The sequence below is a fragment of the Bacillus sp. LR_5 genome (genome assembly GCF_042709275.1).
Genome location: NZ_JAVAXX010000021.1, coordinates 1 through 50,060 on the forward strand (window position 1 = coordinate 1; position 50,060 = coordinate 50,060).

44 protein-coding genes, 3 pseudogenes and 1 other annotated feature are annotated in these 50,060 nt (G+C 46.0%); of the genes and pseudogenes, 39 read left to right on the plus strand and 8 right to left on the minus strand.

Translation table 11 applies throughout. From position 1 onward, the window contains the following. Together pnbA and slrR are read right to left on the minus strand one after the other, a co-directional pair. A pseudogene (gene pnbA / locus RAC86_RS07125) lies at nucleotides 1-608 on the minus strand (para-nitrobenzyl esterase); the annotation flags it as partial. Between the two features lie 74 nt (nucleotides 609-682). Continuing rightward, a complete protein-coding gene (gene slrR / locus RAC86_RS07130; protein ID WP_072565295.1) occupies nucleotides 683-1,141 on the minus strand; it encodes an HTH-type transcriptional regulator SlrR in 459 nt (152 codons plus the stop codon). Between the two features lie 245 nt (nucleotides 1,142-1,386). Here slrR and RAC86_RS07135 point away from each other — a divergent pair, with 245 nt between their 5' ends. From RAC86_RS07135 to RAC86_RS07205, 15 genes and pseudogenes are all read left to right on the plus strand, one after another. Then, nucleotides 1,387-2,091: a YveK family protein gene (locus RAC86_RS07135; protein WP_014115246.1), complete on the plus strand. Its 705-nt coding sequence runs from the start codon at nucleotides 1,387-1,389 to the stop codon at nucleotides 2,089-2,091. Between the two features lie 5 nt (nucleotides 2,092-2,096). After that, the gene (epsB, locus tag RAC86_RS07140) at nucleotides 2,097-2,780 is read left to right on the plus strand and encodes a protein tyrosine kinase EpsB (protein ID WP_014115245.1); all 684 of its coding nucleotides are present in this window, start codon (nucleotides 2,097-2,099) and stop codon (nucleotides 2,778-2,780) included. A 235-nt stretch (nucleotides 2,781-3,015) separates the two neighbouring features. Continuing rightward, complete coding sequence (locus RAC86_RS07145) at nucleotides 3,016-4,836, plus strand: polysaccharide biosynthesis protein (protein ID WP_175304914.1); 1,821 nt, start codon at nucleotides 3,016-3,018, stop codon at nucleotides 4,834-4,836. Between the two features lie 11 nt (nucleotides 4,837-4,847). Then, the gene (locus RAC86_RS07150) at nucleotides 4,848-5,993 is read left to right on the plus strand and encodes a glycosyltransferase family 4 protein (protein WP_014115243.1); all 1,146 of its coding nucleotides are present in this window, start codon (nucleotides 4,848-4,850) and stop codon (nucleotides 5,991-5,993) included. Beyond that, nucleotides 5,990-6,826, plus strand: a complete 837-nt coding sequence (epsE, locus tag RAC86_RS07155; RefSeq protein WP_072565294.1) for a glycosyltransferase EpsE — start codon at nucleotides 5,990-5,992, stop codon at nucleotides 6,824-6,826. Before RAC86_RS07150 ends, epsE begins: the two co-directional genes overlap by 4 nt. Next, nucleotides 6,819-7,974, plus strand: a pseudogene (locus RAC86_RS07160) (glycosyltransferase family 1 protein). Before epsE ends, RAC86_RS07160 begins: the two are co-directional and overlap by 8 nt. Beyond that, complete coding sequence (gene epsG / locus RAC86_RS07165; RefSeq protein WP_014115240.1) at nucleotides 7,971-9,074, plus strand: biofilm exopolysaccharide biosynthesis protein EpsG; 1,104 nt, start codon at nucleotides 7,971-7,973, stop codon at nucleotides 9,072-9,074. Before RAC86_RS07160 ends, epsG begins: the two are co-directional and overlap by 4 nt. Before the next feature lie 24 nt (nucleotides 9,075-9,098). Further along, nucleotides 9,099-10,133, plus strand: coding sequence for a glycosyltransferase family 2 protein (locus tag RAC86_RS07170; protein WP_072565292.1), 1,035 nt, complete (start codon nucleotides 9,099-9,101; stop codon nucleotides 10,131-10,133). A gap of 4 nt (nucleotides 10,134-10,137) precedes the next feature. After that, nucleotides 10,138-11,214 carry a polysaccharide pyruvyl transferase family protein gene (locus RAC86_RS07175; protein WP_072565291.1) on the plus strand — a complete coding sequence of 359 codons (1,077 nt, stop codon included), beginning with the start codon at nucleotides 10,138-10,140 and terminating at the stop codon, nucleotides 11,212-11,214. Further along, a complete protein-coding gene (locus tag RAC86_RS07180; protein ID WP_072565290.1) occupies nucleotides 11,211-12,245 on the plus strand; it encodes a glycosyltransferase in 1,035 nt (344 codons plus the stop codon). Before RAC86_RS07175 ends, RAC86_RS07180 begins: the two co-directional genes overlap by 4 nt. Further along, nucleotides 12,242-13,759 carry an MATE family efflux transporter gene (locus tag RAC86_RS07185; RefSeq protein ID WP_014115236.1) on the plus strand — a complete coding sequence of 506 codons (1,518 nt, stop codon included), beginning with the start codon at nucleotides 12,242-12,244 and terminating at the stop codon, nucleotides 13,757-13,759. Before RAC86_RS07180 ends, RAC86_RS07185 begins: the two co-directional genes overlap by 4 nt. Next, nucleotides 13,756-14,364, plus strand: a complete 609-nt coding sequence (locus RAC86_RS07190) for a sugar transferase (RefSeq protein ID WP_072182611.1) — start codon at nucleotides 13,756-13,758, stop codon at nucleotides 14,362-14,364. Before RAC86_RS07185 ends, RAC86_RS07190 begins: the two co-directional genes overlap by 4 nt. After that, nucleotides 14,361-15,002, plus strand: coding sequence for an acetyltransferase (locus tag RAC86_RS07195; RefSeq protein WP_072565289.1), 642 nt, complete (start codon nucleotides 14,361-14,363; stop codon nucleotides 15,000-15,002). Before RAC86_RS07190 ends, RAC86_RS07195 begins: the two co-directional genes overlap by 4 nt. 16 nt (nucleotides 15,003-15,018) lie before the next feature. Then, nucleotides 15,019-16,185: a DegT/DnrJ/EryC1/StrS family aminotransferase gene (locus RAC86_RS07200; protein ID WP_072565288.1), complete on the plus strand. Its 1,167-nt coding sequence runs from the start codon at nucleotides 15,019-15,021 to the stop codon at nucleotides 16,183-16,185. Continuing rightward, nucleotides 16,164-17,132, plus strand: coding sequence for a polysaccharide pyruvyl transferase family protein (locus RAC86_RS07205; RefSeq protein WP_072182609.1), 969 nt, complete (start codon nucleotides 16,164-16,166; stop codon nucleotides 17,130-17,132). Before RAC86_RS07200 ends, RAC86_RS07205 begins: the two co-directional genes overlap by 22 nt. A gap of 9 nt (nucleotides 17,133-17,141) precedes the next feature. Here the strand turns inward: RAC86_RS07205 and yvfG are convergent, their stop codons facing one another. Further along, nucleotides 17,142-17,360, minus strand: a complete 219-nt coding sequence (yvfG, locus tag RAC86_RS07210) for a protein YvfG (protein WP_003219905.1) — start codon at nucleotides 17,358-17,360, stop codon at nucleotides 17,142-17,144. Between the two features lie 78 nt (nucleotides 17,361-17,438). On the opposite strand from yvfG, the gene rpoN reads away from it, so the two are divergent. Then, the gene (rpoN, locus tag RAC86_RS07215; RefSeq protein WP_072565287.1) at nucleotides 17,439-18,749 is read left to right on the plus strand and encodes an RNA polymerase factor sigma-54; all 1,311 of its coding nucleotides are present in this window, start codon (nucleotides 17,439-17,441) and stop codon (nucleotides 18,747-18,749) included. Nucleotides 18,750-18,775: 26 nt separating this feature from the next. On the opposite strand, the gene lutP is transcribed toward rpoN, so the two are convergent. Continuing rightward, nucleotides 18,776-20,467, minus strand: coding sequence for an L-lactate permease LutP (lutP, locus tag RAC86_RS07220; protein ID WP_061187892.1), 1,692 nt, complete (start codon nucleotides 20,465-20,467; stop codon nucleotides 18,776-18,778). A gap of 227 nt (nucleotides 20,468-20,694) precedes the next feature. Here lutP and lutR point away from each other — a divergent pair, with 227 nt between their 5' ends. The 7 genes from lutR to ganB all read left to right on the plus strand — a co-directional run bounded on the left by lutR (nucleotide 20,695) and on the right by ganB (nucleotide 29,589). Continuing rightward, nucleotides 20,695-21,417, plus strand: coding sequence for an L-lactate utilization/bacilysin biosynthesis transcriptional regulator LutR (gene lutR, locus RAC86_RS07225; protein ID WP_061187893.1), 723 nt, complete (start codon nucleotides 20,695-20,697; stop codon nucleotides 21,415-21,417). A gap of 170 nt (nucleotides 21,418-21,587) precedes the next feature. After that, a complete protein-coding gene (gene ganR, locus RAC86_RS07230; RefSeq protein ID WP_014115229.1) occupies nucleotides 21,588-22,580 on the plus strand; it encodes a galactan degradation operon transcriptional regulator GanR in 993 nt (330 codons plus the stop codon). A gap of 140 nt (nucleotides 22,581-22,720) precedes the next feature. Beyond that, nucleotides 22,721-23,986, plus strand: a complete 1,266-nt coding sequence (ganS, locus tag RAC86_RS07235) for an arabinogalactan oligomer ABC transporter substrate-binding protein GanS (protein ID WP_072565286.1) — start codon at nucleotides 22,721-22,723, stop codon at nucleotides 23,984-23,986. Between the two features lie 39 nt (nucleotides 23,987-24,025). Continuing rightward, complete coding sequence (gene ganP, locus RAC86_RS07240; RefSeq protein ID WP_061187895.1) at nucleotides 24,026-25,282, plus strand: galactooligosaccharide ABC transporter permease GanP; 1,257 nt, start codon at nucleotides 24,026-24,028, stop codon at nucleotides 25,280-25,282. Nucleotides 25,283-25,285: 3 nt separating this feature from the next. Continuing rightward, nucleotides 25,286-26,137, plus strand: coding sequence for a galactooligosaccharide ABC transporter permease GanQ (gene ganQ, locus RAC86_RS07245; protein WP_014115226.1), 852 nt, complete (start codon nucleotides 25,286-25,288; stop codon nucleotides 26,135-26,137). Nucleotides 26,138-26,155: 18 nt separating this feature from the next. Next, nucleotides 26,156-28,219, plus strand: a complete 2,064-nt coding sequence (gene ganA / locus RAC86_RS07250; protein WP_014115225.1) for a beta-galactosidase GanA — start codon at nucleotides 26,156-26,158, stop codon at nucleotides 28,217-28,219. Between the two features lie 80 nt (nucleotides 28,220-28,299). Then, the gene (gene ganB, locus RAC86_RS07255) at nucleotides 28,300-29,589 is read left to right on the plus strand and encodes an arabinogalactan endo-beta-1,4-galactanase (RefSeq protein WP_072565285.1); all 1,290 of its coding nucleotides are present in this window, start codon (nucleotides 28,300-28,302) and stop codon (nucleotides 29,587-29,589) included. A gap of 40 nt (nucleotides 29,590-29,629) precedes the next feature. On the opposite strand, the gene rsbP is transcribed toward ganB, so the two are convergent. After that, entirely contained in the window at nucleotides 29,630-30,841 is a 1,212-nt protein-coding gene (gene rsbP / locus RAC86_RS07260) for a phosphoserine phosphatase RsbP (RefSeq protein ID WP_072565284.1), read from the minus strand. 34 nt (nucleotides 30,842-30,875) lie between these two features. Then, nucleotides 30,876-31,685: an alpha/beta fold hydrolase gene (locus RAC86_RS07265; RefSeq protein WP_072565283.1), complete on the minus strand. Its 810-nt coding sequence runs from the start codon at nucleotides 31,683-31,685 to the stop codon at nucleotides 30,876-30,878. A 284-nt stretch (nucleotides 31,686-31,969) separates the two neighbouring features. Between RAC86_RS07265 and RAC86_RS07270 the strand changes: the two genes are divergently transcribed. The 11 genes from RAC86_RS07270 to RAC86_RS07320 all read left to right on the plus strand — a co-directional run bounded on the left by RAC86_RS07270 (nucleotide 31,970) and on the right by RAC86_RS07320 (nucleotide 42,378). Next, nucleotides 31,970-32,875, plus strand: a complete 906-nt coding sequence (locus RAC86_RS07270; protein WP_072565282.1) for an ABC transporter ATP-binding protein — start codon at nucleotides 31,970-31,972, stop codon at nucleotides 32,873-32,875. Then, nucleotides 32,876-33,613 carry an ABC transporter permease gene (locus tag RAC86_RS07275; protein ID WP_003219923.1) on the plus strand — a complete coding sequence of 246 codons (738 nt, stop codon included), beginning with the start codon at nucleotides 32,876-32,878 and terminating at the stop codon, nucleotides 33,611-33,613. A 3-nt stretch (nucleotides 33,614-33,616) separates the two neighbouring features. Then, on the plus strand, nucleotides 33,617-34,753 hold the full coding sequence (locus tag RAC86_RS07280; protein ID WP_041521075.1) for a sensor histidine kinase: 1,137 nt from the start codon (nucleotides 33,617-33,619) through the stop codon (nucleotides 34,751-34,753). Continuing rightward, complete coding sequence (gene yvfU / locus RAC86_RS07285) at nucleotides 34,750-35,352, plus strand: two-component system response regulator YvfU (protein WP_014115219.1); 603 nt, start codon at nucleotides 34,750-34,752, stop codon at nucleotides 35,350-35,352. Before RAC86_RS07280 ends, yvfU begins: the two co-directional genes overlap by 4 nt. A gap of 119 nt (nucleotides 35,353-35,471) precedes the next feature. Beyond that, the gene (locus tag RAC86_RS07290) at nucleotides 35,472-35,801 is read left to right on the plus strand and encodes a PadR family transcriptional regulator (protein WP_014115218.1); all 330 of its coding nucleotides are present in this window, start codon (nucleotides 35,472-35,474) and stop codon (nucleotides 35,799-35,801) included. Beyond that, nucleotides 35,798-36,415, plus strand: a complete 618-nt coding sequence (locus tag RAC86_RS07295) for a DUF2812 domain-containing protein (RefSeq protein WP_014115217.1) — start codon at nucleotides 35,798-35,800, stop codon at nucleotides 36,413-36,415. Before RAC86_RS07290 ends, RAC86_RS07295 begins: the two co-directional genes overlap by 4 nt. A gap of 174 nt (nucleotides 36,416-36,589) precedes the next feature. Beyond that, entirely contained in the window at nucleotides 36,590-37,306 is a 717-nt protein-coding gene (lutA, locus tag RAC86_RS07300; RefSeq protein WP_061187904.1) for a lactate utilization iron-sulfur protein LutA, read from the plus strand. Nucleotides 37,307-37,332: 26 nt separating this feature from the next. Further along, nucleotides 37,333-38,772: a lactate utilization iron-sulfur protein LutB gene (lutB, locus tag RAC86_RS07305; RefSeq protein ID WP_014115214.1), complete on the plus strand. Its 1,440-nt coding sequence runs from the start codon at nucleotides 37,333-37,335 to the stop codon at nucleotides 38,770-38,772. After that, nucleotides 38,772-39,494, plus strand: a complete 723-nt coding sequence (gene lutC / locus RAC86_RS07310; RefSeq protein ID WP_014115213.1) for a lactate utilization protein LutC — start codon at nucleotides 38,772-38,774, stop codon at nucleotides 39,492-39,494. The genes lutB and lutC overlap by 1 nt, the downstream gene beginning before the upstream one ends. Nucleotides 39,495-39,598: 104 nt before the next feature. Further along, nucleotides 39,599-40,633, plus strand: coding sequence for a glycosyl hydrolase family 18 protein (locus RAC86_RS07315; RefSeq protein ID WP_072565281.1), 1,035 nt, complete (start codon nucleotides 39,599-39,601; stop codon nucleotides 40,631-40,633). Between the two features lie 97 nt (nucleotides 40,634-40,730). Beyond that, nucleotides 40,731-40,966 (plus strand) — a binding site (T-box leader). A gap of 68 nt (nucleotides 40,967-41,034) precedes the next feature. After that, nucleotides 41,035-42,378 carry an amino acid permease gene (locus RAC86_RS07320; protein WP_014115210.1) on the plus strand — a complete coding sequence of 448 codons (1,344 nt, stop codon included), beginning with the start codon at nucleotides 41,035-41,037 and terminating at the stop codon, nucleotides 42,376-42,378. A 40-nt stretch (nucleotides 42,379-42,418) separates the two neighbouring features. Here the strand turns inward: RAC86_RS07320 and RAC86_RS07325 are convergent, their stop codons facing one another. Continuing rightward, nucleotides 42,419-43,336 carry a DMT family transporter gene (locus RAC86_RS07325; RefSeq protein ID WP_061187906.1) on the minus strand — a complete coding sequence of 306 codons (918 nt, stop codon included), beginning with the start codon at nucleotides 43,334-43,336 and terminating at the stop codon, nucleotides 42,419-42,421. A gap of 97 nt (nucleotides 43,337-43,433) precedes the next feature. Here RAC86_RS07325 and RAC86_RS07330 point away from each other — a divergent pair, with 97 nt between their 5' ends. The 3 genes from RAC86_RS07330 (at nucleotide 43,434) to RAC86_RS07340 (ending at nucleotide 46,843) form a co-directional block, all read left to right on the plus strand. Beyond that, a complete protein-coding gene (locus RAC86_RS07330) occupies nucleotides 43,434-44,312 on the plus strand; it encodes a LysR family transcriptional regulator (protein ID WP_014115208.1) in 879 nt (292 codons plus the stop codon). Nucleotides 44,313-44,469: 157 nt separating this feature from the next. Next, nucleotides 44,470-45,480 (plus strand): LLM class flavin-dependent oxidoreductase, encoded by a 1,011-nt coding sequence (locus RAC86_RS07335; RefSeq protein ID WP_072565280.1) that lies wholly within the window; start codon nucleotides 44,470-44,472, stop codon nucleotides 45,478-45,480. A 148-nt stretch (nucleotides 45,481-45,628) separates the two neighbouring features. After that, on the plus strand, nucleotides 45,629-46,843 hold the full coding sequence (locus tag RAC86_RS07340) for an ATP-binding protein (protein ID WP_236827519.1): 1,215 nt from the start codon (nucleotides 45,629-45,631) through the stop codon (nucleotides 46,841-46,843). A gap of 102 nt (nucleotides 46,844-46,945) precedes the next feature. Here the strand turns inward: RAC86_RS07340 and araR are convergent, their stop codons facing one another. Further along, nucleotides 46,946-48,031, minus strand: a complete 1,086-nt coding sequence (gene araR / locus RAC86_RS07345; RefSeq protein WP_133058572.1) for an arabinose utilization transcriptional regulator AraR — start codon at nucleotides 48,029-48,031, stop codon at nucleotides 46,946-46,948. Nucleotides 48,032-48,234: 203 nt separating this feature from the next. Between araR and araE the strand changes: the two genes are divergently transcribed. Both araE and RAC86_RS07355 read left to right on the plus strand, forming a co-directional pair. Next, a complete protein-coding gene (gene araE, locus RAC86_RS07350; protein WP_072565279.1) occupies nucleotides 48,235-49,629 on the plus strand; it encodes an arabinose-proton symporter AraE in 1,395 nt (464 codons plus the stop codon). A 298-nt stretch (nucleotides 49,630-49,927) separates the two neighbouring features. Next, nucleotides 49,928-50,060: pseudogene (locus tag RAC86_RS07355) on the plus strand (hypothetical protein); the annotation flags it as partial.

Sequence of the window (50,060 nt, forward strand, 5' to 3'; positions counted from 1 at the left end):
CAGGCATAGCGAGCAGCGCGGCAATGCTCATGCCGCCGGCGGATTCTCCAAATACTGTTACGTTATCGGGATCACCGCCAAACGCTGAAATATTCTCTCGCACCCATTTCAGCGCGGCGGCTTGGTCTAAAAGCCCAAGGTTATCGGAATACGCCTCATCAAACGAAGACAAGTGCAAAAAGCCAAACGGCCCCAGCCGATAGTTCAATGTAACGACAATGACTTCTCCCTGTGCCGCAAGTTTTGATCCGTCATACAATGGCTCACTGCCCGCTCCTAGATAAAAAGCGCCTCCGTGAATCCACACCATGGTCAGGAAGATTTTGACTTGGAGTGTCAGGCGCAAATACATTGACAAACAAGCAATCCTCGGACTGGCGGGGCAGCTCAGTATACGAAAGTGACAGCAAATCAGACGGCTGCGGGCAAATAGGGCCGTACGCTGTGGCATCAAGGACATCTTCCCACACTTCAGGCGGCTCAGGTGCTTTAAAACGCCATTGTCCGATAGGCGGCTTGGCATAGGGGATGCCTTTCCACTTATGTACGCCGTTTTCCGTTGTGCCTTTTACTTTGCCGTATTGAGTCGTTACTATTTGATGAGTCATCGTGTTCTCTCCCTTTTTCCCCCATTATAAACAGATTTACCCTATAGATGCGAACGTTAGCCCTTAACCGATCATCATCTTCCCATTGTTTTTAAAAAGGATTTGACTTCATGGACAGTCAAGCCGATTTCTCTTGCTTCCGCCATCAGCGCTTTCCATTCTTCTATATTGGATTCCGTCAGTTTGCGGTTGCGGTAAGAGGCAGTTTCAGGCTGTTCTTTCTTTAGCCTGTTCGTAAAAGTGAACAATTCTTCCTTTTCCATTCCGGCTTGGACGGCTTGCACAAGATGCACGCGCCATTCTTCTTCACTGCCGCTGATTTTTTCATACATCATTGTTTCTGCGTCGAATAATTCTGTTAATTCAACCTCCAGTGTGGCGGAAATTTTCTTTAAAAATTGAACGGACGGATTTGTATGTACGCCTCTTTCAATCTTGCTTAAATAGGATTTAGATACACCTGACTCCACAGCCAGCTGATTAATAGAATAGCCTTTTCTTTTACGGTACAAACGGATAATTCTTCCAATCATGATATGAAATTCTCCTCTATTCCTGTCGTTATTTTGTTCATTATAAGGAATTATACGTTCTTTATAAAATTTAAAATAATAAGGGAAGTGCAGTAAATAAGAGGAAAATCATGATTTTGTTCTCTAAAGAGAACCTATTGGCTTATTTTGCAATTTTTAAATAATAAAGTTTTCTTTTATAATCCAATCATTAACAGAAAGGGGCGCGGGAAGCCAGCCGCGGGAAGGCTGAAGGCTATGAATACATGAATGAGAATATGAGTTTTAAAGAATTATATGCGATTGTCAGACACAGATTCGTGCTGATTCTGCTCATCACAATCGGCGTCACCGTTATGACGGGCTTTGTGCAATTTAAGGTCATTTCACCGACCTATCAAGCATCGACGCAAGTGCTGGTTCATGAATCAGACGGTGAAGAAAACTCGAATCTCAGTGACATCCAGCGAAATCTTCAGTACAGCAGCACGTTCCAATCGATTATGAAAAGCACTGCCTTGATGGAAGAGGTCAAGGCGGAATTGCATCTTTCTGAATCGGCTTCCTCGCTGAAAGGAAAAGTGATTACCAGCAGTGAAAATGAATCAGAAATTATCACCGTTGCCGTTCAGGACCACGATCCGGCGAAAGCGGCTGAGATTGCGAACACATTAGTGAACAAGTTTGAAAAAGAAGTAGATGAAAGAATGAACGTACAAGGCGTGCATATTTTATCAGAGGCGAAGGCTTCTGAAAGCCCAATGATCAAGCCGGCCCGGCTGCGAAATATGGTTATGGCTTTTGGCGCTGCTGTCATGGGCGGCATTACACTGGCATTTTTTCTGCATTTTCTCGATGATACGTGCAAAAGCGCACGGCAGCTCAGCGAGAGAACCGGATTGCCATGCTTAGGCTCCGTCCCTGATGTTCAAAAAGGGCGGAATCGCGGGATAAAACATTTCGGGGAGTGAAGCGAGTGGTCTTTAGAAAAAAGAAAGCAAGACGAGGTTTGGCTCAAATATCCGTTTTACACAATAAATCAATTGTTGCGGAACAATATCGCACCATTCGGACAAACATTGAGTTTTCATCCGTTCAGACCAACTTGCGGTCTATCCTCGTCACCTCCTCTGTGCCTGGTGAAGGTAAATCGTTCAGTGCAGCGAATCTTGCGGCTGTCTTTGCGCAGCAGCAGGAAAAGAAAGTGCTGCTGGTGGATGCCGATTTAAGAAAGCCCACCATCAATCAGACATTTCAGGTTGAGAATGTAACCGGGCTGACAAATGTGCTGGTCGGGAATGCTTCACTCAGTGAGACGGTGCAAAAGACGCCGATCGATAACTTGTATGTGCTGACAAGCGGACCGACCCCGCCGAATCCGGCTGAACTGCTGTCTTCAAAAGCGATGGGAGATTTAATATCTGACATCTATGAACAATTCAGCCTCGTCATCTTTGATTCCCCTCCGCTTTTGGCTGTTGCGGATGCTCAGATTCTAGCAAATCAGACAGATGGCAGCGTGCTCGTTGTTTTAAGCGGAAAAACAAAAACTGATACCGTCCTGAAAGCAAAGGATGCACTGGAACAATCCAATGCGAAGCTGTTAGGCGCTCTTTTAAACAAAAAGAAAATGAAAAAATCGGAACACTATTCCTACTAAATAGATGGTAAAGGTGATGTCTCCTGACCTGTATCAATGGAGGCACTCGGCTCTGCTGTGGGCAGCTGAAGTTGTTGCCTTAGATGCTGGTCGTCGCTGGCGGGGCGTGAGGACGGGTTAAATGCCCACTTATCTGATATATACATAGGATGTATTGTCGGTTTAGCTGCTGCCGATGTTTTGGTGGACGAAAACCGCCGCAGCTAAACCGATAAAAGAATTAGGGGGGAAAAGGTTGAGTTACCGGAGAAGACTGTCAATGATTATTGCGCTGGATACTTATCTCGTTTTAAATTCAGTTATTGCAGGATATCAATTTTTAAAAGATTCCTATCAATTTTATGACTCCGGAGCATTATTGCTTACCGCTGTCAGCTTGCTCCTCAGCTATCATGTATGTGCTTTCCTGTTCCGTCAGTATAAACAGGTGTGGACATACACCGGTCTCGGCGAGCTGATCGTCCTGCTTAAGGGCATTACGCTTTCAGCCGCTGTGACAGGCGTCATTCAGTATGCTGTGTATCATACGATGTTCTTCCGTCTGTTAACCGCATGCTGGGTGCTTCAGCTTTTGTCTATTGGAGGAACCCGTGTTTTATCCAGAGTGTTAAAAGAAAGCATCAGAAAAAAACGCAGCGCATCATCCCGCGCGCTGATTATCGGGGCGGGCTCAGGAGGGACTCTGATGGTCAGGCAGCTGCTTTCAAAAGATGATCCTGACATCATACCTGTCGCTTTTATTGATGACGACCAAACGAAGCATAAATTAGAAATTATGGGGCTGCCCGTAATCGGCGGAAAAGAAAGTATCATGCCTGCGGTGCAAAAGCTCAAAATTAACTATATTATTATTGCCATTCCTTCACTCCGCACCCATGAGCTTCAGGTGTTATATAAAGAATGTGTGCGAACTGGAGTAAACATTAAAATTATGCCTCATTTTGATGAAATGCTGCTCGGCACACGAACTGCCGGACAAATCAGAGATGTAAAAGCTGAGGATTTGCTCGGCAGAAAGCCGGTAACCCTCGACACAAGCGAAATTTCGAACCGCATCAAAGGAAAAACAGTTCTTGTCACGGGAGCGGGCGGATCAATCGGCTCAGAAATCTGCCGGCAGATCAGCCCGTTTCAGCCTAATGAAATCATTCTGCTCGGCCATGGGGAAAACAGCATTCATTCGATTTATACAGAGCTGAACGGACGATTCGGCAAACACATTGTGTTCCATACGGAAATTGCGGATGTGCAGGACCGCGATAAAATGTTTACCTTGATGAAAAAGTACGAGCCGCACGTTGTCTACCATGCAGCTGCCCATAAGCATGTGCCTTTAATGGAACATAATCCTGAAGAGGCTGTCAAAAACAATATCATCGGAACAAAAAATGTCGCGGAAGCAGCCGATATGTCGGGGACAGAGACGTTTGTGCTGATTTCATCAGACAAAGCGGTGAACCCGGCTAATGTAATGGGGGCGACAAAACGATTCGCCGAGATGATTATTATGAATCTTGGAAAAATCAGCAGAACCAAGTTTGTCGCTGTCCGCTTCGGCAATGTACTTGGGAGCCGCGGCAGTGTCATTCCGATTTTCAAAAAACAGATTGAAAAAGGCGGCCCGGTGACGGTAACACATCCGGCCATGACCCGCTATTTCATGACGATACCCGAGGCCTCAAGACTTGTCATCCAGGCCGGGGCACTGGCGAAAGGGCGTCAGATTTTCGTTCTCGATATGGGGGAGCCTGTAAAGATTGTGGATCTTGCCAAAAACCTCATTCATTTGTCCGGCTACACGACTGAGCAGATTCCAATCGAATTCACAGGCATTCGTCCCGGCGAAAAAATGTATGAGGAATTGCTGAATAAAAATGAAGTACACGCTGAACAAATCTTTCCGAAAATTCATATCGGCAAAGCAGTTGACGGCGATTGGCCGGTGCTGATGCGCTTTATTGAGGATTTTAATGATCTGCCGGAAGCCGACTTGAGAGCGAGGCTGTTTGCGGCAATCAATACATCAGACGAAATGACGGCTGCCAGTGCTCATTAGGGGGAGTGAAGATGACGAAAAAGATATTGTTTTGCGCGACTGTCGATTATCATTTTAAAGCCTTTCACCTCCCTTACTTTAAATGGTTTAAACGAATGGGCTGGGAGGTTCATGTCGCTGCGAGCGGACAAACCAAGCTGCCGTATGTGGATGAGAAGTTCTCCATCCCAATTCGCAGGTCACCCTTTCATCCTCAGAATCTGGCCGTTTACAGACAGCTGAAGGAAGTGATCAACACCAATCAATACGATATTGTCCATTGCCATACGCCGGTCGGCGGCGTGCTTGCCAGACTAGCGGCGAGGCAGGCCAGGCGGCATGGAACAAAGGTGCTGTACACAGCGCACGGATTTCACTTTTGCAGCGGAGCGCCGATGAAAAATTGGCTGCTTTACTATCCGATTGAGAAATGGCTTTCGGCATATACAGACTGCCTGATTACGATCAATGAAGAGGATTACACACGGGCGAAGAGACTTCAAAGGCGGAGCGGAAAGACGCAGAAAATTCATGGCATCGGCGTCAATACCGAGCGGTTCCGGCCTGTCAGCCTGGAAGAGCAGCAACGACTTAGAGAAAAACACGGTTTCCGTGAAGATGATTTTATATTGGTTTATCCCGCTGAGCTCAATCTGAACAAAAACCAGAAGTTGTTAATTGAAGCCGCAGCCTTGCTGAAAGAACACATTCCGTCGCTCCGCCTTGTTTTTGCCGGAGAAGGAGCGATGGAACAAGCGTATCGAACGTTGGCTGAAAAGCTTGGTGCTTCCGGCAATGTCCGCTTTTACGGCTTTTGCCGCGACATTCATGAGCTGATTCAGCTTGCAGATGTATCTGTCGCATCAAGCATCAGGGAGGGCCTCGGCATGAATGTGCTTGAGGGGATGGCAGCGGAAAAACCGGCGATTGCCACGGATAACCGCGGGCATCGGGAAATCATCCGGGATGGAGAAAACGGTTTTCTGATCAACATCGGTGACAGTGCCGCTTTTGCCCGCCGAATTGAACAGCTTTACCATAAGCCGGAACTCTGCAGAAAGCTGGGACAGGAAGGCCGAAAAACAGCCTTGCGCTTTTCGGAGTCGCGAACGGTGGAAGAAATGGCAGATATTTATTCCGCGTACATGGATATGGATACAAAGGAGAAAAGCGTATGAACTCAGGACCAAAAGTTTCTGTCATTATGGGCATTTATAATTGTGAACGCACTTTGGCGGAAAGCATTGAATCCATACTCAGCCAATCCTATAAAAATTGGGAGCTGATTATGTGCGATGATGCGTCAACAGACGGCACGCTCCGCATCGCGAAGCAGTATGCCGCTCATTACAGCGACCGCATCAAGCTGATTCAAAACAAAACAAACAAGCGGCTTGCCGCTTCATTAAATCATTGTCTTTCGCATGCGACAGGCGAGTATATCGCACGTCAGGATGGAGACGACCTTTCATTCCCGCGCCGTCTGGAAAAGCAGGTCGCGTTTTTAGAAAAGCACCACCACTATCAGGTGGTTGGCACCGGCATGCTTGTATTTGATGAATGTGGCGTAAGGGGCACACGCATCCTGCCTTCTGTTCCGGAGCCGGGCATCATGGCAAAAGGAACCCCGTTTTGCCACGGAACAATTATGATGAGAGCCAGCGCCTACCGAACGCTGAAAGGCTACCGTTCGGTGCGGCGGACGAGACGGATGGAGGATATTGATTTGTGGCTTCGCTTTTTTGAAGAGGGCTTCAGAGGCTACAATCTCCAAGAAGCGTTGTATAAAGTAAGGGAAGACAGCGATGCATTCAAACGGAGGTCATTTACGTATTCCATAGACAATGCCATCCTTGTCTATCAGGCATGCAGACGTTTGAAGCTTCCTCTATCTGATTACATATATATTGCAAAACCGTTAATTCGCGCATTTATGCCTCCAGCCGTGATGAATCGCTACCACAAAAAAAGAGTGATGAACCAAAAGGAAGGGCTTGTCAAGCATGAGTAGCAGCCAAAAACGCGTGCTTCAAGTTCTCAGCGGCATGAACAGGGGCGGCGCGGAAACCATGGTGATGAATTTATATCGGAAAATGGACAGAAGCAAAGTACAATTTGATTTTTTAACGTATCGAAATGATCCGTGCGCTTATGATGAAGAGATTTTATCTTTAGGCGGGCGGCTTTTTTATGTCCCGAGCATCGGGCAAAGCAATCCCCTTACATTTGTGAGGAATGTAAGAAACACGATAAAAGAAAACGGGCCGTTCAGCGCCGTTCATGCGCACACGGATTTTCAAACGGGTTTTATCGCCCTTGCGGCAAGGCTTGCCGGAGTGCCGGTCAGGGTATGCCATTCCCACAATACGTCGTGGAAGACCGGCTTCAATTGGAAGGATCGCCTGCAGCTGATGGTGTTTAGGCGGCTTATTTTGGCGAATGCGACAGCACTGTGTGCCTGCGGAGAGGATGCGGGCAGGTTTTTATTCGGCCAGTCCAACATGGAGCGGGAGCGTGTTCATCTCCTTCCGAACGGGATTGATCTTGATTTGTTCGCACCAAATGGGCAGAGAGCTGATGAAGAAAAAACAGCACGCGGCATTGCTACTGACCGTCTCATCATTGGCCATGTGGCCCGGTTTCATGAAGTGAAAAACCACGCGTTTTTGCTGAAGCTTGCCGCACATCTCAAAGAACGAGGGGTTCGCTTTCAGCTCGTTCTCGCAGGAGACGGGCCGCTGCGCGAGAAAATGGAAGAGGAGGCGCGGCAGCAGAATCTGCTTTCAGAAGTCCTCTTTTTAGGCACTGAAGAACGCATTCATGAGCTGATGCGCACATTTGATGTGTTTGTCATGCCGTCTCTATACGAAGGCTTGCCGGTGGTATTAGTGGAAGCGCAGGCATCGGGGCTTCCATGCATTATTTCAGACAACATTACAGATAAAGTTGACGCTGGGCTTGGGCTTGTGACGAGATTGAGTCTTTCTGAGCCGATCGGCATCTGGGCTGAAACCATTGCAAGAGCGGCCGCCGCAGGCAGGCCGAAGCAGGAGCTCATCCAAGGTACACTCGCAAAACTTGGCTACGATGCACAGCAAAACGTAGGAGCGCTGCTGAATGTATACAACATTACTAGCGGAAAAGGACAATAAACGATGATTGTATATGCCGTCAATATGGGAATTGTATATATTTGGTCTTGGTTTGCCAAAATGTGCGGCGGCCGTGACGATTCGCTCGCCACGGGGTATCGGCCGAATAAACTTTTGATTTGGATTCCGCTTGCTTCACTTGTGCTCGTGTCGGGTCTCCGTTACAGAGTCGGCACGGATTTTCAGACGTACACACTGCTGTACGAATTGGCGGGCGATTATCAAAATGTGTGGCAGATATTCGGTTTCGGCACAGCAAAAACGGCGACAGATCCGGGCTTTACCGCACTCCTTTGGCTGATGAATTTCATCACGGAAGATCCGCAAATCATGTATATAACGGTTGCGGCCGTGACCTACAGTTTGGTTATGAAGACACTCGCTGATTACGGAAGGCCGTTTGAGCTGAGTGTCTTTTTATTTTTAGGAACCTTTCATTATTACGCGTCTTTTAACGGCATCAGGCAATACATGGTGGCAGCCGCATTGTTTTGGGCGATCCGTTATATCATCAGCGGGAACTGGAAGCGATATTTTCTAATCGTGCTGATCAGCTCGCTCTTTCATTCTTCGGCACTGATTATGATTCCGGTGTACTTTATTGTCAGAAGAAAAGCCTGGTCACCGGCGATATTCGGTTTATCCGCTCTATTTCTTGGCATGACGTTTTTATATCAAAAATTTGTTTCTGTGTTTGTCGTTGTGCTTGAAAACAGCTCATACAGCCATTATGAAAAATGGCTCATGACAAACACAAATGGAATGAATGTGATCAAAATCGCTGTCTTGGTTCTGCCGCTGTTTCTCGCCTTTTGCTACAGAGCGCGTCTGCGAAAGCTGTGGCCGCAAATCGACATCGTCGTCAATTTGTGCCTGCTCGGTTTTTTGTTCGGGCTTTTGGCCACAAAGGATGTGATCTTTGCCAGATTCAATATTTATTTCGGCCTGTATCAAATGATCTTAGTCCCTTATTTCGTCAGGATATTTGATGAAAAATCGAATGCCCTTATCTATATCGCTATCATTGTTTGTTATTTTCTTTACAGTTATTTGCTTATGCCGGTTGATTCGTCCGTTCTGCCTTACAGAACGATTTTTTCCCGGTAATTTATGCAAGAGGAGCCGGTCATTATGGAAACACCTGCGGTTAGTCTGTTAGTCGCTGTTTATAACACAGAAACATATATCAGAACGTGTCTCGAATCACTGCGGAACCAGACGCTGAATAATATTGAAATCATCATTGTCAATGACGGTTCAGCAGATGACAGCCCGGAAATCGCGGAGGAATACGCCAAAAACGATCACAGATTCAGGGTGTTTCATCAGGAGAACCAGGGTCTCGGCGCGGTTCGGAATAAAGGCATCGACGCGGCACGCGGCGAGTTTATCGCGTTTATAGATTCAGACGATTGGATCGAACCTGATTATTGCGAGCGAATGCTCCAGGCAGCAGACGATAAAACGGATCTGGTCATTTGCAATTACGCCGCGGAGTTTGAGGACACTGGAAAAACCATGATCTCTGATATTACAGAAACCTATCAGAATCAGCCGAAGGAGCAGTATATCAAGGCGTTATTTGAAGGAAAGGTCAGAGGGTTTTCATGGAACAAACTGTACAGAAGAAACATGGTTGAAGCGCATCGGCTGTCGTTTCCGCTCCGCGGCGAGCTAGAGCATGTGGAGGATCAGTTTTTCAGCTTTCGCGCTCATTTTTTCGCCCGCTCTGTATCCTATGTGAAAGCGCCGCTCTATCATTACCGGATTCACCTTTCCTCCATTGTGCAAAGCTATCAGAAAAAACTGTTTGAATCAGGGCTTGCGCTGTATGAGGCAAATGCAGCGTTTTTACAGGAGAACAACAAATTGGAGGCGTACCAAAAGGAGCTTGATACTTTTATGGTGCTTCACAGCAGCATCTGTATGCTGAACGAATGGAAAACAAGCGGGAGCCGCCGGCTGCTCGAAAAGCTTAGAAATGTCGGCGTAATTTGCGCGGATCCAGTGTTTCGAGAAAGCCTCTCAAAAACGGGTACTGCGCCCTTTGACGCAAAACGATCATGCCTGCTTCTGATGGCGAAATACAGAATGATTCCGTTCGTCGCTATGGCCTCGGCCGTGTATCAGCGGGCGATCGAGTACAAAATGAGAAACAGAGGGTGAGGACATGTCGTTACAATCATTGAAAATCAATCTTGCAGAATGGCTGCTGCTTAAGGTCAAATACCCGTCTCAATATTGGCTGGGTACGGCCGATCAGCCGGTAAAGACCGAAGCACATCAGAAAAAAATCATACTGACTCTGCTGCCGTCCCATGACAATTTGGGAGATCACGCGATTGCTTATGCCAGCAAGGCATTTCTTGACCAGGAATACCCCGATTTTGACATCGTCGAGGTCGATATGAAGGACATTTACAAATCAGCAAAATCGCTGCTCCGCTCGCGCCATCCGGAGGATATGGTCTTTATCATCGGCGGAGGAAACATGGGTGATTTATACCGTTATGAGGAGTGGACGCGCCGCTTCATCATTAAAACATTTCACGACTATCGAGTTGTCCAGCTGCCGGCAACGGCTCATTTTTCTGACACGAAAAAAGGGCGCAAAGAGCTGAAACGGGCGCAGAAAATTTATAACGCGCACCCTGGCCTATTGCTGATGGCCCGGGATGAAACAACGTATCAGTTTATGAAACGGCATTTTCAAGAAAAAACGATTTTGAAGCAGCCGGACATGGTGCTGTATTTAGATAGAAGCAAGACCCCCGCAGAGCGCGAAGGGGTTTATATGTGTTTGCGTGAGGATCAGGAAAGCGTGCTTCAGGAGGATGAGAGAAACCGGGTAAAGGCTGCGCTATTTGAAGAATTCGGCGACATCAAAGCCTTTACGACAACGATCGGGCGCCGGATCAGCCGCGATTCACGGGAGCAGGAGCTTGAAGCGCTGTGGTCTAAGCTGCAAAGCGCAGAAGCCGTTGTCACTGACAGGCTTCATGGCATGATTTTTTGCGCGCTGACAGGAACGCCGTGTGTCGTCATCCGCTCCTTTGACCACAAGGTGATGGAAGGCTATCAATGGCTCAGAGACATCCCATCCATGAAGCTGATTGAACATCCGGACCCGGAGCGTGTAACAGCCGCAGTAAAAGAACTGTTAACAAAAGAAACACCCCGTGCCGGCTTTCCGAGAGATATGTATTTTAAAGGACTGCGGGACAAAATCAGCGGTGAAGCGCAATGACCCCGCTCGTCAGCATTATTGTCCCGATGTATAACGTTGAACCATTTATAGAAGAGTGCATTGACTCTCTGCTTCGTCAAACGCTTTCTGATATTGAAATTATTCTCGTGAATGACGGAACACCGGATCGTTCAGGCGAGATTGCAGAGGACTATGCAAAACGGGATGCGAGAATCCGGGTCATTCATCAGGCAAACGGCGGGCTGAGCTCAGCACGAAATGCGGGAATAAAGGCCGCGCGGGGTACTTATATCGGCTTTGTTGACGGAGACGATTATGTATCTTCCGCCATGTTCCAGAGGCTGATTGAAGAAGCAGAACAAAATCGGCTCGACATCGCTGGGTGCGGTTTTTATAAGCAGTCAGCGGACAGGCGCTTGTATGTGCCGCCGCAGCTTGACATAAACCGCGTGCTGACAAAACCGGAAATGGCTGAACGGCTCAAACATGCTCACGAAACGAGATTTATCTGGTATGTATGGCGCTATGTTTATCGCCGGGAGCTTTTGGAGAGAGCCAATCTGATGTTTGATGAAGACATCCGTTTTGCTGAAGATTCTCCCTTCAATTTGTCCGCTTTTTGCGAAGCCGAGCGGGTGAAAATGCTGGATGAAGGCTTGTACATCTATCGTGAAAACCCGAACAGCCTGACAGAAATTCCTTATAAGCCGGCAATGGATGAACATATTCAAAAGCAATATCAGGCGAAAATCGCATTCTATAATCATTACGGTTTAGCAGGTGCATGCAAAGAAGATTTGAGTGTGTACATTTGCAAGCACCAGCTTCCGATGCTACTCGCAAACGCCTGTGCTTCTCCGAAACCGCCGAAAGACATCAAAAAACAGATTAGACTCATTTTGTCCTATGACATGGTGCGGCAGGCTGTCAGAAATACATCGATTCAACATGAGAAATTATTAAGAGGCGAGCGTTTGGTATTAGGACTGTGCAAATTACGGCTCATATTTCTCATCAAGCTGTTTTTTGAGCAGCGGGGAACGATGAAAGGCAGTGCAAAGCAGGCATGAAATTCACGATAAACTTCAGCGCAAATCTCACGGCTTTTCTCTTGTCCGTTTTTCTGTCGGTCTGGATGACGCCTTTTATTGTCAAAACGCTCGGTGTGGAAGCGTTCGGCTTTGTTCATTTGACACAAAATGTGATTAATTACTTTTCGATTATCACCGTGGCGCTCAGTTCGGTTGTTGTGCGGTTCTTTTCTGTCGCGGCCCACAGGGGAGAGCGCGATAAAGCAAATGCGTATATCAGTAATTATTTAGCGGCGTCTGTTCTGATTTCAATGCTACTTTTGCTGCCTCTTGCGGGTTCGGCTTTCTTTATTGACCGCGTCATGAACGTGCCGCCAGCGCTTTTGGCTGATGTGCGTCTGTCAATTTTGATCGGCAGTCTGCTGTTCATTTTAACGTTTCTAATGGCGGGTTTCGGCGCTGCACCATTTTATGCAAACCGCCTTTACATCACCAGTTCAATTCAGGCGGTGCAAATGCTGATACGCGTGCTGTCTGTGCTGCTCTTGTTTGCATGTTTTGCGCCGAAAATCTGGCAGATCCAGCTTGCCGCTTTAGCTGGTGCTGTCATCGCGTCTATGCTGTCTTTCTATTTCTTCAAAAAACTGATTCCGTGGTTTTCGTTTCGGATGAAGGATCTTTCATTCCGCATAAGCAGGGAGCTGTTTCAGGCGGGCGCATGGAGCTCCGTCAATCAAATCGGCGTCCTGCTTTTTTTGCAGATTGATCTATTAACTGCCAATTTGGTGCTGGGGGCGTCTGCATCCGGGAAATACGCGGCGATTATCCAGTTTCCGCTGCTGCTGCGCAGCTTGGCTGGCACGGTCGCATCCCTGTTTGCGCCTCTTATTACTTCATATTATTCAAAAGGCGATATGGATGGATTGGTGAATTACGCCAACAAGGCAGTGAGGCTGAACGGTCTTTTGCTTGCGCTTCCTGCTGCCTTATTGGGCGGATTGGCGGGGCCTTTTCTGACGATCTGGCTTGGACCATCCTTTTCGTCTATAGCACCGCTTTTATATATTCATGCCGGATACTTAGTGGTCAGCCTCGCCTTTATGCCGCTGTTTTATATATGGACCGCCTTTAATAAACAAAAAACACCGGCGATCGTTACCCTGCTGTTAGGCGCAGTGAATGTGGTGCTGGCTGTCACGCTGAGCGGGCCGGCCCATCTCGGACTGTACGGCATTACATTGGCCGGGGCGGTATCCCTTATTTTGAAAAATGCCATCTTTACGCCGCTTTACGTATCCCGCATTACCGGCTACAAAAAGCACGTGTTCTTTAAAGGCATAATCGGGCCTCTTTCAGCGGCTGTGTTTGCGTGGGCGGTCTGTGAGGCAATCCAGTTCGTTGTGAAGATTGACGGCTGGGCATCACTGATAGCGGCGGGAATGACAGTCAGCTGCTGCTACGCGGTTTTCGCTTTTATGCTCGTTTGTACGAAAGAGGAAAGACAGCTGGTACTAAAGCGGTTTCGAAAAACGAAAGGAGCTGTGAATCTTTGATCCTGAAACGACTTTTTGATCTGACGGCCGCCATTTTTTTATTGTGCTGTACGAGTGTCATCATTTTATTCACCATAGCCGTTGTCAGGCTGAAAATAGGATCACCTGTCTTCTTTAAGCAAGTAAGGCCGGGCCTGCACGGCAATCCGTTCACCCTTTATAAATTCCGAACGATGACGGATGAACGGGACAGTGAAGGAAATCTGCTGCCTGATGAAGTCCGGCTGACGAAAACGGGCAGACTGATCAGAAAGCTGAGCATTGATGAGCTTCCGCAGCTGGTGAATGTCCTAAAAGGTGATCTCAGCCTTGTCGGTCCGCGGCCGCTTTTGATGGACTATCTGCCGCTTTATACAGAAAAGCAGGCACGGCGCCATGAGGTAAAGCCGGGTATCACAGGCTGGGCACAAATCAACGGCAGAAACGCGATTTCCTGGGAAAAGAAATTTGAATTAGATGTTTGGTACGTTGACAACCGATCATTTTTTCTCGATATGAAAATTTTATGTTTGACGGTGCGAAAAGTACTTGTTTCAGAAGGGATTCAGCAAACCAATCATGTGACCGCGGAACGGTTTACAGGAAGCGGAGATGTGTCCTCATGAGAAGAAACGTGGCCATTGTGGGTGACGGCGGACACGGAAAGGTGATCAGAGAGCTGATAAACGCCCGGTCAGACACGCGCTTAGCCGCGGTGCTTGATGATAAATTCCGAACATTTGAAGCGGGATCAGAGTGGTACACAGGCCCGCCGGAAGCCGTTGCTGAATTGCGAAGGCTCATTCCCGATGTATTGTTTCTGGTCGCCATTGGAAACAACAGTGTCAGAAAACAGCTGGCGGAGCGACTGGGACTGAAGAAAGAAGATTTCATTACATTGATTCACCCGTCAGCCATCGTCAGCAAGTCGGCTGTCATCGGGGAAGGGACCGTGATTATGGCGGGCGCAATCATTCAGGCGGATGCGCGTATCGGCGCCCACTGCATCATCAATACGGGCGCAGTGGCAGAGCACGACAATCAAATCAGCGATTACGTTCATCTTTCTCCGCGTGTCACGCTGTCAGGAGCAGTCGCCGTTCAGGAAGGCGCTCACGTCGGAACCGGCGCGGCCGTCATACCGCAGCTCACAATCGGATCTTGGAGCATTGTCGGCGCCGGCTCCGCGGTGATCCGTTCCATACCGGACAGGGTAACGGCTGCCGGTGCCCCGGCGCGCATTATTTCTTCCATTCAAACATAAAACAAAGGATGATTATATGTATAAAAGAATCTACTTATCTCCCCCTCATATGAGCGGCAGGGAGCAGCACTATATTTCAGAAGCCTTTCGCTCAAACTGGATCGCGCCGCTTGGGCCCCTCGTGAATTCATTTGAAGAACAGCTGGCAGAACGCGTCGGTGTAAAAGCAGCAGCTGCGGTCAGCTCTGGAACGGCGGCGATTCATCTGGCGCTGCGTTTGCTTGAAGTAAAAGAAGGAGACACTGTGTTTTGCCAGTCCTTCACATTTGTAGCAACCGCCAACCCGATTTTGTATGAAAAAGCGGTGCCCGTCTTTATTGATTCTGAGCCTGATACGTGGAATATGTCGCCGAAAGCCCTCGAAAGAGCGCTGGAGGATGCGAAAAGAAGCGGAACTCTGCCAAAAGCGGTTATTGCCGTCAATCTATATGGGCAGAGCGCGAAAATGGATGACATCGTAAGCCTGTGTGATGCATATGGAGTTCCTGTCATTGAGGACGCAGCCGAATCTCTCGGCACAGTTTATAAAGGGAAGCAAAGCGGGACATTCGGGCGCTTCGGCGTTTTTTCATTTAACGGGAACAAAATCATCACCACATCAGGCGGCGGGATGCTCGTTTCAGACGATGAAGCCGCCATTGAAAAAGCACGATTTCTCGCTTCGCAGGCACGAGAACCGGCTGTTCATTATCAGCACAGCGAAGTCGGGCATAATTACAGGCTGAGCAATATCCTCGCCGGCGTGGGCATTGCCCAGCTTGAGGTGCTGGATGAGCGGGTGGAGAAAAGAAGGGCCATTTTTACAAGATACAAAAACGCGCTCGGTCATATTAACGGTGTCCGTTTTATGCCGGAGCATGAAGCAGGTGTATCCAATCGCTGGCTGACCACGCTCACACTTGATAACGGGCTGAGCCCATATGACGCGGTTCAACGACTTGCGGAAGAAAACATTGAAGCACGTCCGCTTTGGAAGCCGCTCCATACCCAGCCGCTGTTTGAGCCGTCTTTATTCTATTCTCATGAAGATACAGGAAGCATATGCGAAGGTCTTTTCAAGCGAGGGATCTGTCTCCCATCAGGGTCAAATCTGACGGAAGAAGAGCAAGACCGGGTCATTGATGTGCTAACACACTTATTCCAAACTGGCGAGGTGAAGAAATGGACAGCAAGCATTCGATGATCAGCCTGAAACAGAAACTGTCCGGGCTGCTCGACGTCATTCCGAAGCAATCCGAGATCATATATGCCGACTATCCTCTATACGGAAATGTAGGGGATTTATTTATTATGAAGGGAACAGAAGCCTTCTTTAAAGAACACGGGATCCGGGTCAGAAAACGCTGGAATCCCGACAATTTTCCACTTGGGCGAAAGCTCGATCCGAATCTCATCATCGTCTGCCAGGGAGGCGGCAACTTCGGGGATTTGTATCCGTATTATCAAGGCTTTAGAGAGAAAATCGTCCAAACCTATCCGAATCACAAAATCGTGATCCTGCCGCAATCGATTTATTTCCAAAACGAAGACAATCTGAAACGGACGGCGGAGATATTTTCTAAGCATGCGAATCTCCATATCATCACAAGGGAAAAAGCCTCCTATGCAACGGCGCAGGCTTATTTTACAAGCAATCAGATTAAGCTTCTGCCTGATATGGCTCATCAGCTGTTTCCGGTCGCTCCAACGCAGCAGCCATTCAACCAAAGGCTGAGATTTATCAGAACAGATCATGAAGCAAACAAGGAGCTTCAGGAACACGCAAAAGCGGAAAGCTACGACTGGCGCACGGTGCTGTCAGCTTCAGACCGCCGGACGATCGCTTTTCTGCAAACGCTGAACGTCCTGAATAAAAAAGCGGGCAATCCTCTGCCCATCGCGTATATATGGGAAAAATACTCGGATTATATCGTCAAAAAAGCGATTCGGTTTTTCAGCCGTTACGAATCGGTGGAAACATCGAGGCTGCACGGCCACATCCTGTCCTCTCTTCTTCAAAAAGAAAACACGGTCATTGATAATTCCTACGGGAAAAACGCCAATTACTATCATACCTGGATGGAAGGAGTGCCAAGCACCCGACTCATCCAGAACGCCTCAAAGAAGGAAAACCTTCCTGCTCACATATGAGCGGAAGGTTTATTTTGATTCTCCCCGTTTGACTTTGTTGTACGCTTCATCTAAATGCTGAATCCGTTTCAAGACGACTGCGTTTTTCGTCAGCTGGTCCTGCACAAGCGTTGAGACGACGGAACGGTAGTAGCTGTTCATCGCGTGGATTTTATCCTCAGACTGATTCATTTCAATATGCTGTTTTAAATTCTCAATAAAATAAGGGACGGAAAAAAGTTCAGACATTTCTTTGGCAGCTCCTTTTTCATAAATGTATACGGTGTGATCTCAATCATGTACAATGAAGAAAGGGGAGTGAGCAAGATGGATATGAAACTTCAGCAAGTACAAGTATTAAAGCCTCAACTGACACAGGAGCTCAGGCAGGCCATCACGCTTCTTGGCTATCATTCGGCAGAACTCGCCGAATACATTGATGAGCTCTCACTGGAAAACCCTCTTATTGAACGAAAGGAAACAGACACACCGCCACTATCTTACCATAAAACAAACAAAAACAGGATGAATGCACAGGAAGCAGGCCTTCAATTAAGTGATCCGCAAAAAACACTGCAGGATGTGTTAAAGCAGCAGTCACTCGATATGAATCTGACAAACACTGAAAAAAAGATTTTCAATTATCTGATTCATTCGCTTGATTCAAACGGGTACTTGGAAGAAGATATGGAGGAAGCAGCACGGCGACTATCTGTTTCGACTAAGGAAGTGGAAACGGTTTTGGCAAAGCTTCAGTCGTTAGAGCCGGCTGGAATTGGCGCAAGATCTCTGCAGGAATGTATCCTTCTCCAATTACAGCGGCTGCCGAATAGAAATGAACAAGCGGAAATGCTTGTTTCAGCTCATTTTGATGCTTTTGCGCAAAAAAGATGGAAAGCGCTTTCAAAAGAAACAGGAATTCCGCTTCATGCGATTCAAGATATCTCTGATGACATCGCAGCTCTTCATCCAAGACCGGGCCTTCTGTTTGCCCAGCCAGAGCAAGATGTGTATATCGAGCCTGACATTTTTATCACCGTGAAAAACGGGCACATCGCAGCAGAGCTGAATACCCGCTCGTTTCCAGAGATAGACCTGCATCCGCAGTACAGAACGCTTTTATCGTCCGGCTCCTGTCAGGATACCGCCTCTTATTTATCTGCGAAATACCAGGAATGGCGCTGGCTGAGCCGCGCGCTGCGACAGCGAAAACAGACGATCACGAGAATTGTCAATGAGCTGATCACACGGCAAAAGGATTTCTTTCTGAAAGGGCGAGGTGCAATGAAGCCGCTGACTCTTAGGGAGGTAGCAGACTGCCTGAGCCTTCATGAATCAACTGTAAGCCGGGCAATCAAAGGGAAAACGATACAAACGCCGTACGGACTGTTTGAGATGAAACTATTTTTCTCAGCAAAAGCCGAGGCTTCAGGAGATGGAGATGCGTCTAACTATGCAGTCAAAACCCATCTAGAAGACCTGGTCAATCAAGAGGACAAAACAAAACCGCTCTCAGACCAAAAGCTTGCCGATCTGCTGTACGAACGGCACGGCATCCAAATCTCCAGACGCACAGTCGCAAAATACCGCGATCAAATGAACATTCCGTCATCGGCAGCGAGAAAACGGTATAAATAAAATCCTCCCATGTTGGGAGGATTTTTTTAAGGAATCATCCAGCTGAACACATGATGCTGCAAAAAGGTGATGATACAAACGAGCAGCAGCAAAAACAGGCTGTGTTTAATGGTAAAGCGGAAAAGATCTGATTCCTTCCCGGCGAGTCCTACCGCGGCGCACGCCACCGCAATCGACTGCGGCGAAATCATTTTTCCTGTGACACCGCCTGAAGAGTTGGCGGCGACAGAGAGAACTGGGTCCATGCCGACCGATAACGCGGTGACTTTCTGCAGGTTGCCGAACAGCAGGTTGGCAGAAGTATCCGAGCCGGTAATGAAGACGCCGAGCCAGCCGAGAACAGGCGAAAAGAAGGTAAACATCGAACCTGTCAGTGCGAGTGTCATCCCGAGTGTCGTGCTCATTCCCGAGGAGTTTGTGACATAGGCAAAACCAACGACAGATGCGATGGTCAAAATCGGAAACTTCAACTCTTGGATCGTTTCTTTAAAAACAGCTCCCCAGTCTTTCCACGAAATCGCCGTGATGAACTTTGACAGCACAGCAGCAATCAATATCGCGGTGCCGGCTGAACCAAGCACCTCAAGCTTGTAAACCGCTTCAATCGGCGCGCCGTCAGCATTGATAATTTGATTGTTCAACAAAGGCACACCAGGGGCAAAAGTCAGTTTTTCGCCAACTGCGTTCAGCCACTTCAAGAAAACCGCAGCGCCTTCATAATGCCCGGTCAGCGCGGATTTGACAGATGGAATGCCCCATACAGAAATCATCACCGTCAGCAGCAGAAATGGCGACCAGGCCTTGAAAATCTGTCCGCCGCTGTACGCAGGCGCGGCCGGATTCGTTTTCGCCATTTCAATCGCGGCGGCAGATTCTTGTTCACCGGCAAACCGGAATGTTGTTTTCGGCTTCCACCATTTCAAAAACACAGCAAGCGCAGCCATCGAAACAAGCGCCGACAAAACATCCGGCAGCTCAGGCCCTAAGAAATTGGAACTGAGATATTGAACAACAGCAAAGGAAACACCGGAAACGAGAATCGCCGGCCAGACCTCAAAGGCTTTCCTGAACCCGCTCATGATGATGATTAAATAAAGAGGAATAAATACGGATAAAAACGGCAGCTGCCGCCCGACCATTTGCGAAATCTCCATCGCCGGAATCCCAGTCGGCCCTTCTACGGCTGTAATCGGAATCCCAATCGCGCCAAAGGCGACTGGCGCCGTATTGGCGATCAAACAGATTCCCGCCGCATAAAGAGGGTTAAAGCCGAGGCCGACCAGCAGCGCGGCAGAAATGGCGACCGGCGCTCCGAAGCCGGCAGCTCCTTCTAAAAAAGCCCCGAATGAGAAAGCGATCAGGAGCGCCTGAAGCCGGCGGTCATCCGTAATCGAGAGAACAGAACTGCGAATGATATCAAACTGTCCCGTTTTCACAGTGATTTTATACAAAAAAACAGACGTCACAATGATCCAGCCGATCGGCAAAATCCCGTATACGGCTCCTTGTGTCGCGGACATCAGCGCTTTTTCTGCCGGCATCCGATAAACCAATACAGCAATGATAAGTGCGATTCCCAATGTGGACAAGCCCGCTGTATACCCCTTCATCCGTTTGATCGCGAGTGCCCAAAAAAAGAAAATAATCGGTACAAGTGCGGCAAGCGCTGATAAAAGCAAATTTCCCCCTATAGGCGTAAATGCCTGTGTCCATTGCATCCCAAACCCCTCCTTGAAACATAAACTGGCGTTATGTGTAAGCGGTTTCTATAGATGATATGATCATCTGATGACTGGGTAATAAGACCAGTTACCTAGCATTATATTTTGAAAAAAATCAAAGTACAAGACTTTTTGACAAAATTGTCAAAATCTTTTGGCGTCCCCCAAAACAGAGTATAATAGATCGTAAACAGCCAGACCTACAAGTTACGGGGTGAATTGCATTGAAATACAAACAGATTAAAACAAAGAAAATATATGAAGAAGTGGCGGATGCACTATTAGATATGATCAAAAACGGCGAATTGAAGCCAGGAGATAAATTAGACTCCGTTCAGGCGCTTTCCGAAAGCTTTCAAGTCAGCCGCTCAGCAGTTCGTGAAGCACTTTCCGCGCTAAAAGCGATGGGACTTGTCGAAATGAAACAGGGAGAAGGCACATACCTGAAGGAATTTGAGCTCAATCAAATTTCTCAGCCGCTCTCAGCCGCTCTTCTTATGAAAAAAGAGGACGTCAAGCAGCTGCTTGAGGTCAGAAAACTGCTTGAAATCGGCGTGGCGTCATTAGCTGCTGAAAAAAGGACAGAAGCTGATCTCGAAAGAATTCATGCTGCGTTAAAGGAAATGGGCAGCATTGAAACGGACGGGGAGCTGGGCGAGAAAGCAGACTTCGCATTTCATCTGGCGTTAGCTGACGCTTCCCAAAATGAACTTCTTAAACACTTGATGAACCATGTGTCATCATTGCTGCTGGAAACGATGAGAGAAACACGGAAAATCTGGCTGTTTTCCAAGAAGACCTCAGTTCAGCGGCTGTATGAGGAGCATGAACGGATTTACAAGGCCGTGGCATCACAGGATGGAGCACAGGCAGAAGCCGCCATGCTGGCGCATTTAACGAATGTGGAAGATGTTCTTTCGGGATATTTCGAGGAAAATGTGCAATAACCAACTCATTTCCCGGGCAATTCCGCACCGCATGTACGGACAACCGAGACTGAGCCGCAAATGGTTCAGTCTTTTTACATGATGCAGGAAGAGCTTGTTGACATTTGCGGAAAAGGGAGTAAAATATTTTACTAAAATGAACAACGAGCTGAATAATGGAGGCAGATACAATGGCGACAATTAAGGATATCGCGCAGGAAGCGGGATTTTCAATTTCAACCGTTTCCCGCGTTTTAAATAACGATGAAAGCCTGTCTGTTCCTGATGAGACACGGGAGAAAATCTATGAAGCGGCTGAAAAGCTCAATTACCGCAAGAAAACAGTGAGGCCGCTAGTGAAACATATTGCTTTTTTATATTGGCTGACCGATAAAGAAGAATTAGAAGATGTCTATTTTAAAACAATGAGATTAGAAGTAGAGAAATTGGCGAAAACCTTCAATGTCGACATGACAACTTATAAAATATCGGATGGCATCGAAAGCATCCCTGAACATACGGAAGGGTTTATAGCTGTCGGGACATTTTCTGATGAAGAGCTGGCTTTCCTCAGAAATCTCACTGAAAACGGCGTCTTTATCGATTCAACTCCTGATCCCGATCATTTTGACTCGGTAAGGCCTGATTTAGCTCAAATGACAAAGAAGACGGTAAACATCCTGAGCGAGAAAGGGCATAAAAGAATTGGTTTTATCGGCGGCACATACAAAAATCCGAACACCAATCAGGATGAAATGGACATCCGTGAACAAACCTTCAGATCCTATATGAGGGAAAAAGGCATGCTGGACGAGCGTTATATTTTCTGTCATCGCGGGTTTTCTGTAGAAAACGGCTACCGCCTGATGACAACAGCGATCGATACATTAGGCGATCAGCTTCCGACTGCTTTCTTGATCGCAGCGGACCCGATTGCAGTAGGCTGTCTGCAAGCCCTGAACGAAAAAGGAATTCCCATACCGAACAGGGTAAGCGTAGTAAGCATCAACAACATCAGCTTCGCAAAGTATGTCTCGCCCCCTCTGACGACGTTTCATATTGATATACACGAATTATGTAAAAATGCCGTTGAAATGCTGCTTGAACAAGTGCAGGACAAGAGAAGAACGGTAAAAACATTATATGTGGGTGCGGAATTAATCGTCAGAAAGAGTATGAATTAAGAATGGCTTAGGAGACTAAGTCATTTTTTATTTAGGTAAAAAAATTTACCGATGGGAGTAAATAGTTTGTTTACACATTTTCTCAGTCGTGCTATATTATTTTTAAAGCGCTTTCATTCATAACGAAAGGGTGACAATTAATGAAAATGGCAAAAAAGTATTCCGCACTCATGGTCTGCGCGGCTGTCAGTTTATCCTTGGCGGCTTGCGGCCCAAAGGAAAGCAGCAGCGCCAAATCAAGTTCAAAAGGGTCGGAGCTTGTCGTGTGGGAGGATAAGGAAAAGAGCATCGGCATTAAAGACGCCGTGGCTGCGTTTGAAAAAGAGCATGATGTGAAGGTCAAAGTTGTTGAAAAACCATATGCCAAGCAGATTGAAGATTTGCGGATGGACGGACCGGCCGGCACGGGTCCTGACGTGTTAACAATGCCAGGTGACCAAATCGGAACGGCTGTCACAGAAGGATTACTCAAGGAATTACATGTCGAAAAGAACGTTCAATCGCTTTATACTGACGCTTCCATTCAATCTCAAATGGTAGATCAGAAGCTTTATGGGCTGCCTAAAGCGGTCGAAACGACAGTGCTTTTTTACAACAAAGATCTCATTTCAGAAAAGGAATTGCCACAAACGCTGGAAGAGTGGTACGACTATTCTAAAAAGACTGCTGATGGAAGCAAGTTTGGCTTTTTAGCCCTGTTCGATCAAATTTATTATGCGGAAAGTGTGATGAGCGGGTACGGCGGATACATTTTCGGAAAGGACAAAGACGGCAGCTATAAACCGTCAGATATCGGGATCAATAATGAAGGCGCTGTCAAAGGTGCTGCGCTGATTCAGAAGTTTTACAAAGATGGCTTATTCCCGGCCGGCATTATTGGAGAACAAGGGATTAATGTGTTGGAATCGCTGTTCACAGAAGGAAAAGCCGCCGCGATTATCTCAGGTCCGTGGAATGTAGAAGCCTTTTCGAAAGCAGGAATCAATTATGGCATAACGAAACTGCCGGAGCTGGAAAATGGCAAAAACATGAGTGCCTTTATCGGTGTCAAAAGCTACAACGTCAGTGCATTTTCAAAGAATGCGGAGCTGGCGCAAGAATTGGCTGTTTTCCTGGCAAACGAAAAAAATTCAAAAACACGATATGAACAAACGAAAGAAGTCCCAGCTGTGAAATCCTTAGCCGATGACCCAGCTATTATGAAAAGCGAGGCGGCACGGGCTGTTACTGAACAATCCCGCTTCTCAGAGCTGACGCCAAATATTCCGGAAATGAATGAAATATGGACGCCGGCTGATTCGGCATTGCAGACGGTTGCAACAGGAAAAGCGGATCCGAAACAAGCATTGGATCAAGCTGCTGAAACGGCCAAAGGACAAATCAAGGCAAAGCACAGCGGAAAATAAAGAGAAAGCTAGATTTGTATTGTAAGAGAGGTGAAAACGGTGCAGCATCGTCAAATCGCTTTGTTGCTGTCAATCATCCCGGGGCTCGGGCAATTTTATAACAAGCAATGGATAAAAGGTTTTGTCTTTCTTTTCTTAGGCGCATCGTTTTTTGCAGTCTTTGGAGATCTGCTCAATATGGGGTTTTGGGGGATTTTTACATTGGGAACAGAAGTGCCTCGGGATAATTCCGTGTTTTTGCTGGCGGAAGGGATTATCGCTGTAATCGTAACCTGCTTTGGCCTTGCGGTGTATTATGTGAATCTTCGCGATGCGTTTCAAAGCGGTAAACAGCGAGATGAAAACAAGCCATTGAGCTCCCTCAAGGAACAATACCAACATATTATTTCTCATGGCTATCCTTATGTCGTCAGCGGCCCATCTTTGTTTATATTAATTTTCGCCGTAATCTTCCCCATCTTATTCAGCTTTGCATTAGCGTTTACAAACTATGATTTGTATCATTCTCCTCCTGCTAAATTAATTGATTGGGTCGGTTTTCAAACCTTCTCAAACATTTTCACAGTTGATATTTGGAGGTCGACTTTTTTTGATGTGCTGGCTTGGACGGTGGTTTGGACACTTGCCGCATCCACACTGCAAGTCAGTTTAGGGATTTTTCTCGCGATTATTGTCAATCAGAAAGACATTCGTTTTAAACGCTTTTTCAGGACGATTCTCATTTTGCCATGGGCCGTTCCCGGATTCGTTACGATTTTAATTTTTGCAGGGCTGTTTAATGATAGCTTCGGTGCGATGAATCACGATATCTTGGCTTTCTTCGGCATAGAGCCTCTTCCATGGATGACAGATGCCAATTGGTCGAGACTTGCGCTGATTCTTATGCAGGGCTGGCTCGGGTTTCCGTACATCTTTCTCGTCTCAACAGGCGTCTTGCAGTCCATCCCGGACGATCTGTATGAAGCAGCCACGATTGATGGCGCTTCAGTCTTCGCAAAGCTGAGATACATTACGCTTCCAATGGTGTTCATTGCCATGGCTCCGATTATCATTACTCAGTTCACGTTTAATTTTAATAACTTTAATATTATCTATCTATTCAATGGAGGCGGTCCGGCTGTAACCGGATCAACTGCCGGCGGGACAGATATCCTTGTTTCGTGGATTTATAAATTGACAATGCAGTCAAGCCAATATTCACTCGCCGCAGCTTTAACCATTTTATTATCTGTGTTTGTCATCTCCATCGCTTTGTGGCAGTTCAGACAGACGAAGTCTTTTAAAGAGGAGGCATGAGGCATGCTGGCAGATATGAAGGTCAGAAAATATATCCGTCTTCTTCTCTCTTACTTGTTGTTAGCCTGTATGGCGGTCATCATTGTTTATCCTCTCCTTTGGACGGCAGGCGCAAGTTTTAACCCCGGCAATAGCTTGATCAGTACATCCATCATTCCGAAGCATCCGACATTCGACCATTACAAGGAATTATTTGCGGGCAAAGAAAGCCTTCAATATGTGCAGTGGTATATCAACTCAATGAAGATCAGCCTGTTTACGATGGCGGGGTCTTTAATCTGTGTGACGTTTACGGCCTATGCATTTTCACGCTTTCGATTTAAAGGGAGAAAATACGCTTTAACCCTCTTTTTATTGCTGCAAATGATTCCTCAGTTTTCGGCTTTAATTGCCTTGTTTGTATTGGCGCAAATCTTAGGAATGATCAATAGCCACTGGCTGTTAATCTTGCTTTATATCGGAGGGCTGATCCCGATGAATACGTATTTGATGAAAGGGTACATGGATTCCATTCCGATGGATTTAGACGAAAGCGCCAAGATTGACGGGGCCAGCAGCACAAGAATCTTCTTCCAGATCATTTTGCCATTATCAAAACCGATGGCGGCAGTGGTCGCCATGAACGGCTTTACCGGCCCGCTCGGAGATTTTGTGCTGTCCTCAACGATATTGAGAACGCCTGAATCATATACATTGCCCGTAGGTCTATTCAATTTAGTGAATGATGTTATGGGGGCCAGCTATACGACATTTGCAGCTGGAGCCCTGCTTATCAGCATACCGGTTGCCGTCATCTTTATCATGCTGCAAAAGAATTTTGTGTCCGGGTTAACCGCGGGGGGAACAAAAGGTTAAGAGATTAAGGAGGAGAATATGATGTCAAAGCTTGAAAAAACGCACGTAACAGGGGCAAAATTTATGCTTCACGGAGGAGACTACAATCCTGATCAATGGCTGGATCGCCCTGATATTTTAGCCGATGATATCAAGCTGATGAAGCTTTCTCATACGAATACGTTTTCTGTCGGCATTTTTGCATGGAGCGCGCTTGAGCCAGAGGAGGGCGTATACCAATTTGAATGGTTGGACGATATTTTTGAACGGATTCACAGCATAGGCGGCAGGGTCATATTAGCAACACCAAGCGGAGCTCGTCCTGCCTGGCTGTCGCAAACCTATCCTGAAGTTTTGCGCGTCAATGCCTCCCGTGTCAAACAGCTTCACGGCGGAAGGCACAACCACTGCCTCACATCTAAAGTCTACCGTGAAAAAACACGTCACATCAATCGGTTACTAGCAGAACGATACGGCAATCATCCTGCGCTGTTAATGTGGCATATTTCAAATGAATACGGAGGAGAGTGCCACTGCGATCTATGCCAGCATGCTTTCAGGGAGTGGCTGAAATCGAAATATGACAACAGCCTCAAGGCATTGAACCATGCGTGGTGGACTCCTTTTTGGAGCCACACATTCAATGACTGGTCACAAATTGAAAGCCCTTCGCCGATCGGTGAAAACGGCTTACACGGCCTGAACTTAGACTGGCGCCGGTTCGTCACAGATCAAACGATTTCGTTTTATGAAAATGAAATCATTCCGCTGAAAGAACTGACGCCTGATATCCCTATCACAACGAACTTTATGGCTGACACACCGGATTTGATTCCGTATCAGGGCCTAGACTACAGCAAATTTGCGAAGCATGTCGATGTCATCAGCTGGGACGCTTATCCGGTCTGGCACAATGACTGGGAAAGCACAGCTGATTTGGCGATGAAGGTCGGCTTTATCAATGACCTGTACCGGAGCCTGAAGCAGCAGCCTTTCTTATTAATGGAGTGTACGCCAAGCGCGGTCAATTGGCATAACGTCAACAAGGCGAAGCGCCCGGGCATGAATCTGCTGTCGTCCATGCAAATGATTGCCCACGGTTCGGACAGCGTTCTCTATTTCCAATACCGCAAATCGCGCGGATCATCAGAAAAATTGCACGGGGCAATAGTAGATCATGACAATAGCCCGAAGAACCGGGTCTTTCAAGAAGTGGCCAAAACCGGCGAAACATTAGAACGGCTGTCCGAGGTTGTCGGAACGAAGAGGCCCGCTGAAACGGCTATTTTATATGACTGGGAAAATCACTGGGCGCTCGAGGATGCTCAGGGGTTTGCGAAGGCGACAAAACGTTATGCGCAAACGCTTCAGCAGCATTACCGCACGTTCTGGGAACACGATATCCCTGTCGACGTCATCACAAAAGAACAGGATTTTTCACCATATAAACTGTTGATCGTCCCGATGCTATATTTAATCAGCGAAGACACCATTTCCCGTTTGAAAACGTTTACGGCTAACGGCGGCGCCTTAGTCATGACATATATCAGCGGGATTGTAAATGAGCATGATTTAACGTATACAGGCGGATGGCATCCGGATTTGCAAGCTATTTTCGGAATTGAGCCTCTTGAAACCGACACGCTATATCCGAAGGATCGAAATGCTGTCAGCTATCGCAGCCAAACATATGAAATGAAGGACTATGCAACCGTGATCGATGTCAAGACCGCATCAGCAGAAGCGGTGTATCAAGAAGATTTTTACGCGCGTACGCCAGCGGTGACAAGCCATCAATATCAACAGGGCAAGGCGTATTTTATCGGTGCGCGTTTGGAGGATCAATTTCACCGGGATTTTTATGAAGGGCTCATCACAGACCTGTCTCTTTCTCCTGTTTTTCCGGTTCGGCATGGAAAAGGTGTCTCCGTACAAGCGAGGCAGGATCAGGATAATGATTATATTTTTGTCATGAATTTTACGGAAGAAAAGCAGTTGGTCACGTTTGATCACAGTGTGAAGGATATGATGACAGGAGACATATTATCAGGTGACCTGACGCTGGAAAAATATGAAGTCAGAATTGTCGTAAATACACATTAGGCTGATGCTCTGCTCGATACGGGCGGATTCTTTTTCTAGCATATTTGAAAAACGCTTACTTTAGAGTGAGGGGTGGAATCATGAGGGGCAGAGTGAAAATGTTCTTTGCGGCTGCCATCGTGTGGAGTGCATTCAGTTCTACGGGAAATGCTGCTGCCATTGAGGGGCAGAAACATGTGCCTGAGCTTCGGACAGATGATCTTTTCGTTAAAAAAGTAGAGGGTATGAACAAGGACTTTATCAAAGGGGCAGATGTGTCCAGTGTTATTGCTTTAGAAAACAGCGGAGTCACCTTTTACAATACTAGCGGTAAACGCCAGGACATTTTTACAACCTTAAAACAAGCTGGCATCAACTATATTCGCGTCCGAATCTGGAATGACCCGTATGATTCAAATGGCAATGGGTATGGAGGGGGGAACAATGATGTTCAAAAAGCCATCGAAATCGGAAAAAGAGCCACAGCGAATGGAATGAAGGTGCTGGCCGACTTTCATTATTCTGATTTCTGGGCCGATCCTGCGAAACAGAAGGTACCCAAAGCTTGGGCGAATCTCAGCTTTGAAGCTAAAAAAACAAAGCTCTATGAGTATACGAAACAAAGCCTGCAAAAGATGATCAAGGAAGGCGTCGACATTGGCATGGTTCAGGTCGGAAATGAAACGACAGGGGCATTTGCAGGTGAAACCGATTGGGCGAAAATGAGCCAATTATTTAATGAAGGAAGCCGCGCGGTCAGGGAGACAGACCCAGGTATTTTGGTCGCGCTGCATTTTACCAATCCTGAAACGGCAGGAAGGTATTCATTTATTGCAGAAACACTCAGCAAAAACAAAGTGGATTATGATGTGTTTGCCAGCTCGTATTATCCTTTCTGGCACGGCACATTACAGAATTTGACCTCCGTGCTGAAGGCTGTTTCCGATACGTACGGCAAAAAAGTCATGGTGGCGGAGACATCATACACCTATACCGCTGAGGATGGCGATGGGCATGAAAATACAGCGCCAAAAAGCGGGCAGACGCTGCCATATCCAATTTCCGTTCAAGGCCAGGCGGATGCGATAAGAGATGTGATGCAGGCCGTAGCGAATACAGGCACGGCGGGACTTGGCGTTTTCTATTGGGAGCCTGCGTGGATTCCAGTCGGGCCGAAAACACAGGTAGAGAAAAACAAAGTGCTGTGGGACACATACGGGTCAGGCTGGGCCTCCAGCTATGCTGCTGAATATGACCCTGAAGATGCTGGGAAGTGGTATGGGGGAAGTGCTGTGGATAACCAAGCTTTGTTTGATGTTAACGGACACCCGCTGCCTTCCTTGCAGGTGTTTCAATATGCGGAGTCAGGCCATACCCCGAAGAAGCGCTGAAACATAAAAATCCATGAGATGTACTATCTCATGGATCATTTTATTTTAAATCAACTAATATAAAACATTCGTCATCACTTTTATGATGGGCTTCCTTATGATGATGCAGTGATGTAAGGATTTTCTCTTTCAGGTCAGCAATAGGCAAATCGGGATGATCCTTTAATAAATCAAATAAATAACATGAAGCTGTAGGGTCCATCACGCCATCCGTATATAGAAGGAGCCTTCCGCCCTCCGTGTAGGGAAGGCTGCTAGAATGAAACACCGTGTCTTCAAACATCCCGATCGGAGGCGCGGTTGCGTGCAGCGGATTTTGGGTTCCGCCGGCGCCCTGCCATAATGCTGGCGGATGTCCTGCGTTGACATAATTAATTTTTTGCCGGGCTGTATCAATCTCAAGATAAATGGCAGTACAATAATGTCTTGCTTCCTCATCATTTTGAAACAAGCTGTGGAGGTGGCGGTCTAATTCCTTCATGACTTTGACGGGGCTGAGACCTTGCGTGATCTGGCGCTGGAACAAAGGATGAAGAGACATCGTAATCAATGCAGATGAAATCCCGTGCCCCATCACATCAAGAATAATAATGCCGTAACGATGTTCATCAATTTGATAAAATCCGTATAGATCACCTGATAACTCACTGGATGCTTTGTAATAAGCGTCAATCTGAATCTGATCGTTTACAATCGGTTCAGTCAACGAGTTTTCTTGGATATTTCTGGCGAGCTCAAGCTCTCTTTTGGTATTTAATTTAAATTGCTCATTTTGTTTGTTGGTCTCAAGAAGTTCTTCTTGTTTGGCCTTCAGCGTTCCCAAGGCAATTTCTAACTCCGCATTGGCTTTCTGCTTGGCAAGCAAAGCTTCCTGGGCCGCGTTTTTGGCCATCAGCAGCTCATTTTCATATTCATTTCGCTTCCGCATCGGAATCAGAACACACTCGGTGACAGTTCCTCCGCTATCAGTTCTTACAACAGCATTGACAAGGACGGGAATTTCTTCTCCATCTCTTGTTCTCAGGGAAATGTATATTTCTTCAATGTGATGCTCCAGCTTCAAAAGCGGAACAAAATAAAGCTGGTAGAAAAGCTGTGCGGAAACGGTCAAAATTGTATCCATATGCTGGCCGATAACTTGTTCCTGCTCATAATTCAGAATGTTAAGCAGGGTACGGTTGACTGCTACTATCGAACCCTCTTCTGACAAAGTGAGGAAACCGCATGGTGCATCATTCAATTGTTTGTCCATTAAGAGGGTCACCTCTATCCCTTTCGTTCCTATATCACACGTATACTTTCAAATAATCGCTGATCAGCTGTATCGTCTCTTCCGGATGGCTCATGTGGGGGCAATGCCCGCGTGCCTCCATTTGTTTCAGTCTGCTATAAGGGAGGTGCTTATGCATATACTCACCTACTGCTGCCGGTGCGATGATATCATCTGCACATTGGAGAATAAGAGAGGGAACCGTCACCTTCGAAAGATCCCCCCGGTGATCAGAAAAAAACGCGGCTTTCGCGAACTGCCGGGCAATCACAGGATCAGTAGAACAAAAACGGCTTTCAAGTTCTTCCTTGATTTCAGGCCGATCTGGCTGATTCAGAACGGTTGCCGCAAATACAGTAGCCCAGCCTATATAATTTTTCTCCATCATCTCCAGCAAACCAAGGAGCTGCTCCTCCTCAAATCCTCCGAAATACTCAGGCGGATCATTCAAATAGCAAGGAGAAGGCCCCACCATCACGATATGGGAAAACAGCTCCGGGCGGCGGATGGAAGCTAGCATGCCAATGACAGCCCCAACAGAGTGCCCCACAAACACGGTTTCTCCCAGATCTAAAGCTTCACAAATATCAAGAACATCTTGGGCATAGCCGTCAAGTGTTCCGTAACGATTCAGGTCATATGCACGTAAATCCGAATTCCCCGAACCGACGTAATCAAATAAAATGACCTGATGTTCTTCTTCGAAGGCCGGCGCCACGGCATTCCACACACTTTGATCGCAGCCAAAACCAGGTGCAAAAATGATAGATGTTTTGCCGCTTCCCTTCACCTTCACATCATTTCGAGACAAAATCGCTTCGTTCATGATTGGCTCCTTTCAGCCGGAAAGTAAAATAAAGTTCAATATGTATATCATAACACTCGCCGTTTCAAGAGTGTGTCTTTCTATGAAAGTAAATAGAAGTTTAAAAGAAAGGGGACATCAGGCATAGGAGAGCTGGATGAATTGGAAGATGTAGAGGATGGATGGCCTAGGCACATGCGGTGGGGAAGAATATGACATTTGTCACTCTGATATCATGACACCCCATACTAACGTCATCTTCTCCGTCATTTTACAATCAATGTAAGCCATCAGGAGGTGCTCATGTGATGAATGAGATTGTATCAGTAAGCAATACGACAAAACATTTTCAGCAAAAAACAGCTGTAAACAACATCAGCTTCAGTATGAAAAAAGGAGAAATTGCAGCTATTCTCGGACCGAATGGGGCAGGGAAGACGACCGTCATCTCCATGATCCTAGGATTGCTGAAACCGAGTAAGGGAGAAATCAAACTATTTAACCGGGTTCCCGATGATCAACAGGTTCGCGAAAAAATAGGCGTGATGCTGCAGGAAGTGAGTGTCATGCCGGGTCTGAAGGTGAGTGAAATCCTCGAACTCTTCCGAAGCTATTATCCGAATCCATTGTCCATGAAAGAACTCGTTTCGTTAACAGCACTCACAAAAGAAGATTTGAAAACAAGAGCAGAAAAATTATCCGGCGGACAAAAACGCCGTTTGAGCTTTGCTTTGGCTCTTGCCGGGAACCCGGAGCTGCTGATATTCGATGAACCGACAGTCGGGATGGACACATCATCAAGACATCGATTCTGGCAGACCATTCATGGACTGGCGGACCAAGGAAAAACGATTATATTTTCAACTCATTATTTACAGGAAGCAGATGATGCCGCACAGCGAATCTTATTTTTTGCTGACGGGCGCCTTGTGGCTGACGACTCGCCAATGCAAATCCGCTCAAGGATTCAAAAACAGTCTGTTTCCTTTACGTTACATTCAGATGAATCCTTGGAAAGGCTGTCTCGTCATCCGGAAGTAGAGCGGGTGATCCACAAGCATAAGAGAACCATCATCCAAACATCAAATACAGACAAAGTGTTAGCGCTGATCTTTCAAGAAAACATACATGCACGCGATATCCGGATTGAGCAAGGAACGCTCGATGAGGCATTTCGCCAGCTGGCTGACGGAAACAGGGAGGCGATGTGAGTGAACATGCTGCAGAAACAAAGCATAGCTGAAATGAAAAGGGTGCTTAGGAATAAGTACTTTGTGCTTTGGTCGCTGATGATGCCGATTGCCTTTTATTATCTCTTTACCAATGTAGTGAATACCAACGTACCTGATCAACGTGCATGGGACGCCCATTACTTAATGTCGATGACAGTCTTCAGTGTGATGGGATCCTCTATCATGACGCTTGGAATCCGTATGGTTCAAGAGCGGTCACAAGGCTGGACAGCTTTTATCCGCATTACGCCTCTTCCGGATCATATCTATTTATCAGCTCAGATGATCGGCCAAAGTGTGATTCACGTTTTATCCATTACCGTCATTTTTCTGTTCGGCGCAATTATCAATGACATTGCCTTGTCACCGTTTGAATGGATCATGAGCGGACTATGGATTTTGTTTGGCGCATTGCCGTTTTTAGCGTTAGGTACACTCATCGGCCTCATGAGAAAAGTAGAAACAGCAGCCGGAATCAGTAATGTGCTTTACATGCTGCTCGCTTTAGGCGGGGGCATGTGGATGCCGTTTGAGGTCATGCCTGATATGATGCAGAACATTGGCCGGTGGCTTCCATCCTATCATTTCGGGAGCGGAGCGTGGGAACTTGTCCGAGGCGGGAGTCCAACCTGGAAAAATATTCTGGTATTAATCGCTTATTTGATGCTCTTCATGCTACTATCTAAATATATAAGAAGAAAACAAGAAGCGGTGTAATACATGAAACTCTTAACATCCATATTCCCTAGGCAATTCGGGTTTTTCCCTTATATCTTTCTGGTGTATACCATCATGCCGTTTCTTACTTTATTGAGAGAATCAGGCATCAAACAGGTGATTGGATATGGCATGCTGATCTTTTTTGTCATGGCATATCGCCAGTTGTTCTGCAGTGTCGACAGAGCTTCGTTTACGTATTGGCTTATCGTGCAAATGGCGGTTATTTTTATCTATAGTGTGTTTTACAATATTACCTATATCTATTTAGGTTTTTTCCCGGCAAACTTTGTTGGTTATTACAAAGAGAAAACAAAGTTTAACCGTGCGTTCTGCGGTTTAATCTTTATGCTGCTATTCCCTTGTTTTTATCAATTACTTGCGAATTCGGTCTCGCTCCGGGAGCTTTTTTCTGTTCTCCCGTTTCTCGTTATCATGCTCATTTCTCCATTTGGAATCCGTTCTTTGTTTCGGAGAATTGAACTCGAAACCAAGCTTGCCCAAGCCAACGAACAGATAAAAGAACTCTCCAAAAGGGAGGAGCGCGTTCGAATCGCCCGTGATCTTCACGATACTCTCGGCCATACTCTGTCGCTGCTTACATTAAAAAGCCAGCTGATTCAGCGGCTGGCAACATCTGATCCAGAACGGACCCGGCTTGAAGCAAAAGAAATGGAAACAAGTTCACGAGCCGCACTCAAGCAAGTTCGTGAGCTGGTTTCTGATATGAGAACAGTCACGATGACGGAGGAGCTCGCCAACATTCAGCACATATTAAGAACGGGGAACATTACCTTTCAATACGAAGGGGACGAAGACTTTTCAGCAATATCTCCCGTCACTCAAAATATTATTAGCATGTGTATGCGGGAAGCCGTGACCAATATCATCAAGCACAGCAATGCCACCCACTGCGCCATCACCATTACCCAGTTCGCTGACAAAATGAGGATAGTCATACGGGATGACGGAAAGGGAGCGGCGAAGGAAAAAATGTTTGGGAATGGCCTGCGGGGAATGGAAGAACGGCTCATGCTCATTGAAGGGGGATTAACGCTTTCAGCTCATAACGGAACAGTTGTGACACTGACAGTTCCTCTTATAAAAAAAGCGAGAATGATAGGAGGACGAAAAGAATGATTCGTCTGTTTATTGCTGAGGACCAGCGAATGCTGTTAGGCGCTTTGGGATCTTTGCTTGATTTAGAAGAGGATATGACAGTCATCGGACAAGCATTAAATGGGGAAGAGGCGTTAAAAGCCATTTTGAAGCTGGAGCCGGATGTATGCATTATGGACATTGAAATGCCGGTTCGAAGCGGGCTGGATGTGGCAGAGGAATTAATGCAAAAAGGCTGCGGCAGCAAGGTTATTATTTTAACCACCTTTGCCCGCCCAGGATATTTTGAACGCGCCGTCAAAGCCGGTGTACATGGTTATCTGCTGAAAGACGGCGAAATTGACGATCTGGCCGACGCCATCCGAAAGTGTGTAAAGGGAAAACGAGTCTTCAGCCCGGAGCTGACGTTTAATATGATGCGAGACGAAAATCCGCTTACTGTAAGAGAGCAAGAAATTCTGCGTCTGGCGGCTTTAGGCAAGACAACAAAAGATATTACGCTGGAACTCTATTTATCTCAAGGCACAGTCCGAAACTATATATCAGAAATCATCCAAAAGCTCGATGCGAAAAATCGGACAGAAGCAGCCAGCATTGCTGAGGAAAAAGGATGGATTTAATGTAGACCTGGTTATTTATAGCCAGGTTTTTTTGTTCATCTGGTTATTTATGGTTGAAATATTCAGTACGACTGTATATTATGGAACTATACAGTTGTACTGAATATGGAGGCCGATATATGAATGAAAATAAGCATTTGCCGCTGACTGAGACTGTTTACTATGTACTTTTATCTTTGTTACATCCTGCTCACGGCTACATCATTATGAAAAATATTGAAGATCTTAGCGGCGGAAGAGTTAAAATGGCGCCTGGAACTCTTTATGGCGCAATCGAAAACTTATTGAAGCATCAATTGATAGAGCCTTATCCAAGTGAAGACCGCCGCAGAAAAACATATATCATCACTGAACTTGGAAGAAGTGTATTAAGGAAGGACATGGAGAGAATGGAGCGGCTGGTTGAGATAACAAGGCAGGAGTTAAATAAAAAGGGGGAGGCCATATGAAGAAATACAGATATTTTACGGACATAGACTGTGAGGAACAGTGGCTCAATAAGATGGCAGATAAGGGGTACGGATTGAAAGGAAAGGGTTTTTTTTCCTATCGGTTTGCAGACGAAGCAACGTCAGACCCTTCTATCGTCAAAATAGACTATCGCACCTTTAAACATCCGGAGGATTTTACTGATTATCGCACTCTATTTGAAGACAGCGGATGGAAGCATCTTTTCAGTTCACAAGGCCTGCATTATTTTAGAAAAGAGAACTCCAGTGCATCAGATGATATTTTTTCTGATGCAGAATCCAGAGCTGGAAGATACAAACGCTTATTTCAAGCGTACTTTGCACTTTCATTTATATTCTTATCCTTCATCCTGACTCTCTTTACTGCCAATGCTTTGAATACTGATTTATTTATCCGTCCCCAGAGTTTGTATTATACGCCGGGACTGTGGGATAAGACCGGAGCAACTTTTATCGGAGCCTTTTTGTTTGAAACACCTTTTGCACTGATGAGAGGGGGAGCGGGATGGATTGTTCTCCTCAGCGCTCTTAGCTTCTTTTATCTATTTGTGAAAACATATAAAAAGTACAGGAAGTGCCTGTATGACCATTAAAAAGTGTGTTGCACCATGAACGTCTGTCCAGTGAAACAGGCGTTTTTTATTGCAGGAATGTATAGAAAACCCTTCCCTTCCATTATCAGAATAGTGTACGATATTCATATAGTTATTTTAACTCAGGTCATCAGATGACCTGATCATATATTGGGGATGAGAGAGGGGTTCATCATGAAAGTCTCACTTTTTGTCACTTGTCTTGTTGATATGTTTCAAACAAATGTCGGAAAAGCAACAGTTGAGCTGCTGGAGCGCCTTGGGTGTGAGGTTGATTTTCCGGAGGGGCAGATCTGCTGCGGGCAGCCGGCTTACAACAGCGGCTATGTGAATGACGCCAAAAAAGCAATGAAACGGATGATCGAAACGTTTCAGGATTCCGAATATGTCGTCAGCCCTTCCGGTTCCTGCACGACGATGTTCCGGGAGTATCCGCACCTGTTTCAGGATGATCCGAAATGGGCAGACAAAGCGCAAAAGCTTGCCGATAAAACGTATGAACTGACGGATTTTATCGTGAACGTCCTTGGGATAGAGGATGTCGGCGCGACCCTTCATACAAAAGCAACCTTACATACGTCGTGCCATATGACAAGGCTGCTCGGGGTTCGGGAGGAGCCAATGAAGCTTCTGAGCCATGTGAAGGGCCTAGAATTCACAGCGCTTCCGGGCAAACATAACTGCTGCGGATTCGGAGGAACGTTCTCCGTCAAAATGGCGCAGATCTCTGAGCAGATGGTCGATGAAAAAGTCGCATGCGTGGAGGAAACGGGAGCAGAGGTGCTGATCGGTGCTGACTGCGGCTGTTTGATGAATATCGGGGGACGGCTTGATCGTAAAGACAAGAATGTCAAAGTGATGCACATCGCCGAAGTGCTCAACAGCAGATAAAACTGGATTCAGAGGGGGAAAGGATCATGGCGATGAAAATCGGTACTGACGCTTTTAAAGAGCGGGTATCACAGGGGATCGATAATGAATTTATGAGAGGCGCTGTTTCGGGGGCGCAGGAGCGTTTGCGGACACGGCGCCTTGAAGCAGCCGAAGAGCTGGGTAACTGGGAGGAGTGGCGCTCGCTATCAGAGGAAATCAGGCAGCATGTCCTTGAAAACCTCGATTTCTATCTCGGCCAGCTAGCCGAAAATGTGGCGAAAAGAGGGGGGCATGTCTATTTCGCGGAAACAGCGGAAGAGGCATCTTCTTATATTCGCGATGTCATTCAAAAGAAGAATGGGAAGAAAATCGTAAAATCAAAATCAATGGTCACAGAGGAAATCAATCTGAATGAGGTGCTGGAACAGGAAGGCTGCGAAGTCGTCGAAACCGACCTCGGCGAGTATATTTTGCAGATTGATGATCATGATCCGCCTTCACATATCGTAGCGCCCGCCCTTCATAAAAATAAAGAACAGATACGCGATGTATTTAAAGAAAGGCTGGACTATCAACATACAGAAAAACCGGAAGAGCTAGTGATGCATGCGCGCGCCATCCTCCGGGAAAAGTTTCTGGAGGCGGATATCGGCATTACCGGCTGTAACTTCGCCATTGCTGATACGGGTTCTGTCAGCCTTGTGACCAATGAAGGAAATGGACGGCTTGTGAGCACCTTGCCGAAAACGCAAATCACTGTGATGGGAATGGAGCGGATTGTCCCGTCATTTTCTGAATTTGAAGTCCTTGTCAGCATGCTGACAAGAAGCGCTGTCGGACAGCGGCTGACAAGTTATATTACGGCTTTGACAGGACCGAAGCTGGAAGGGGAAGTGGACGGGCCGGAGGAATTCCATCTTGTCATTGTTGACAATGGCCGGTCCAATATTCTCGGAACGGAATTCCAATCCGTGCTGCAATGTATCCGCTGTGCAGCTTGTATCAATGTCTGCCCTGTGTATCGCCATGTCGGCGGACACTCATACGGCTCCATCTATTCGGGGCCGATCGGAGCGGTTTTATCGCCGTTGCTCGGAGGTTATGACGATTTTAAGGAGCTGCCGTACGCGTCTACATTGTGCGCGGCTTGTTCTGAAGCCTGTCCGGTCAAAATTCCGCTTCATGAGCTGCTTCTCAAGCATCGCCAGAACATCGTCGAAAAAGAAGGCAGAGCGCCGATCAGTGAAAAGCTTGCGATGAAAGCGTTCGGACTTGGCGCGTCCTCTTTGTCGCTTTATAAAATGGGCTCAAAATGGGCGCCAGCCGCCATGACGCCTTTTACAGAGGACGAAAAAATTTCGAAAGGGCCGGGCCCGCTCAAAAGCTGGACACAGATCCGCGATTTCCCAGCACCGCATAAATCGAGATTCAGAGATTGGTTTACAGACAGAGAAACAAGTGAACGCACGAAGGAGGAGCAGTGATGACGAAGGGAAACGTTCAGAATCAGGAGAGCTTTTTAAACCGAATCGCATCACGCCTGGGCCGTGAAAGAAGAACAGGGGGCGTGGCAGTCCCTGAGTGGGCGCATCAGCCGCAATATCAAACACTTAAAGGATATTCAGCGGATGACTTAGTCACAGTCCTCAAAAACCATTGCGTCAAAATCCATACAGAGCTGATTGAAACGGATTCAACCGGCCTTTACGATGCCCTCCGCGAGCAGGTCAGCCGGTTTTCCGGAGGCCCTGTCATCATTCCGAAGGACCCCCGCTTTGAAGAATACGGACTAAAAAGCTTGCTCACCAAGGACTGGCCGGGCGAAGGAACGCCGGTCTGGGAGTGGGATGCTGACAAAGGCGAAGAAAATATCAAAAAAGCGGAGCAAGCCAATGTAGGGATCACATTCAGTGAAATCACACTGGCTGAGTCGGGGACGGTTGTCCTCTTTTCCTCAAAAGACATCGGCCGGTCTGTCAGCCTTCTGCCGACGACCTATATTGCGATTGTCCCGAAATCAAGCATTGTGCCAAGAATGACGCAAGCCAGTGAAATCATCCGTCAAAACATTGCGGACGGCGTCACTGTTCCTTCATGCATCAACTACATTACCGGACCGAGTAACTCAGCCGACATCGAAATGGATTTGGTCGTCGGGGTGCACGGACCTGTAAAAGCCGCATACATTCTCGTTTCTGACCGTTGATTTTAAAAGCCCGGCATATGCCGGGCTTTCTGCTTGAAAAAAACTTCAACTATCCAATTTTTTGGCCGATGAGAAGAGTATGACTTGAAAAAGGAGGAAGTGCGATGAAAAAATGGCTGATTATAGCTGTTTCACTGGCGATTGCGATCGTGCTGTTTATGTATACACAAACAGAAGCGAAGGCAGCCGGCATGACATTAGGCTACACGACTGGGGATACGGCCTCATACAATTCTCTAACGAAGTATCATACATACATGAATGCCATCGCTACAGATACGTTTGCGTTTGAAAAAAACGGACAAGTCATTGGCGATGCCCCAAGCAAGCAGCTGACATATGCGAAAAAGAAAAAAATCAAGACCTGGGCTGTGATTTCAAACTATAATGACGACATTTACGATTTTGACGGAGATTTAGCCAAGCGGGTCATGAGTAATAAAACAGCGAAAAAACGATTCACAGATCAGCTAATAGCACTGGCCAAAAAGCACTCATACTACGGTATCAATATCGATTTTGAAGCAGTGAATCCAGAAGACCGATCCAAATACTCACGCTTCATTCAAGATGTTTCACAGGCTCTAAAAAAGAAACAGATCAAAACAATGGTTTCCGTTCCGGCCAAAAGCGCAGATGATCAAAACGATGAATGGAGCTGGCCGTATGATTATGCGAAAATCGGTAAATATGCCGACTACGTACAAGTCATGACTTACGACGAACACGGCATTTGGGGCGAGCCGGGCTCAGTGGCAAGCACAAGCTGGATCAAAAGCTCTCTGCAGTTTTCGGTTAAAAAAATCAAAGCCAATAAAGTCATCATGGGAATCCCGGCGTACGGCTATGACTGGGATATGAAAGACGGCAGCGGGAGCACAATGTGGGAATGGAATGAACTCAAGTCCCTCATCAAAAAGCAAAAAGCAAAGCCGGCATTCAACAAAAAGTCAGGTTCGATGACGTTTTCTTACGTTGACAAAAAGAAGCATAAACATGTCGTGTGGTATGAAAACGAAAAAACCATTCAAACGAAAAGCCGCCTGGCAAAGCAATATAAAATAGCAGGTGTCTCAGTCTACGCATTAGGAAACGAGTCAGAATCCTTTTGGAAAGCCATTCAAAAAGGGACAAAATAACAGTTTCTTTTTTTTCTGAAGTTATTGACAGGGAAAAGAGAAGCACGTATATTATGTTAATATATTCAGATCGTAAAATTTAAGTTTTTCAGAAAACTAAAACACATAGATTGGGAGCAGTAAAAGAAAGTGATCAGAACAGAGAGCTGCGGGATGGTGCGACGCAGCCTGATTCTTCTTTGAACTCGCCCGGGAGTGGTAAGACGAAAAGGAATAGATTGAATATTCCCCATGTTTTAACGGCTAACCTTCGTTACAGGTCAAAAGCTGGATTCTTTAGGAAGAATCAACAAGAGTGGTACCGCGGTCAGCCGAAGGCTCGTCGTCTCTTTATCTATTAGATTAGATAGGAGACGGCGGGTTTTTTTGTTTTTGAAAATGAGAAGGAGAGGTACAAGAGGATGAAAAAGGACAATCAGACGTTAAAACGCACGATGACGTCCCGCCATATTATGATGATGGCGCTGGGCGGAGCAATCGGCGCAGGTTTATTCAAAGGGAGCAGCTCAGCGATTGATGTGGCAGGGCCATCTGTCATTATCGCTTACCTGCTCGGCGGCATTATTTTGCTGTTTATTATGCAGGGGCTCGCGGAAATGGCTGTGCGCAATCGAAACGCCAGAACCTTCCGGGATCTTGTTCAACAGGTATTAGGAAATTACGCTGCTTATTTCTTGGATTGGATATACTGGAAAATGTGGGTGCTTAACATTGCGGCTGAAGCTGTTGTGGCTGCGATCTTTATTCAATATTGGCTGCCGGGCTGCCCGATCTGGGTGTTGGCATTAGGAATTTCTCTTATCGTCACGATTGTAAACTTGCTTTCTGTTAAAATCTTCGCCGAAACCGAATATTGGCTGGCAATGATCAAGATTACTGTTATTATTCTCTTTATTATATTAGGATTGTTGCTCTTATTTGTATCATTCGGTGATCATACAGCTGCCGGGTTTTCAAACCTGACAGAGCACGGCGGATTTTTCCCGCACGGCGGCACAGGGCTGATTACGGCGATGCTTGTCGTGATCTACTCTTACGGCGGTACAGAAATTATCGGTGTGACGCTTGCTGAAACAAAGAATCCGGAAAAGGTTGTCCCGAAAGCTGTCCGAAGCACACTGACACGGATTGTCGCGTTCTACCTGCTGCCGTTTTTCATCATCGTCAGCCTGATTCCATGGAATCAGGTCAATTCCGTTCCGGAAAGTCCTTTCGTTATGGTCTTTAAAATGGTAGGTATTCCGGGTGCGGATCATATTATGAACGCAGTCATCCTGCTGGCGATCATTTCTTCTATGAATTCAGGTTTATACGGATCATCACGCATTTTATATACACAGGCTACTGACGGAAGGCTTCCGAAGATCTTTTCGAAGCTTTCATCGAAAAACGTACCGATGTTTGCGATTCTGATGTGCACCTCCTCTCTCTATATTGGCGTATTGATTTCTCTGTTCGCAGGAAGCCAAACGTTTAATTACTTAATGGGATCATTGGGGTATACCGTTTTATTCATTTGGCTGATCATCGGATTCGCTCATTTGAAATCGAGAAAAGAGCAAACAGAAACACCGGCCTATTATGTAAAATGGTTCCCATACACCACATGGTTTGCGATTCTGGCGTTACTCGCCATTCTGATCGGGGTCATCCTGACAACGTCAATTGTCATTACCAGCATTACTGCGGCGATCTACCTTTTGATTACAGTTGTATATTTGGTCAAAGGACGCAAGCATCAGTAAATAAGGAACCCTCTTGTCACATCCGACAAGAGGGTTTTTATTATTGTGCAGCCTTCTTCTTTACACAGATCGCCGCTGCTTTTTGTGCTTTTGATTTTGAATTCACGAGGCAAATGCTCGTCACAATCAGCAGCAGACCCGCCAATAGGCTATAGGTGAGCGGTTCATGCAGGAAAATAGAGCTGGCCACGATCGAAATGAGCGGAATCAAAAAAGTATAGGAAGCGACCTTGCTTGCTTCTCCTGAACCGACAAGTGTAAAAAAGATAAGCCAACCGAGTGCGATAACGAATACAGAGATGAACAGCAGGCTCGTGATAAACGGAGCTGTCCATTGGATCGCAGAAAAGCTTTCTGTCCAAAGGCCGGATATAAGCAGAAACACGCTGCCGATCGTCAGCTGCAAGGCGACCATCCAGATGGAATCGACACGACTGCCTGTTTTTTTCATATATACTGTTCCGAGCGCCCAGCTGAGTGCGGAGCCGAGAGCCAGCAGAACCCCAATAACAGAAATATGCCCGCCAAAGCCTGCGGCACTAATGACAGCTACTCCTGCAAAACCGAGGATCAGCCCGATTACTTTCATGGCAAACATGGATTCGCCGAGCCACACCCAAGAAAACACGCCCATCAGAACCGGCTGAAAAAAGACGATCGCGGAAAACAGGCCCGCTGGAAGGTAGTTCAGCCCGATCGTTTGCAGGCCGTAGAATAACGTAATATTTAAAAGTGCAGAAATTAGATAAATCGGCCATGTTTCTTTTAAGCGCAATTTATGAATACGCGGCAGTGCGACAATGACTAATAAAAGCCCGCCGATCAGCGTCCGGATGCCCGCGAACAACAATGGCGGCGAATAGGCGAGCGCTGCTTTTGACAGCGGCCAATTGATGCCCCACATGATGACGAGAAAGGCGAGCAGGAGCGCTGTCCGCGTTTTTGAGAGCTGTTTCACTTTTCAATCACTCCTTGTAGAACTTTTCCATTATGATACTGTAGAATATAAGATAAATAAAATGAATCTTTTTTATAAGGAGCATAAGTAAATTGTTATGACCATTACACAATTAAGGGTTTTCGTGAAAATTGCTGAAACGGGAAGCTTTACAAAAGCGGGGCAGGCGCTGAACATGACACAGCCGGCTGTCAGCCATGCGATTTCCGCGATTGAAGCTGAGCTTGATGTGAAGCTGATCATTCGTGACCGCCGCAATGGCCTGATGCTGACCGAGACGGGGAAAAAAATCTTAGTCCACATCAGGGAAGTCTTAAAAGGCATTGAAAAAGTTGAGCAAGTCGCAGCCGCGGAAAAAGGGCTTGAACTGGGAACGATCCATATCGGCACATTCTCAACTGCCTCGGCTTATTTTATGCCGAAGCTGATCAGTGAGTTTAAACAAAAATATCCGAAACTGGAGCTCGTGCTGCACGAGGGAACTGTAAATGAAGTCAAGGAGTGGCTTCACACACGGATGATAGATGTCGGCATTCTTCTGTATCCAACAGAGGAGATGGAGTACATTCGGCTGAAAAAAGACAAAATGACCGTCGTGCTCAGGGACGATCATCCGCTTTGCAGCCGTTCGGCTATTACGCTGAAGGATCTCGACCGTGAACCGATGATCGTCTGTGACGGCGGCTATGAATCGCCTTTTATCGATATGTTCAGGCAGGCGGGCGCTACGCTTCACGCCGCTTTCACAGTCTATAACATGAACACCTCGGTCAATATGATCAGAGAAGGATTGGGCCTGGCGATTTTATCAGAAATGTCCATGTCGGGCATGCCGCTGCCAGAGCATGTGGTGACGCGGGATTTGGACCCGCAGGTGTACCGTGATGTGCAGCTTGCTGTTCCATCACTGAAGGAGGCTTCTCTGGCGGCTAAGCTATTCATTGATATGGCGCAGGAATTGTTTGGTGCAGAATAACGGTGCCAACCCGTTCGTTTTATATTGTTCGAATTTCATCGAATCAAATTCTTTTATTCCTGATTGCAGTTGTGTTATGGTGTGAGAGAAGTCCTTTCGATCATGACTTGACAGCTTGAGGCTGTTTACTGATATCACAATTGCAAAGGAGAAAAACATGTCTACTCAACAACGCAAAGATACCTTGCTTTCTGTCTTGAATTTATCTCCGGTTGTTCAGGGAGGAACGATTGCAGAATCATTCCGAAACAGCATGGACTTGGCGCGCCGTGCGGAGGAATGGAGCTATCACCGCTACTGGCTCGCTGAGCATCATAATATAGAAGGTGTCGCAAGCTCTGCCACCGCGGTTCTGATCGGCCATATTGCCGGCGGCACAAAGAAAATCCGCGTCGGCTCCGGCGGCATTATGCTTCCGAACCACTCTTCACTAGTGATTGCTGAGCAATTCGGCACACTGGAAACGCTGTATCCCGGACGGATTGATCTGGGGCTCGGACGTGCGCCGGGAACAGACCAATTGACAGCAAGAGCGCTCCGCAGAAACATCAGCAGCGGTGAAGATTTCCCAGAACAATTAGAGGAACTGCGCAATTACTTTAAACCGTCCGGAAATGTGCGCAATCAAGTCCGCGCCATTCCGGGAGAGGGCATAGATGTGCCGATTTGGCTGCTGGGTTCAAGCGGCTTCAGCGCCCGACTGGCAGGCGAACTGGGTCTTCCGTTTGCGTTCGCCGCTCATTTCTCGCCGGCGAATACGGTTCCCGCTTTGGAGCTGTACCGCAATTCGTTTACGCCGTCAGAAGTGCTCGACGAACCGTATGCAATGGTCGGTGTAACGATTATCGCCGCAGATACAAACGAGAAAGCGCAGCATCTGGCTACATCGCATTACCAGCGATTCCTTGATCTAGTACGCGGCACCCCGAACCAGCTTAAGCCGCCTGTTGAGGATATGGATCAAATCTGGAGCCCGTATGAAAAAGCGATGGTCAATGAACAGCTGAGCTCCACGATTGTCGGCGGTCCGGAAGAAGTGAAGGTGAATCTGGAAGGATTTGTCAAAACGACACAGGCTGATGAAATTATGGTCAACTCAGAAACCTATGAACACGCAGACAGAATGCGTTCGTTTGAAATCATCGCTGATGTGTGGAAAAACAGATAATCAAAAAGCACGCAGATAATTTTGCGTGCTTTTTGATTTCTATTATTTGGGTCGGATTGTATTATATTGAATTTTTTAAGGTATATGATACTATTAAATCAAATCAGAAAATTTTTTAAAAATAGGCACGAAAGGAATGCTTACATAAATGCCTACTTCTTTAAAGTCGGTTTTTGGTATCTCAAGGAACGTTTTAAAAAGTTATGTCGACAGACAGCAAATAGATGAGGATTACCAAGATAAGATAGAATTAACTGATCACCATATCGTAATATATGGTGAAACAAAAGTTGGCAAGACTTTGCTTAGAAAAAAGTATGTTACAAAAGATGAAAATACTATCGTAATTGATTGTACAAAAGGGGTAAACTTATCCGATATCTACACTCAAATCTTATATAAAGCTGGTATTGAAATATCTGAAAGCCTTTCTAAAAGTATTGAGAAATGTACAAAGTTAGATAGTCAAGTAGAGGCAAACCTTTTTCAATTTATAAAGGCTAAAGTATCCGGTGAATCAACTGAAAAAGAGCTTTCTAGTGAAACTAGAAGAGTGAATTTGCCTAATACCGTAAGTGTTAGAGTTGCTGAAGCGCTAGTTAGCAAAGAAATACAATTTATTGTACTTGATGATTTTCATTATTTAAATTTAGTAGATCAATATCTTTTAGCTTTTGATTTAAAAATGTTTTATCAAATTGGTCTACGTTTTATTATAATCGGAACTAAAATAAATAATGGTTATTTTGAGAAATTTAACGGCGAATTAGCACAAAGGATTGATTATATTGATGCAACTAGATGGTCAAAGAATGATTTGTTAGAAATAAAAAAAAGAGGATGTAGAGAACTTAATATTGATATAAGCGATGATGTAATAAACTATTTTGTAGAAGCATCTAGCCATATTGTTGCGGTATATCAACAACTTCTCTTTGATTACTGCCGTGAAAGCGGTGTGAGACAGTCTAGTAATCATCAAGTTATCTTAAATGATTTAGAATTGGCGATAAAGTGTAATAAATTATACTATAAAAGAATCAGTGAGGAATATCTAAAGAGGATTCAACATATTGCAGATGGAGAAAGAAAAGGAAAATTAAAACTATACTATTACATCATGAAAATTGTTTTAACTTCTAATAATGACGTTGCTAGAAAAGGATTTTCATTTCAGTATATTTATGATAACCTCTTGCAAATACATATGAATAAAACTATAAATCATGGTGCTCTAACATCTGTGCTTAACCATTTTGAAGAATTACAAACAAAAAAGAATATTTTCCCTAAAGTCTTTTCTTATTATGACAAAAGGTTATATAACAGACTCCTTATTTTACTATATTTTAAAGCACTTTGATAAGGAAAATATTGATGAGGTACTCCCGCCGCATGATTTTCAATTAAGTTTTAATTTTAATAACTAATTAAAATGAAGACAGCTATCGTGTAAATGCTGTCTTCATTTTAGTTTCTTCGCCGATTGGCGAATGATCAACTCAGGCTCAAATATGACATCCTCTTGCTTCGGCTTTTTATGCTCTAAGCAGTCAATAACATATTTTGCAGCCGCTTTTCCCAGCACAGACTTCGGGTGCTTCACAGAGGTTAATTTCACCTCGGAGATTTGCGCGAAATGAGAATCATCATACCCAACGATGGACATATCCTCAGGCACTTTGATATCCATCTCCCGCAGCATATCAATCACCTTCAGCGCAATTTCATCGTTATAACAAAGTATGGCTGTCGGCATATGCTTGCTGTTTTTCTCCAATGTGGCTTTCACTTTCTCCAGCAGTCTTGATTCTTTTTCTTCCGTCGTAAACGTCACAATCATATCCGGAGAAGGGAATAACTCACGCTCACGATGCGCCTGTATAAATCCGTTCATCCGTTTGACACCCTGCGTGTCATCAGCTTTAAAAATACCCATCATGTGCGTATGGCCGAGAGAGAGCAGGTGCTCGGCCGCCATCACACCGCCTTTCACATCATCCAGAGTAAAACTTGGTGCGGCAAGCTCGGCGTATGACGCATTAATCATCGCAAAAGGAATGCCGTTTTTCTCTAAATTAAGATAGTAGCCAATATTCGGCGTTTGCAGAGCGCTTTTTGTCGGTTCTACAATCAATCCGTCAATATGCTGTGACAGCAGGTTTTCTAATCCTCTGCGTTCATTGTCCGGATTGTTGTTTGTGCTGGTCAATAGCATAGAATATCCCTGCTCGCTTAAATAGGATTCGATTCCTCTAATGATGCTCGGGAAAATATAGTCTGATATGTAGGTTGTCAGAACACCGATCGTTTTATTGGAATGCAGCGCTGACTTAGCAGAGCGTGAAGCGACAAAGGTGCCCCCGCCTTGCACGCTGTACAGCAGACCTTGTGATACGAGGTCTCCGATCGCTTTGCGAATGGTATGCCGGCTGACGCCAAATTGCTGCATTAACTCGTTTTCGGTAGGGATCTTTTGATCGGGCAGAATTTTGCCTTGATTAATCCATGAACTGATTTCTTCTTTTACTTGAGCATATTTTGGTAACATATCCATTCCTCCAAAATGTATACGGACAAATTTCAGTATATCACAGTGATCTATACAAGAAAACATTGACAGAAAATGCAAACGGGATTATCCTATATTTGTACGTACTAATAAACAATAATTTTCGTTAAATTTTTAAATAAGTACGTACAATTAGAAAGAGAAATGTAAACGCTTTACTCAACATTCGGGAGGGCAGGGAAATGAAGAATACTCCAACTCAATTAGAACCAAATGCTCCTGTAACACGAAGCCATTCAATGGGATTTGTCATTTTGATCTCATGCGCGGCGGGACTTGGCGGCTTATTGTACGGCTATGACACGGCAGTGATTTCAGGCGCCATCGGTTTTCTGAAAGATTTATACAGTCTGAGTCCGTTTATGGAAGGGCTTGTGATTTCCAGCATTATGATCGGAGGAGTAGTGGGCGTCGGAATTTCTGGATTTTTAAGCGACAGGTTCGGACGGAGAAAAATTTTAATGACAGCTGCTTTGTTATTTGCGATATCAGCCATCGTTTCAGCGCTTTCTCAAGACGTGTCTACCTTAATTATTGCAAGGATTATCGGAGGCCTCGGGATTGGGATGGGCTCATCACTCTCTGTTACGTATATTACGGAAGCTGCGCCGCCTGCCATACGCGGAAGCCTTTCTTCCTTATATCAGCTCTTTACGATATTGGGTATTTCCGCGACGTACTTTATTAATCTCGCTGTGCAGCGGTCTGGAACATACGAATGGGGTGTGCACACCGGCTGGAGATGGATGCTCGCTTATGGAATGGTGCCGTCTGTGATCTTTTTCCTCGTATTGCTCGTCGTGCCGGAAAGTCCGAGATGGCTGGCGAAAGCGGGCAAAACAAAAGAAGCGCTAAAGATACTGACACGTATTAATGGAGAAACTGTTGCAAAAGAAGAATTAAAGAACATTGAGAACTCTTTAAAAATAGAACAAATGGGATCGCTCTCCCAGCTTTTCAAGCCGGGTCTCAGAAAGGCGCTTGTCATTGGAATCCTGCTGGCACTGTTTAACCAAGTCATTGGCATGAACGCGATTACTTACTACGGGCCGGAAATCTTCAAAATGATGGGATTCGGACAAAATGCCGGATTTGTGACAACCTGTATCGTAGGGGTTGTAGAAGTCATCTTTACCATTATTGCGGTGCTGTTGATTGATAAAGTCGGACGAAAAAAACTGATGTCCATCGGATCTGCTTTTATGGCTATTTTTATGATCTTAATCGGAACGTCGTTCTACTTTCAGTTAACAGGCGGACTTATGCTGGTCTTCTTTATTTTAGGTTTTGTGGCGGCATTTTGTGTATCTGTAGGGCCGATCACATGGATTATGATTTCTGAAATCTTCCCGAACCATCTGCGTGCGCGGGCCGCGGGTATTGCGACCATCTTTTTATGGGGAGCAAACTGGGCGATCGGACAGTTTGTGCCAATGATGATCGATTCATTCGGGCTCGCCTATACATTCTGGATTTTTGCGGTGATTAACATCCTTTGCTTCCTGTTTGTTGTTACGATCTGTCCGGAAACGAAGAACAAATCGCTTGAAGAGATTGAAAAGCTCTGGATAAAATGAAAACGCTTTAAAAAAAACAGGCCCTTTCTTTTGGAAGGGCTGTTTATGTTGGGATGCACCTTTTGGCGTTTACTGTATAAGATATAGATATATAGGAAAAAATAATGCTGGATAAAACGCTGCGCATGAAACTCTGCGAATATTGTCGATGAATTGACTCTTAACAGTTGAATAAACAATTCCACCCTGTTAAAATAATTAAAGAAAGCAGAAATAATTTTTTTTGGCTATGATGGGACGTTTTTTGTCATAGCGGGACGTATAATGTCCAGCGAAAAAAGGAAGGAACGTTTGAGTCATGAACCAGTTAATACAAGCTCAAAAAAAATTATTGCCTGATCTTCTGCTCGTTATGCAAAAGAGGTTTGAAATCTTGCAGTATATCAGGCTGACAGAACCCATCGGGCGAAGAAGCCTGTCTGCCAGTCTCG

Excerpts from the sequence above, each read along its gene's own strand:
- RAC86_RS07280 (WP_041521075.1), top strand. The coding sequence starts at position 33,617 with ATGAAACTCTTAACATCCATATTCCCTAGGCAATTCGGGTTTTTCCCT.
- lutP (WP_061187892.1), bottom strand. The coding sequence starts at position 20,467 with ATGCAATGGACACAGGCATTTACGCCTATAGGGGGAAATTTGCTTTTA.
- araE (WP_072565279.1), top strand. The coding sequence starts at position 48,235 with ATGAAGAATACTCCAACTCAATTAGAACCAAATGCTCCTGTAACACGA.
- ganQ (WP_014115226.1), top strand. The coding sequence starts at position 25,286 with ATGCTGGCAGATATGAAGGTCAGAAAATATATCCGTCTTCTTCTCTCT.
- RAC86_RS07175 (WP_072565291.1), top strand. The coding sequence starts at position 10,138 with ATGTCGTTACAATCATTGAAAATCAATCTTGCAGAATGGCTGCTGCTT.
- epsG (WP_014115240.1), top strand. The coding sequence starts at position 7,971 with ATGATTGTATATGCCGTCAATATGGGAATTGTATATATTTGGTCTTGG.
- RAC86_RS07195 (WP_072565289.1), top strand. The coding sequence starts at position 14,361 with ATGAGAAGAAACGTGGCCATTGTGGGTGACGGCGGACACGGAAAGGTG.
- RAC86_RS07170 (WP_072565292.1), top strand. The coding sequence starts at position 9,099 with ATGGAAACACCTGCGGTTAGTCTGTTAGTCGCTGTTTATAACACAGAA.
- RAC86_RS07315 (WP_072565281.1), top strand. The coding sequence starts at position 39,599 with ATGAAAAAATGGCTGATTATAGCTGTTTCACTGGCGATTGCGATCGTG.
- slrR (WP_072565295.1), bottom strand. The coding sequence starts at position 1,141 with ATGATTGGAAGAATTATCCGTTTGTACCGTAAAAGAAAAGGCTATTCT.
- epsE (WP_072565294.1), top strand. The coding sequence starts at position 5,990 with ATGAACTCAGGACCAAAAGTTTCTGTCATTATGGGCATTTATAATTGT.
- lutC (WP_014115213.1), top strand. The coding sequence starts at position 38,772 with ATGACGAAGGGAAACGTTCAGAATCAGGAGAGCTTTTTAAACCGAATC.
- RAC86_RS07335 (WP_072565280.1), top strand. The coding sequence starts at position 44,470 with ATGTCTACTCAACAACGCAAAGATACCTTGCTTTCTGTCTTGAATTTA.
- RAC86_RS07265 (WP_072565283.1), bottom strand. The coding sequence starts at position 31,685 with ATGAACGAAGCGATTTTGTCTCGAAATGATGTGAAGGTGAAGGGAAGC.
- RAC86_RS07135 (WP_014115246.1), top strand. The coding sequence starts at position 1,387 with ATGAATGAGAATATGAGTTTTAAAGAATTATATGCGATTGTCAGACAC.
- RAC86_RS07340 (WP_236827519.1), top strand. The coding sequence starts at position 45,629 with ATGCCTACTTCTTTAAAGTCGGTTTTTGGTATCTCAAGGAACGTTTTA.
- RAC86_RS07205 (WP_072182609.1), top strand. The coding sequence starts at position 16,164 with ATGGACAGCAAGCATTCGATGATCAGCCTGAAACAGAAACTGTCCGGG.
- lutB (WP_014115214.1), top strand. The coding sequence starts at position 37,333 with ATGGCGATGAAAATCGGTACTGACGCTTTTAAAGAGCGGGTATCACAG.
- RAC86_RS07185 (WP_014115236.1), top strand. The coding sequence starts at position 12,242 with ATGAAATTCACGATAAACTTCAGCGCAAATCTCACGGCTTTTCTCTTG.
- RAC86_RS07295 (WP_014115217.1), top strand. The coding sequence starts at position 35,798 with ATGAAGAAATACAGATATTTTACGGACATAGACTGTGAGGAACAGTGG.
- RAC86_RS07200 (WP_072565288.1), top strand. The coding sequence starts at position 15,019 with ATGTATAAAAGAATCTACTTATCTCCCCCTCATATGAGCGGCAGGGAG.
- ganR (WP_014115229.1), top strand. The coding sequence starts at position 21,588 with ATGGCGACAATTAAGGATATCGCGCAGGAAGCGGGATTTTCAATTTCA.
- ganB (WP_072565285.1), top strand. The coding sequence starts at position 28,300 with ATGAGGGGCAGAGTGAAAATGTTCTTTGCGGCTGCCATCGTGTGGAGT.
- RAC86_RS07290 (WP_014115218.1), top strand. The coding sequence starts at position 35,472 with ATGAATGAAAATAAGCATTTGCCGCTGACTGAGACTGTTTACTATGTA.
- lutA (WP_061187904.1), top strand. The coding sequence starts at position 36,590 with ATGAAAGTCTCACTTTTTGTCACTTGTCTTGTTGATATGTTTCAAACA.
- rsbP (WP_072565284.1), bottom strand. The coding sequence starts at position 30,841 with ATGGACAAACAATTGAATGATGCACCATGCGGTTTCCTCACTTTGTCA.
- rpoN (WP_072565287.1), top strand. The coding sequence starts at position 17,439 with ATGGATATGAAACTTCAGCAAGTACAAGTATTAAAGCCTCAACTGACA.
- yvfU (WP_014115219.1), top strand. The coding sequence starts at position 34,750 with ATGATTCGTCTGTTTATTGCTGAGGACCAGCGAATGCTGTTAGGCGCT.
- RAC86_RS07150 (WP_014115243.1), top strand. The coding sequence starts at position 4,848 with ATGACGAAAAAGATATTGTTTTGCGCGACTGTCGATTATCATTTTAAA.
- RAC86_RS07180 (WP_072565290.1), top strand. The coding sequence starts at position 11,211 with ATGACCCCGCTCGTCAGCATTATTGTCCCGATGTATAACGTTGAACCA.
- ganS (WP_072565286.1), top strand. The coding sequence starts at position 22,721 with ATGAAAATGGCAAAAAAGTATTCCGCACTCATGGTCTGCGCGGCTGTC.
- araR (WP_133058572.1), bottom strand. The coding sequence starts at position 48,031 with ATGTTACCAAAATATGCTCAAGTAAAAGAAGAAATCAGTTCATGGATT.
- RAC86_RS07320 (WP_014115210.1), top strand. The coding sequence starts at position 41,035 with ATGAAAAAGGACAATCAGACGTTAAAACGCACGATGACGTCCCGCCAT.
- RAC86_RS07330 (WP_014115208.1), top strand. The coding sequence starts at position 43,434 with ATGACCATTACACAATTAAGGGTTTTCGTGAAAATTGCTGAAACGGGA.
- yvfG (WP_003219905.1), bottom strand. The coding sequence starts at position 17,360 with ATGTCTGAACTTTTTTCCGTCCCTTATTTTATTGAGAATTTAAAACAG.
- ganA (WP_014115225.1), top strand. The coding sequence starts at position 26,156 with ATGATGTCAAAGCTTGAAAAAACGCACGTAACAGGGGCAAAATTTATG.